This is a genomic window from Brucella sp. RRSP16, from assembly GCF_052246815.1.
Taxonomy (GTDB): Bacteria; Pseudomonadota; Alphaproteobacteria; order Rhizobiales; family Rhizobiaceae; genus Brucella; species Brucella intermedia.
In genome coordinates, this window is record NZ_JBQQAM010000007.1 from 112,728 (window position 1) to 167,842 (window position 55,115).

The window sequence follows — 55,115 nt, forward strand, 5'->3', positions numbered from 1 at the left end:
CTCCCTCAACGCCAATTCTGCACTAGAGCATTTCCTGTTTTTCATGAATCGTTGGAAACTCTCTATCTGTTTGTTTTATCGCACGTCTTTGACCCGAAAACCGTTTCACACTTTTCGGAATGCGCTCTGGCTTTTTGTTTTATCGCATGTCTTTGACCCGAAACCGGTTCCCACTTTCGGGAGACATGCTTTAGGCTTTCGGACGACCGGCTTTTTCTTCAAGGCCGGTCTGCGCCGTGCGGCGTTGCAACTCCTGAAGCACCTCATCAAGCGAAACGCCTGCAACCTTGAGAACCACCAGCAGGTGATAAAGCAGGTCGGCGCTTTCCGTCACCACCTCCGCGCGGTTGCCTTCGACGGCGGCGATGACCGTTTCCACGGCTTCCTCGCCAAGCTTTTTCGCCGCCCGCGACTGGCCTCTGGCCACCAGGCTTGCCGTATAGGACGAGCCGTCCGTCACGCTGGCACGTTCCGCGACGATCCGTTCAAGGTCGGAAAGAGTGAACTGGCTCATTGTGGTATTTCCTGTATTGTTCAGCGAACCGGATCGAGCCGCATCGGAATGCCAGCTTCGGCCATATAGCGCTTGGCCTCTCCAATCGTATAGGTGCCGAAGTGGAAGATGGATGCTGCGAGAACTGCCGTCGCGTGTCCGTCGCGAATGCCCGCAACCATGTGATCGAGATTGCCGACACCGCCCGATGCAATCACCGGAACCCGCACGCTGTCGGCCACGGCCCGCGTCAGGGCCACGTCGTAACCGGCCTTGGTGCCGTCGCGATCCATCGAGGTCAGCAGGATTTCGCCAGCACCGAGGCTTACCACCTTCTGCGCAAATTCCACCGCATCGATGCCTGTCGTCTGGCGTCCGCCATGGGTGAATATTTCCCAACGGTCGGCCTCGCCGTCGCCGGACACCTTCTTGGTGTCGATGGCAACGACGATGCACTGATCGCCGAACTTGTCCGCAGCTTCGGCAACGAATTCCGGGTTTTTCACCGCAGCCGTATTGATCGAAACCTTGTCGGCACCGGCCAGAAGCAGCTTGCGAATGTCGGCCACCTGACGCACGCCGCCGCCAACCGTCAGCGGCATGAAGCACTGTTCTGCCGTGCGGGCCACCACATCGAAAATTGTCTCGCGGTTGTCCGAAGACGCCGTGATATCGAGGAAGCACAGTTCGTCCGCGCCCGCCGCATCATAAGCGCGGGCAGCCTCCACCGGATCACCGGCATCGATCAGATCGACAAAGTTGACACCCTTGACGACGCGTCCGTCCTTCACATCGAGGCACGGTATCACTCTTGCTTTCAGCATGGTTGTCCTCGATCTGCCGCGTCTCTTTTCAGTTTTGCCTGTCCTCGCGGTCCGGCCTTTGCCGGACTGTTCGCTGCGGGCAGGCGGGAGCGGCCGTCTTTAACATCGAGGCAAGGAATTACGCGTGCTTTCAAGGTCATGCTGTGGCCCTCAGTACAGACAAGGCTTCCGCCGGATCGATGCGACCATCGTAAAGCGCGCGACCGGAAATCGCGCCTTCCAGCTTGCGGGCATCAGGAGCGGCAAGACGTTTGATGTCATCCATCGAGGCGAGGCCGCCCGATGCGATCACCGGGATGGAAACGCTGTCCGCGAGCGCAAGCGTCGAATCCCAGTTGATACCGGCCAGAACGCCGTCGCGGTCGATATCGGTATAGATGATGGCGGCAACGCCTGCGCCTTCAAACTTCTTCGCCAGTTCGATCACGCCGAGCTCGGAAGCTTCCGCCCAGCCCTCGACGGCGACATAGCCGCCCTTGGCGTCGATGCCGACGGCGACCTGACCCGGAAACTGTTTGCAGGCCTCAATCACCAGCGCCGGATCGCGCACGGCAACGGTGCCAAGAATGACACGGCGCAATCCCTTGGAAAGCCAGTTCTCTATATGCTGAAGCGTGCGGATGCCACCGCCCAGCTGCACCGGGTTTTTGGTGGCTTTCAGGATCGCTTCCACGGCCTTGCCATTGACGCTTTCGCCAGCAAAGGCACCGTTGAGATCGACCACATGCAGCCATTCAAAACCCTGATCCTCGAAGGCCCTGGCCTGTGCTGCCGGGTCTTCGTTGTAAACGGTGGCCTGATCCATGTCGCCAAGCTTCAGGCGCACGCATTGACCGTCTTTCAAATCGATGGCGGGAAAAAGGATCATGGTCTCAGGGCTTCCATTTCAGGAAATTGGCAATGAGCGAAAGGCCGAGCAGCTGGCTCTTTTCAGGATGGAACTGGGTTCCCACCATATTGTCGCGCCCGACCGCTGCGGTGACATCGCCGCCGTAATCGGTGACTGCCAGAATGTCGGACCTGTTCTTCGCATCGAACATATAGGAATGCACGAAATAGGCGTGCAATCCGTTCTCGCCGGTCTCGGTTCCCTCGAAGATCGGATGGGAATGTTTCACGTGAATCCTGTTCCAGCCGATCTGCGGAATCTTCAGCGTCGGGTCGGATGGCGTCATTTCGCGCACATCGCCCGCGATCCAGCCCAGCCCCTCGGTGACTTCCTTTTCAAGCCCGCGCTCGGACATGAGCTGCATGCCCACGCAGATGCCAAGGAAGGGATGGGCCTTTTTCAGCACGACGTCTTCCAGCGCATCCACCATGCCTGGCACCGCATGGAGGCCGCGACGGCAGTCGGCATAGGCGCCAACGCCAGGCAGCACGATGCGGTCAGCCGTCGCCACACGGTCGGCATCCGCCGTCAATTCGATCTGCGCCGCGATATCGCTCTCAAGTGCTGCACGCTCAAAAGCCTTGGTGGCCGAGCGCAGATTGCCGGAGCCGTAATCGATGATTGCAACACGCATTTTCAGTTTTCTCCGCGATGGCCGACAAACCCGATGGTCGAGCCAAATGAGGAATAGGCGGGACGAGGAGGCTGTTGCGCCCAGTGAGGGGCAGGCTGAGGGGCAGGCTTGTCCGCAATGTCCGCAACCGGCTGGCCCGTATCTCGGAGGCGACAGAAATAGCGGATTTCCGCTTCCTCCACATCGGATGCATCGATGACCGCCTTTTCGACGAAACCCCGCCGCCGCAGCCGGGCGATCTTCCAGTTGGCGCCTTCCAGCGCGACGAAGAGCGACATGAGCAAGGTCAGAACCGGCACCGCGCCTTCTATACCGAAATGGGTCGCCACGAGCCCGAGCAGGATCGTGACGCCCACCACGGCAAAGGCCTCGAACCACAGACGCTGCGCCAGCAGCCAGACAAAGGGGAGGACCAGCGCCCATACATGGAATCCGTCGCGCACGAACACGGCTTGCTCAGAGTTTTGAGTATCTTCCGGTTCAAGAACGACGAATTGCGCCATGGCTTACCCTTTCAGTGAACCCTTTGTGGAGGGAATTGCATCCTTCTGGCGCGGATCGGTTTCGAGCGCCATGCGCAGAACCCGGGCCACGGCCTTGAAGATCGATTCCGCGATATGGTGGTTATTGGCACCATAATGATTGTTGATATGCAGGGTGATGCCTGCGTTCATCGCGAAAGCCTGGAAGAACTCCCGCACCAGCTCGGTGTCGAATGCGCCGATCTTGGAGGTCGTGAAATTGACGTTCCAGACCAGGAAGGCGCGTCCCGACACGTCGACGGCAGCGCCGGTCAGCGTATCGTCCATGGCGAGGTCCATCGAAGCATAGCGCACGATGCCGCGACGCTCGCCGAGCGCCTTGGCAATAGCCTGGCCGAGCGCGATGCCGGTATCTTCCACCGTATGGTGATCGTCGATATGCAGGTCGCCCTTGGCCATCACGCGCATATCGATCAGCGAATGTCGGGAAAGCTGCTCCAGCATATGATCGAAGAAGCCGACACCGGTGGTGATGTCGAACTTGCCGACGCCATCCAGATCGACGGAAACGGCAATGCTCGTTTCCTTCGTGGAGCGTTCGATGCTTGCCTTGCGGGTGCTTTCAGCAGTCATAAGCTTTCCTCATTACATAGCTTGGAGGCGTTCTAGAACAGCTTGCCCACTTTGCCAATTCCTTTTGCCGGTCAGGCAAGCGGCAATTCGGCATTTGCAATTCATCGATACGTTCTTAAATATTCTCACCGAAGCACGATTCATCCGCCGATGGCTGACGGAGCCTGTTTCCCAACAGAGCGCATCCCGAAAAGTGCGAAGCGGTTTTCGGAACAGGATGCGCGTTAAAAACAGTTAGAGCATTTCCGATGATTCAAGCGAACAGGAAATGCTCTAGATCAAGGGGCATCTGCAATTGCCTTCCGGGATTGCCTGTGCCGCCAAAGGAGCATCCATGATCGAACATCATCCCACGACAATTTACGGCACGACCATCGTTACCGTTCGCAAGGGCGGCAAGGTCGTCATCGCCGGTGACGGACAGGTTTCGCTCGGCAATACCGTCATGAAGGGCAATGCGCGCAAGGTTCGCCGTATCGGCAAGGGCAATGTGATTGCCGGTTTTGCAGGCGCAACCGCCGACGCCTTCACCCTTCTGGAACGGCTCGAAGCCAAGCTCGAGCAATATCCCGACCAGCTCATGCGCGCTTCGGTGGAACTGGCCAAGGACTGGCGCACCGACCGTTACCTGCGCAAGCTGGAAGCCATGATGCTGGTCGCCGACAGCAAGGTGACGCTGGCGCTGACCGGCACCGGCGACGTGCTTGAACCCGAACATGGCGTGATGGCCATCGGTTCGGGCGGCAATTATGCGCTCGCCGCCGCACGCGCCCTCGTCGATACGGACAAGTCAGCCGAGGAAATCGCCCGCAAGGCGATGGAGATCGCAGCCGATATCTGCATCTACACCAACCACAACGTCATCGTGGAAAGCCTGGACGCAGAATGAGCTCGCTCGCGCAGGCCTCGAAACCGAGTGCGCAACGCTGGGGGCTGGGCGCCCTGATCGTTCTCGCCATACTCGCGGTCCAGGCCTTCTGGCTTCACCTCGACGGGCGGATCGCCATGTGCGAATGCGGGACCATAAAATTATGGTCCGGTTCGCTGATGTCCGAAAACTCGCAGCATATATCCGACTGGTATACGCTGTCGCACATCATCCATGGCTTCCTGTTCTACTGGCTGTTCACGATCATCGCCCCCAAAGCCCCGCTCGGCCTGAGGCTTGCAGCGGCGGTCGGCATCGAAGCCCTGTGGGAACTGGTCGAGAACTCGAGTTTCATCATCGAGCGCTATCGCGCCAATACGTCCTCGGTGGACTATTTCGGCGACAGCATCGTGAACTCGGTCTCCGACACGGTTGCCGCCCTGATCGGCTTCCTGCTCGCAGCCAGGCTGCCAACGAAAATAACCGTCGCCATCGCGCTGTTCTTTGAAGTTCTGGCGCTGATCGTCATCCGCGACAACCTTACGCTCAACGTGATCATGCTGCTGCATCCGTTCGAGTTCATCAAGCAGTGGCAAAGTGGGTTATAATCATGAGTAACTTCTCCCCCCGTGAAATCGTTTCGGAACTCGACCGCTTCATCATCGGCCAGAACGACGCCAAGCGTGCCGTCGCCATTGCGCTGCGCAATCGCTGGCGCCGCCAGCAGCTCGAAGGCCAGATGCGCGAAGAGGTCATGCCGAAGAACATCCTGATGATCGGACCGACCGGCGTCGGCAAGACGGAGATTTCCCGTCGTCTCGCCCGGCTCGCCGGTGCGCCTTTCGTCAAGGTGGAAGCGACCAAGTTCACCGAAGTCGGCTACGTCGGCCGTGATGTCGAGCAGATCATCCGCGATCTGGTCGAGGTTGCCATCACGCTGGTGCGCGAAAAGCGCCGCGAGGATGTGAAGGCCAAGGCGCATCTCAATGCCGAGGAACGCGTGCTGGAAGCGCTGGTCGGCAAGACCGCCAGCCCCGCGACGCGCGACAGCTTCCGCAAGAAGCTGCGCAATAACGAGCTGGACGACAAGGAAATCGAAATCGAGGTCGCCGATACCGGCTCCGGTCCGAGCTTCGAGATACCGGGCATGCCGGGCGCCAATATCGGCGTCATGAACCTCTCCGACATGCTGGGCAAGGCCATGGGCGGGCGCACCAAGACGCGCAAGACCACGGTGAAGGATTCCTACGCGATCCTGATCAACGATGAATCCGACAAGCTTCTGGATCAGGAGCAGATCGTGCAGGAAGCGCTTCGGGTCACCGAAGACGAGGGCATCGTGTTCATCGACGAGATCGACAAGATCGCCTCGCGGGAAGGCGGCATGGGGGCGGGCGTGTCGCGCGAAGGCGTGCAGCGCGATCTCCTGCCGCTGGTCGAAGGAACGACGGTCGCGACCAAATACGGACCGGTGAAGACCGACCACATATTGTTCATCGCATCCGGCGCGTTCCACGTTTCCAAGCCATCCGACCTGCTGCCGGAATTGCAGGGCCGACTGCCGATCCGGGTGGAGTTGAACGCGCTGACGCGTGAGGACTTCCGCCGCATCCTGACGGAAACCGAAGCGAGCCTGATCAAGCAGTATATCGCCCTGATGGAGACGGAAGAGGTGAAGCTCACCTTTACCGACGACGCAATCGATGCTTTGGCCGACATCGCCGTCGACCTCAATGCAACGGTTGAAAATATCGGCGCCCGCCGGTTGCAGACGGTGATGGAACGGGTTCTGGATGAAATCTCGTTCACCGCTCCCGACAAGACCGGCGCGGTCTTCACCATCGACGCCGCCTATGTCAAAGACAAGATCGGCGGCCTTGCCAAGAATACCGATCTGTCGCGCTTCATTCTCTGACGAAGAGGCCCGTAAGTGACCGGAAAGCCACGGCTTCCGGCCACTTGTCAAGGAATGCGCAAAAACCCCTCGACTTGCATCGGGGGGTTTTCTATTTTCCGGCAAATTTACCAGATCTTCACCATATCGGGGCTGTTTCCGCATAATGACCAGATCACTGAACCGCATTGCGGGCCTTTGCCTCGCCTTTATCGTAGTCAGCCAGAGCGCCCATGCGGCAACACTCGTCCCTCCGGGCAATCGCAATGCGGAACAGCCGCCGATCCCGGGCGCATCCGCCAAGCGCACGCGCGAACTGAGCACGACCTACGAGAAGAAGTATCAGAAGATCTACAGTCTGCTGAAAAAGGATGCTTCGCTGCGCTCCAAGATCCGTTCCACGGCAGCGGCCTATGGCATCGATCCGATCCATATCGTCGGTGCGATCGTCGGCGAACATACCTATAATGTCGATGTCTATGACCGGCTGCAGACCTATTACGTCAAGGCCATGTCCTATGTGAACCAGGGCGTCAGCTTCGGCTATAATGGCGAGAGCATCGGCCAGTTCATCAAGCGCCCGGAATTTGCCGACTGCCTGAAGCACAAGGACAGCTATTCGCTGTGGTCCTGCCGTGAGAACGTCTGGAACAAGAATTTCCGCGGCAAGTCGGTCGGCGGCAACGCCTATCCCAACAACCGCTTCAGCGCGGTGTTCTTCCAGCCCTTCTATGCGGGCCAGACATTTGGCCTGGGCCAGATCAACCCGCTGACGGCCTTGCAGATGTCGGACATGGTGAACCGCGTTTCCGGCCTGCCCAAGCTCAACGCCGAGGACGGCAATGTGGTCTACAAGACGATCATGGACCCCGACCTGACGCTGCCCTACATCGCGGCAACGCTGAAACAGTCGATCAACTCCTACCGGCAGATCGCCGATTTCGACATTTCGAAGAATCCGGGCCTCACCGCCACGCTCTACAATACGGGCGGCGCGGAAGCCCGGGCGCGGGCGCTGGCCAGTGAAAACGCCAGGCGAAAGGCCGACGGCCAGGAACCCGTGCTGCCGCAGGAAAACTACTATGGCTGGCTGGTCAATTCCAAGTTGGACGAGTTACGCAGTTTATTTTAAGTGAACCTAATAAAAGGATGACGATACACTCTTTTAACAACTAGCCTTGTTTTCTGATGACCGGAAAAATGAAACCAGCTAGGTATATCCCTACAATTTATCGGGGATGGGAAGAGAGCTGCAGATGAGCCGTGTCGAACGCAATGTCAAATCAACCGCCTGGGACCGGCTCGTCCACTCTTCATCGGAATATTTTCGCCGCAAGCGCGGCGCGCTTTTCCGGGAGGCCCTGCCGGATTTCACCTCGCTGAAGATTTGCGACGTGGGCGGCTCGCGCCATTTCTGGGAAAAGCAGGATGCCGTCAACGTGCCAAGGGACATCACGCTTGTCAACATCCGCGATGACGGCCAGGCGCGGTCCTTCAGCGGTGATTTCGGACATATGAAGGTCGTCCTTTATGACGGCGAGCACCTGCCTTTCGAGGACAAGTCCTTCGATGTCGCCGTTTGCAATTCGGTCATCGAGCATGTGCCGCTGCATCTGCGGGCCAATCTGGTGAAGGAGGTGCAGCGCGTCTCCAACTATTTCTTCATCCAGACGCCGGCCTTCGTGTTTCCCATCGAGCCGCATTTCTTCTGCCCGGCCTTGCATTGGCTCCCCCGCTCGGTGGCCAGACATGCGGTGCGCATTTCGCCCTGGCGCTTCATGTCAAAACCGACGGAAGAACATATCCGGGACTATTTCGACGAAATCCAGATCCTGACGCTCAAGGAATTCCAGGGTTACGCGCCGAACGCGAAGCTCTCGACGGAATGGTTCATGGGCGTTCCCAAATCCTACACCTTATACGGCCCGTCCAACCCGCAGTGACCGGGAAGGCTTTCAACCCGCCGGTCTGTTTCCCCGGCGGCGTTTGCGAGCGGCTTCAATTTCCTCGCTCAGATGTTTGATCGTCTCGCGGTCGATGATGCGGATATTGCGCGCCAGAAGATTGGCAAGCTCCGTCGCCTGCGGCGACAGGCCGGACGTGTCGATCACCACACGCGGATGCGACACGGCGGCGAGGTTCTGCAACTCTTCCGCCTCGTCCCAGATGATGTTGAAATAGGTGATGATGCGCTGAAGCAGGTCCCAGGTCGGCTGGCCGCGCCGTCCGTGTTCCAGCGCCGACAGATAGGCCGGTGAAACGCGAAGTGCCGCCGCCATTTCCTTCTGCGTCACCCCCCGCTCTTCCCGCAACTCGCGCAGGCGTATCCCAAATGGCGTCATCGCGGCCTGTTTCCTCCGGGCAATATCTGCTGTGCCGTGTTCTGGGTCTGGCGGCGAAGCCTTACATAAAGGGCGCCATGCCCGCCATGGTGACGCGCCGCATCCTCATAGGCACTGACCAGAAGCCTGAACAGCGGGGTGGAGAACCAGTGCGGCACCGCCTGCCGCAAAATCCCTTCGCTGCCGAATGAACGGCCCTTGCCGGTGATGACCATGACGTGGCGCAGCCCGCGCGCATGGGCGCTGACCAGAAATCCGTAGAGCAGGCCGTGCGCTTCTCCCTGCGTGAGACCGTGCAGGTCGATGCGCGCTTCAATATCGACGCGACCCTTCGCAAGCTTTCGGTGCGTCGGCTTGTCGAGCGACTGAACCTGCATTTCGCTGAGCGCCGACAGGCCCTTCTTCGGCTTGCCCGCCTCTGCCGCAGGCTGGACCTTCGCCTTTGCCGGGCGCTTTTCTTCTTCCGCCATCAATGTCTTGAAATCGGGAAGCTCGTCCGGTTCCGCCTTCGGCTTTACCAGCGGCTTTGCGGTTTTCGCGACCATTTCCCATAAGATGCGGTCTTCTGGCCGCAGATAATCCTTTTCCGGCTTGTCGGTCGCGCGCGCCATCCCGCTCAAGCCCCCAGAAGGGTGCGGGGCACCAGCGCATAGAATTCGGCATCGTTCCTCACGCCGCCGGCGATCTCGCCCGCCGCATCACCCGAACCGGCGAAGAGATCACCCCGGGCAGGGCCGACGATAGCCGTGCCGGTATCCTGTGCGATCATCAGCCGCGCAAAAGGCTCTCCGTCAAAAACCGTGACCGTCGGCGCGCTCACGTGGATCGGCGTCCCGAATGTGTGCAGCAATCTGTCGACGGCAAGCGAACGCCCGGCGGTGAGCGGAACTTTTGCGGCCGCAACCGGACCGGCATCCGGATCGTCGACCGGCGCTTCGCGGAAGAAGATATAGGACCGGTTCTGCCAGATGAGATCATCGGCCCTCTCGGGATGTTCCGCCAGCCAGCGGCGGATCGCCTGCATGGAAATTTCAGAAGCCGGGATTTCGCCATCGGCGACCAGAATGCGGCCAATCCCGGTGAACGGATGGCCGGTCTTGGCCGCATAGGTAATGCGCAGCACTCGGCCATCGCGCAGTTTCAGACGCGCTGCACCCTGCACATGCGCGAAAAACGCATCGACCCGGTCGGCGACGAAAGCGATTTCCAGCCCGCGCCCGGAAAGACTGCCCCGCTCGATCGCCCGGCGGTCGTCATATTCCACCAGACCGTTTTCCGTCCGGCGCGCAAAGGCAAAGGACGGATCGAAACCCTGTGGACGATTCTCGTCCGTCACCTTCACGAGGTCGTCCGGCTGGCGCAGGAACGGCACCTTGAAACGGTCGTCGGCGTGAAGCGAAGCTTCGATCTCCGGCTCATAGAATGCGGTTACAAAGCCTTGTCCCGTATCCGGCACGATGCGGCAGGGGATAAAATTCCGTTCGAAGAAAGCACGCGCTTCTTCCACGCCCGGATTGTCGAGGCTGCGCGCAGCGGCGAAGACCGGCTGCAGCGCTTCGAAACCAATGCCGAGACTGCCGCTTTTGTAGGTCTGGCGGGCAGCATGGTCGGCTGAACGGCGAAATGCAGCAAATGCGGCGGACTGATCGTCCCGGTTCCAGCCCGGACAATCGGAAAAAGCCACCGGGCGCAAAATCCTCGCCAAGCCGTTCATCGCCGTATCCGTCTATCATGCATAAACAAAAAGGCCGCTGCGTTGGGTCAGCGGCCCGATTCACAAGCTTTTTCTTAATCTTCCGCTTCGGTCGCGACAAGCTTCCAGTTCGGATCGCGTGATCGCGTATCGCGGGCAAAGGTCCACAGGTCCTTGATTTCGAGGACGTTTTCCGGATCGCCGTCGATCAGCTTGCCGTCCTTGTCATAGGTGGAGGAAATCATCTGGCTGACGATGTTGACCGTCACATGCGCTTCCGATCCCTTCATCTCGGCGGCGGTGATTTCCGCCTTGTCTATGCCGACGAAGGATGAACGCACGCTCTCGCCGCGGGCCTCGCGTTCATCGATGGCCGAAACGAACCCTTCATAGACATCCTTGGAAAGCAGATTCTTCAGAACCTTGCGATCGCCATCGGCAAACGACATCACGATCATTTCATAGGCGATCTTCACGCCATCCACGAAGCTGGCCGGATCGAACGATGGATCGGCGGCATAAATCGCGCGCAGGCCGTCATTGACGGGCGTGCCGGCCGGAGCGGCCTTGTCGATGGCGGTGAAATCCTTTTCGCCCGTCCTACGCGGGAGGGAGACGACATTGTCGGTCTCGCTGCCTGCCGGTGCAGCATCGGCACTGCGCGCGGACGTATACGGATCGAAGGGCGGTTTTTCGTTTCCGGTACGACGGCCAAGAACATTCCTCAGCTGGAGAAAGATGATCACCGCTGCGATGAAGAAGAATATCGTGCCAAAATCAAAAAATTCCATGCCGCCTGCCGCTGATTGAAGGAACCGGCGTTGCGCCTTTCCTATCCCTGTCTGTATTCCATACATATAGATCGGCTTACGTCATCATTCAAATCCCGATCACGCGTACCTATTTGATATTGCATGACAGACAGTTTCAATTTCGTTCCGAACCTCAAAAAGTTACAATTCAGGCTAGACTGAAACCCGGAACCAAACAACAAAGGTCGTACCTCCGTGTCCTCCTCTTTCGCCCCTTTCATCCTGCTGGCGATGCCTTTCATCGAAATTGCCGGTTTCGTCATCGTCGGCAGCAAGATCGGCGTTTTCGCGACTCTGGGCCTTGTCATTCTGAGCGCAATGCTGGGTTTCTTTCTGCTGCGCGTGCAGGGCATCGGGCTTTTGCAGCGTATTCGCACCGAAACGGCAGCCGGGCGCGTCCCCGACCGTGAAGTGGTGCATGGCGCCATGCTGGTTCTGGCGGCGATCCTGCTGATCGTGCCGGGCTTTGTGAGCAGCGCGATCGGCATCCTGCTGTTCGTTCCCTTCATTCGGGATTTCATGTGGGAAAAATTCATGCGCGGCCGCATGGTCGTCGCCACGTCCACGCATTATTCGACCGGTTACGGGCAGCAGCGCCCCGGCCAGAATCCGCGCCAGGACCATATCATCGATCTCGATCCCGAGGATTACACCACCAGGCCGAACGAAAACCTGCCCGGGAAAGACGATCGCAAGGATCATTGAATACGCAAATACTAACCTAAAAAGCCTTTCTTGCCTCATGCCCGCGCACATGCTAGCCAAACATTCCGACCTTTCGGGGCAGCACAAGCGCAGCTTGTGCCCGAGGGGCCCAAATTTTAATCACCGATAGAAGGCATACCGATAATGAGCGATAAGGCCGCGGGCGAAGTAAAGAACGGCAATGGCGCGACGGCCGAGCCGTCCCTCAACATTCTGGCGCAATATGTGAAGGACCTGTCCTTTGAAAGCCCGGGCGCGCCGCTGTCGCTGCGCCCGCGCGAAAAGGCGCCGTCCATCAACATCAACGTGAACGTCAACGCCAATCCGCTTTCCGAAACGGATTTCGACGTCGTGCTGACGCTGGAAGCCAAGGCTGTCGACGGCAAGGACGTCCTCTTCAACACCGAACTCGTCTATGGCGGCGTGTTCCGCATTCAGGGCATCCCGCAGGAGCACATGCTGCCGCTTCTGTTCATCGAATGCCCGCGCCTCCTGTTTCCGTTCGCGCGCCAGATCATCGCCGACGCAACGCGCAATGGCGGCTACCCGCCGCTGATGATCGACCCGATCGATTTCGCGCAGATGTTCCAGAGCCGTATGGCCGAAGAACAGGCCAAGTCCGCCGTGAAGAGCTGATCGCAGGCTTCATCAAGCAAAAAGCCCGGTTTCGACCGGGCTTTTTCGTTTGGGGGTTTTGAGCGGTTCCAGTGAAAAAGGAATCGCGGAACCGCTCTGACTATTTGTTTTGTCGCATTATCCAACGCAAAACCGTTTCACACTTTTGCTGGAAATGCTCTAACTATTTGTTTTATCGCATTATCCAACGCATCGAAGCGGCATAAGAAATCAGTCCAGTGAACTGATTTCCCCGCGCAGACGTTTCACACTTTTGCTGGAAATGCTCTAGGACAGATATTTCTTCCAGATGGCCTTGTCGCCGAGCCTGGCCACAAGTGCCGCGTGGGCCGCGCGTTCCTCATCGGAAATGCGCGGGGCAAGCGGCCTTGGGCGCGCTGCAAGGATGATGGCCGCGCCGCTGTCCCCTGCATTGCTGCCGCTTGCGGTTCCCCCGATGCTGAGGCCAAGCGCCGTCTGCTTGCCGCCGATCAGCTCGATATAGACTTCCGCCAATATCTCGGAATCGAGCAAGGCCCCGTGCAGGGTGCGGTGGCCGTTCTCGATGCCGTAGCGTTTGCACAAAGCGTCGAGCGAGTTGGGCCCCATCGGGTGCTTGCGGCGGGCAAGCGCCAGAGTATCGACAACGCGTTCCACCTGGATTTCCGCCTGTCCGAGCCGCGCCAGTTCGGCATTGATGAAGCCAAGGTCGAACATGGCATTATGCGCGACGAGCTTCGCGCCGTCGAAAAATTCGAGAAACTCGTCCAGAATTTCCGCGAATGTCGGCTTGTCCAGCAATTGTTCGTTGCTGATGCCGTGCACCGCAAGCGCCTCGGCATGAACCTGGCGCCCCTGCGGGTTGATGTATTTATGGAAAGTGCGGCCTGCGGGAAACTTGTTGATCAGTTCCACGCCGCCGATTTCGATCACGCGGTCCTCCAGTCTTTCCAGACCGGTGGTTTCCGTATCGAAAACGATTTCACGCATTGAAGAACCTCTCGGGAAAAATCTCGTATAGCTATAGCATGGCGCTGCCGGTCATTGCGCAGTGACTGCCGGCTTTCCACTCAATTCGGCAATGATCTCGTTAATCTGGCGGCGCAGATTGTCGAAACTGCCGCTCGTATCGATGATGAAATCTGCCCTTGCGCGCTTTTCGGCATCCGGCGTCTGGCGGGCGAGAATGGCATCGAGCTTTTCCTCGCTCATGCCCGGTCGTGCCAGCACGCGCGGGCGCTGTACCTCGGCGGGGGCGGAGACGACCACGATCTTGTCCACACGCTTGTCGCCGCCGGTTTCGAAAAGCAGCGGAATGTCGATCAGCGCCAGCGGCGCGCCCGTTTCCCGCGCATTGCGGCGAAAGGCTTCCTCTTCCTCCCGCACCAGCGGATGAACAATGGCTTCCAGTCTTTTCAGGGCTTCCGGTTTTCCGATGACGGCAGCGGAAAGCTTTTCCCGATTGACCGAACCGTTTTCGACAGTGCCCGGAAACGCAGCCTCGATCAGCGGCGCCGCGCGGCCGGAATAAAGGCGATGCACCGCGTCGTCGGCGCTATAGATCGGCACACCGGATTCGGCGAACATGTTCGCCGCCGTTGTTTTACCCATCCCTATGGAGCCGGTTAGTCCAAGGATGATCATGCTGTCTGTTCCAAGATAGCCATTTCACGACGGCCTGACGCTTTTTGATTCAGATACCAGAGCGCCTGCCTTTTCCATATCTGCCAGAATATGCTCACGCAGGGCTTTCGTCACTTGCGGCCTTTTGCCGAACCAGCGCTCGAAGCCCGGAACGGCCTGATGCAGCAGCATGCCAAGCCCGTCCACGGTTGTTAGTCCGGCCTCTTCGGCTTTCTTCAGGAAGGGCGTCTGGAGCGGCACATAAACAATATCGGTGGCGACCGCCTTTGGTGACGTCTTGCCGAGATCGAGCGGGAAGGTCTCGCCCTCGTCATGGCCGCTCATGCCGAGCGATGTCGTGTTGACGATCAGCCCGGCGTCCGAAACCAGATCCTGTGCCGCGTCCCAGCCATGCGCCGAGACACGCGGTCCGAAATGGGCAGCGAGATCCTCCGCCCGGCTCACAGTGCGATTGACGATGGCGACTTTCGTGAAGCCGCGCGTCAAAAGTGCATGGACGATTGCCCGGCTTGCGCCGCCAGCACCCAGAACGAGGGCGCTGCCGGCCTTGTCCCAGCCGGGAGCCGATGCATCGAGATTGGCGGCAAATCCGTAAGCATCCGTATTGCCGCCATGAAGCCTGCCGTTTTCGAGCCAGAGCGTGTTGACCGCGCCGATGGCCCTGGCAGCGTCGTCCAGACTTTCCACGGCGGCAAAGGCTGCTTCCTTGTGCGGAATGGTAACATTGCCACCGGCAAAACCGTTTGCGGCAAGCGAGGAAGCGAAGGCGGCAAAGTCCTCGGGCTTCACCTCTACCGCCTCATAAGAACCGTCAATCCCCAGTTCGGCGAGCCAGAAACCGTGGATCAGCGGCGAGCGCGAATGTTTTATGGGAAAGCCTGTAACAAAAGCCTTCTTCATGACTTGATCAGCCATCGATCAGTTTTTCCTTCCGCAGTTCAGCCAGCAGCGGCAGGAGCGGCAGACCGACAATCGTGAAATAATCGCCATCGATCCGGTCGAAAAGCTGGATGCCGGGACCTTCGACCTGATAGGCGCCGACGCTCGAAAGCGCGGCATCGCCGACGCGACCGAGATAGCGCCCGACAAAGCCCGGATCGAGGTCGCGCATCGTCATGCGGGCAATCGAAACGTGACGCCACAGGGTCTCGCCATCCTTCACCAGCACGACGGCGCTGTTCAGCTGATGGGTCATGCCGGAAAATTTCAGGAGCTGGCGGCGGGCTGCTTCCATGTCGGCGGGCTTGTGGAAAATCTCGTCGCCCAGCGACAATGTCTGGTCGCAGCCGATCACCACCGCGCCTGGGTTCTTCTCGCTCACATCGAGCGCCTTCGCCTCGGCCAGAACCTGCGCGACTTCCTCCGGCGTGGCGCCCGTTTCGTAAAGCGGAGCCTCCACCGCGCGCTCGTCGATCTCCGCGCTTGCCGTCGAAAACTCAATGCCGGCATTTTTCAGCAGGGCCGAACGGAAAGGGCTTTTGGAGGCGAGGATAAGGTCAGACATGATCGAGATCCCTTCTGTTCGTCTTTTCGCGCAGCAAAGCGAGGATAGCCGCCGCGGTTTCCTCAATCGACCGGCGCGACACATCGATGATCGGCCAGCCGTGCCGATTGCATATATTACGCGCATAGGCCAGTTCTTCCGAGATGGAAACGCGGTCCGTATAAAGTCCGGTATCCAGCGACGGCACATTGCCGAGCGGCCGGTTCTGGCGGATTTGCGAAATCCGTTCGGCCGTCGCGACCAGCCCCACGATCAATGGTCGTTTCGTCGTGAAAAGCACTTCGGGCAGGGGAATGCCGAGCACGATCGGAACATTGGTGGCCTTGATGCCGCGATTGGCCAGATAGATGCTCGTCGGCGTCTTGGACGTGCGCGAAATGCCGACCAGAATGACGTCGGCTTCCTCTATATCGAAGGGCAATTGCCCGTCATCATGTTCCATCGTGAAATTGAGCGCGTCGATCCGCCGGAAATAATCAGCATTGAGGACATGCTGCGCGCTCGCACGGCGATGCGCCGGCGCGCCGAGATAGGATTGGAACGTATTGAGCACCGGCTCCAGCACGGAAACGCTCGGCACGCCCATTTCGGCGCAGGATTCGTCGATGATCGCCGCCAGTTTCTGGTCCACGATCGTGTAGAGAACGATGCCCGGCTCCGCATCGATGCCTTCGAGAACCTTGCGCAGCTGCTTTTCGGTGCGGATCAGCGGGTAGATGTGCTCGATGGCGCGCGCATTGGCATATTGCGCCGCTGCCGCACGGCCCGCCGCCAGGAGAGTCTCTCCGGTCGCATCAGAAATCAGATGAAGATGAAAGTAGGAAAGCGGTCTGGTCACAGTTTTGTTGCCCTCCTGTTGACGGCTGTGCGTAAAGGCCGAACGTCTTCCACAAGCCATGGCAGGCCGTGGGAAACTTGGCAAGTCATCCACAGCGGGCGAACATGTGGCGAGCGATCATCAACAAATGTGGACAAGACTCACGAATCCACGAAAGCCCGCCTTTATTCCCAGCTTTTCCACAAATGCGCATGAACTGCGTCAATTGGTAACCTCTTATATTAAAAGAGGGAATTGAGTTTTCATTGTTTTTGGTCAGACTATCGGTGAATGATTGCACAGGATGACATGACCGCATGGAAACTGTGGGGAAAAACAGGACAGACCTTAATCCCCGATTCCAACAGACTCTAAGAATCAAAAGATTCCTGAATCATCCTTTCTTTATGAGAACCGCATTGGATAAGTTTCAGACCAAGGACGGTTGAGGCAACACACAGGGTGGAATGGAAAAGACATGAAGCGCAAAGTCTTGAGAGTGATCGACGGTGAAGCGATCTTCCCACCGCCCATCTGGATGATGCGCCAGGCCGGACGCTATCTTCCCGAATATCGCGAGACGCGGAAAAAGGCCGGGAGCTTTCTCGACCTCTGCTATTCGCCCGATCTGGCTGTCGAAGTGACGCTTCAGCCGATCCGCCGGTTTGGCTTTGATGCAGCCATCCTGTTTTCCGACATTCTCGTCATCCCCCATGCCCTTGGACGCGACCTTCGCTTTGAAGAAGGCAGGGGACCCTTGATGACGCCGATCGATGCCGACGAGATTTTCTGGCTTGAGACCGAAGGCGTCGCCAAAAGGCTGGAGCCGGTCTATGAGACGGTTCGGCTGCTGCGCGAGCAGTTGCCCGACGAAACCACGCTGCTCGGCTTCTGTGGCGCTCCCTGGACCGTTGCGACCTATATGATCGCCGGTCATGGAACCCCGGATCAGGCGCCCGCCCGTCTTTTCGCCTATCGCTTCCCGGAAGCCTTTGAAAAGCTTCTGAACGATCTTGCCGATGTTTCCGCCGAATATCTCATCGAACAGCTCGACGCCGGTGCCGATGCGGTGCAGATTTTCGATTCCTGGTCTGGTGTTCTGGACGAGGACTGTTTTGAACGTTTCTGCATCCAGCCCGTTGCCCGGATCGTCCAGAAGGTGAGGGCGGTCTACCCCGAAGCCCGCATCATCGGCTTCCCGAAAGGGGCAGGGATGCTTTATGCAGGCTATCGCGAGAAGACCGGCGTGGACGCCCTCGGTCTCGACTGGTCCGTTCCCCTGTCCTTTGCCGCTTCCCTCCAGAACGAGGGCGCGATACAGGGCAATCTCGATCCGTTGCGCGTGGTGGCCGGCGGCAATGCTCTCGATGAAGGCGTGGACGCCATTCTGGAGCGTCTCGGCCAGGGGCCGCTGATCTTCAATCTCGGGCACGGGATCACGCCGCAGGCGCCTGTTGAAAACGTGCAACGCATGATCGACCGTATTCGCGGAGGAAAATCATGAGCCAGACAGCTCCGGAAAATCGCGGTTCGGCAGTAGCCATTCGCACCGTCGTCGCGCTCGTCGTGGTGGCGCTCGGCGTCTGGGCATTGTTTCACGTGAATCCAGCCGACGCCTATCTCTGGGTCAAATCGCTGCACGTGATCGCGGTCATCGCATGGATGGCGGGCATGCTCTATCTGCCGCGCCTTTTTGTCTATCACACCGCCGCGAAACCCGGTTCCGAAACATCGGAAACCTTCAAGGTGATGGAAAAGCGGCTTTTGCGCTTCATCATCAACCCGGCCATGATCGTGACCTGGATCGCCGGCCTGTGGATGGCGTGGGAAATCTATGGTTTTCAGGGCGGCTGGCTGCATGCCAAGCTGCTGCTGGTCGTGCTGATGTCCGGCCTGCATGGCTATCTGTCGAAATCCACGCGGCTTTTTGCGGAAGACCGCAACACACGCTCGGCAAAGCACTGGCGAATCATCAATGAAGTGCCGACAGTTCTGATGATCCTGATCGTCATACTGGTGATCGTGAAGCCGTTCTGATCAGAAAACGGCTTCAACAAGAAACCCCGCCAGTGTGATGAAACCGGAATTTTCTTGAAGATTGCCCGTGAAAATGGAAATTCCGGTTTCAAAAACCGCACCGGCAACACCCTGAATTCGTGTGGTTTGCGGATTTGAAGTTATCGATGACCTGTCCTTTTATGGGCAAGATGACTTCAAATGCACCACACGACCCGGTTTCTGCCATTTTTCTGTTGCAGAAATTTCGCGCTATCCCTACATGAGACTTGCTCTCCATGCTGCAAATCAGTATGTAGTAAGCCTCTTCCCTTCAAGACAGCAGGCCTTCGATGCCGGTCACAACTTCATGTGGCCACCTTTCCGAACAACTGCATTTTCTCCCTACATTTTAAAAGAGTTCCTCATCCATGCAGGAAATGAAACTACAAGAACTGAAGAACAAGACACCGGTGGAGCTGCTGGCTTTTGCCGAAACGCTTGAGGTCGAAAACGCGAGCGCCATGCGCAAGCAGGAACTGATGTTCGCGATCCTCAAGAAGCTGGCGGCCCAGGACGTCGAAATCATCGGCGAAGGTGTCGTCGAGGTGCTGCAGGATGGATTTGGCTTCCTGCGCTCTGCCGACGCCAACTATCTGCCGGGTCCTGACGATATTTATATTTCTCCCTCGCAGCTGCGCCGTTTTTCCCTCAAGACCGGCGACACGGTCGAAGGGCCGATCCGCGGTCCCAAGGAAGGCGAACGTTATTTCGCGCTGCTCAAGGTCAACTCGATCAATTTCGAAGATCCGGAAAAAATCCGGCACAAGGTTCACTTCGACAATCTGACGCCGCTCTATCCCAATGAGCGCTTCAAGATGGAGCTGGAAGTTCCAACCTCCAAGGACCTGTCCCCCCGCGTCATCGATCTGGTGGCGCCGCTCGGCAAGGGCCAGCGCGGTCTCATCGTCGCTCCGCCCCGCACCGGTAAGACCGTCCTTCTCCAGAACATCGCCCATTCGATCACCGCCAATCATCCGGAATGCTATCTGATCGTTCTCCTGATCGATGAACGTCCGGAAGAAGTGACCGACATGCAGCGCTCGGTGAAGGGCGAAGTGATTTCCTCGACCTTCGATGAACCGGCAGCGCGCCACGTTCAGGTGGCTGAAATGGTCATCGAAAAGGCCAAGCGCCTCGTCGAACACGGCCGCGACGTCGTGATCCTGCTCGATTCGATCACTCGTCTTGGCCGCGCCTACAACACCGTTGTGCCGTCTTCCGGCAAGGTTCTCACCGGCGGTGTGGATGCCAACGCATTGCAGCGTCCGAAGCGTTTCTTCGGTGCCGCGCGTAATATCGAAGAAGGCGGTTCGCTGACCATCATCGCAACAGCGCTGATCGATACGGGCAGCCGTATGGACGAAGTGATCTTTGAAGAATTCAAGGGCACCGGCAACTCGGAAATCGTGCTCGACCGCAAGGTGGCCGACAAGCGTATCTTCCCGGCCATGGACATTCTCAAGTCCGGCACCCGCAAGGAAGACCTGCTCGTACCGCGCGCCGATCTGCAGAAGATTTTCGTTCTGCGCCGTATCCTCGCGCCGATGGGCACGACCGACGCGATCGAATTCCTTATCGACAAGCTGAAGCAGACCAAGAGCAATGGTGAATTCTTCGATTCGATGAACACCTAAACATTGCTCGATTGTAGCGTTTCAGAAACGCCGCGCGGGAAACCGTCGCGGCGTTTTTGTTTCACGATGTTTTGCCGAGCAATAGCCGCAACGCGTCGGCGTTTTCAACAGGCGGCAGGCAGACATGCCCCTTGCAGAACCAGGCTGACGGACGCTCCGTCTCCGCCGTTCCGCCGGTGGGCAATTCTATCGGCTTGCCGGGCTCGAAACGCACGAACTTGTCGACACGGCGCGGGTCCGGATTTCGATTCGCCATCGAAACAAGTTCTCCGGCATCGTCTTCACTCGCTACGACCAGGGAGAGCGGTTCGGCAGCAAAACGCGCCGCATTCAATATGCCGATCTGCCCATATTGCTGGGCGAGGGCTCGCCCGAGCGCCTGCTCGATCAGCGCCTCATTGCTTTGATAAAGCTCGATATTGCCCGTCGCCAGAAACAGCCGGGTCAGCGCTTCGATGATCTGGCTGGTCGCGCTCGGTATCGCTTCGTCATAGTCGCCATAGGCGTGCAGGATGACGTCATCAGCGTCCAGCGCCGAGAGGCGATAATTCCCGGTGCCATCCTTGTGAGCTTCATCGAGCGCCTGCTTGAACTTCAACGCGTCATCAATATAGGACCGCTCGCTCGTTGCTTCATGAAGGGCGATGGCCGCGTTGATCATCGATGCATAATCGGTCGAAAGGGCAGGGTAGAGAAGCGAGTTTTCCATGCGGCAATGGGCGATGCGGCCATCGCGGAAACTGCTCATTATGGCGCGATAGGCGTCGACCGCCAGATTGATCCAGTCCTGCCTGCCGAAGCTGCGGCCTGCTTCGGCCAGCGCTCGGATGGCGAGCCCGTTCCAGTCGGTCAGCGCCTTCTCATCCCGTCCGGGGCGTGTCCGCAATTCGCGACGCGCAAGCAGCTTTTGGCGTGACGCTTCTATCATCGGGGGCAGGATAGCGCAGTCATCGACCGCATGCAGGCGGTTCAGGATGTTGTGGCCTTCCCAGTTTCCGCCCGGCGTCACACCGTAAAAGTCCTTGAAGGCTTTACTGTCGTCGCGGAGCGCCTCATCGATCTCCTGTTCGCTCCAGACGTAAAAGCGTCCTTCTTCGCCCTCGCTATCGGCATCGAGACTGGAGGCAAAACTGCCATCGGACAGGCGCATTTCCCGGTTCAGCCAATCAACCGTCTCTTCGATTCGCAAACGAAACAAATCATTTCCCGTCTCGGCGAAAGCGTAAGTCGCATGGCGAATGAATTGCGCATTGTCGTAGAGCATTTTTTCAAAATGGGGCACCAGCCATTCGGCGTCCGTGGAATAGCGGCAGAGCCCGCCACCCAGATGGTCATATATACCGCCTTGCAGCATCACTTTCAGCGAAAGGAGAAAATTGTCGCGATGCGTTTCATTGCGGCCATAGAGCCACGAGAGCCACAGATTGTCCATGAAAGGCGCATTCGGGAACTTTGGCGCTCCTTCGATCCCGCCGCGCACCGGATCGATCAGGCTGCCTATGCGTTGAGCGATCTCGTCAAACCGCTCCACCTCGTTCGTAACCGGGGCGATCTCCGCCGCAAGCCTGCCTTCCAGATGGTCGAACACGGCTTGCGCATTGTGGTTAATTTTCTCTTTATCCTTGTCCCAGAGATTATTGACCGCGTGCAGCACATCAACGAAACCCGGCATGTTGTAGCGCTTGTGCCGGGGGAAGTAAGTGCCGCCCCAGAAGGGTTTCCCATCGGGGCGCAGAAACATGGTGAGCGGCCACCCGCCCTGCTGCCCCATTGCTCCCAGTGCCGCCATATAGATCTGGTCTATGTCGGGCCGTTCCTCACGGTCCACCTTCACATTGACGAAGAGGGCGTTCATCACCGCGGCTACATCCGGGTCTTCAAAAGACTCATGCGCCATGACATGGCACCAGTGGCAGGCAGCATAGCCGACCGAAAGCAGAATGGGCCGGTCCAGCTCCTTCGCAGCATCCAGCGCTTGCCTGCCCCAGGGCTGCCAGTGAACGGGATTATCGGCATGCTGGCGCAGATAGGCGCTCGGTTCATCGGCAAGGCGGTTGCTGCCAGCGAGGGCGTTGCGGTCGAACTCTGTCATAAGGCTTTTCTTTCACTGTGCGAATGAATATGCCATTCCTTCAGCACGCGTTGGCTGCATTGTCCTTATGATTATAGGTCAGGAAACGGAATGAGCGAGATCGCTTTCCCTCAAGATACGATTTTTGCTTTGTCGAGCGGGCGTCTGCCGTCTGGCGTCGCTGTCGTGCGTATCTCCGGTCCACGAGTTCGATTCGTACTCGAAACGATAATTGGCGTCTTACCCGCGCCGCGTCACGCGGCCTATAAGCTGTTCCGTGCCCGTAATGGTGATCCGATTGATCACGGCCTGGTGCTCTTTTTCCCTGGTCCGAACAGCTTTACCGGTGAGGACTGCGCCGAATTTCATGCGCATGGCGGCAAGGCCGTCGTCGAAAGGCTCTTGGCGGAGCTTGGAGAAATCGCCGGATGCCGGATAGCGGAAGCCGGAGAGTTTACCCGAAGGGCGTTTTCCAATGGCAAGATGGATCTGACCATTGCCGAAGGTCTGGCCGATCTGATTGCAGCGGAAACCGAGGGACAAAGACGGCTTGCCCTGCACGTCGCTTCCGGTACGCAGCGCGAGCTTTATACGGAATGGCGACAGCGTCTTTTGCGTGCCCGTGCCTTTATCGAAGCGGAACTTGATTTCGCCGATGAAAGCGATGTGCCGGGATCAGTCTCGGAGCAGGTCTGGCAATCACTCGCGCTGCTCAGGACAGAGATCGAGAACCATATTGCGAGCGGCAAACGCGCTTCCATGCTGCGCGATGGGCTGCATGTCGTTATTGTCGGCGCACCCAATGCCGGTAAATCCAGCCTGTTGAATTTCCTGGCTGGCCGCGAAGTCGCGATCATATCGGAAGAAGCGGGCACGACCCGCGACCTTCTGGAGGTCAAGCTCGATCTTGGAGGCATTCCGGTCTATGTGACGGACACGGCAGGCCTGCGCGAAACGGAAAGCGTGGTCGAGAAAATCGGCATTGAACGCGCCCGCGCCCGCATGGCCGATGCCGATCTGGTTTTGCTGCTTGAAGATATGAACGACCCCGTCGCGATTGGAACGGATGAAACGCCCGCAACGCTCTGGACGGTCGGTACTAAAGCTGACCTCAGCGAAAAGGCCGATGGCGGGTGGTCCTACCGCATCTCGACAAGAACAGGCGAAGGTCTGGACGGCTTACTCACGGATCTGCAAAGCTTTGCAGAAGCCCAGATTGGGCAGATCGAGGACGCAGTTCCTACGCGGCAAAGGCATATCAGCCTTTTGCGATCCACTGTCGCGGAGATCGACAGGGCATTGAACGGGACCAATTTCCCTCTCGAGCTACGCGCAGAAAATATGCGCTTGGCGTCGCAATATCTCGGACGCATCACCGGCGATGTTGATGTGGAAGAGATACTTGACGTCATTTTCTCCCAGTTCTGCATCGGCAAATGATTCACGTGAAACAGGTGCATGACCGGCACTGAAGATTGTTTCACGTGAAACATCTGTGGAATCTCGCCGGAGCGATTGACTCGCTCATTCATTCATGAGTCGAGCCATCGCCGGGATTTGATCGCACCGTCAGCCGATTGGGTCTTCCGTTTGAAGTCCATTCGTGGCAAAGAGACATCTTTCTGAAACGGATTCGAGTTGCGTCAGGATGAACCTCATGAGTTCGACCGAAGCCACAGTCTTTGATGTCATTATAATCGGCGGCGGCCACGCGGGATGCGAGGCGGCTTCCGCTGCTGCGCGCGCTGGCGCCCGGACCGCGCTGGTGACGCATCGCTTTGATACTATTGGCGTTATGTCCTGCAATCCTGCGATTGGCGGATTGGGGAAGGGCCACCTCGTGCGCGAGATCGATGCGCTTGATGGCTTGATGGGCCGTGTCGCTGACGAAGCCGGCATACAGTTCCGCCTTTTGAATCGCCGGAAGGGCCCAGCCGTTCGCGGCCCTCGCACCCAGGCAGACCGCAAGCTTTATCGGCTTGCCATGCAGAAGATGATCGCCGCGCAGGACAATCTGTCGGTGGTCGAGGGCGGCGCCCATGATCTGCTGGAGCAGGATGGGCGCATCACCGGTGTCATTCTGTCCGATGGGCGAACCCTGACATGCGGCGCTGTCGTCCTGACGACAGGCACGTTCCTGAATGGGTTGATCCATATCGGCGAGAAGAAGATTCCGGCTGGCCGCATGGGTGAAAAGCCTGCGCTTGGGCTTTCCGAACGTCTCACATCCTTTGGTTTCGCGCTCGGGCGGCTCAAGACCGGCACGCCGCCGCGACTGGATGGCCGCACCATCGATTGGCAGAGCCTGGACATGCAGTCTGCCGATGAGGACCCGGTGCCGTTTTCGCTTCTGACGGATCGCATCACCACGCCGCAGATCGATTGTGGCATCACCCGGACAACGCCGGAAACCCACGCTATCATTCGCGCCAATCTGCATCGCTCTGCCATGTATTCGGGTTCGATCGAGGGTATTGGGCCGCGTTATTGTCCGTCTGTGGAAGACAAGATCGTCAAGTTTGGCGACCGTGACGGCCATCAGATATTCCTGGAGCCGGAAGGGCTGGACGACGATACGGTCTATCCAAACGGTATTTCGACTTCACTGCCGGAAGACGTGCAACTCGACATATTGAAGACGATACCGGGGCTTGAAAAGGCGGTTATGCTGCAACCCGGCTATGCGATCGAATATGATTTCATCGATCCGCGCGAACTGAAGCGCAGCCTTGAAACCCGTAAAGTCATCGGCCTGTTTCTGGCCGGGCAGATCAACGGCACGACCGGTTACGAAGAAGCGGGCGCGCAAGGATTGCTCGCTGGGATCAATGCTGCGCGTCGTGCTTCTGGCGGCGAGCCCGTCATTATCCAGCGCACCGAAGCCTATATTGGCGTGATGGTTGACGACCTGACCTCGCGCGGGGTTAGCGAACCCTATCGCATGTTTACCTCGCGGGCCGAGTTCCGCCTGTCGCTTCGCGCGGATAATGCCGATCAGCGTCTCACACCGCTGGCGGATCGGCTTGGCATATTGGGACACGCCCGCAAGGAACGCTTTGAAGCCCGCGAAGGGGCCTTGAGCAAGGCGCGGGCGCTGAGCCAGTCGCTGACGATTACGCCCAATCTCGCCAAGCAATATGATCTGCATCTTAATCAGGACGGAGTTCGCCGGTCGGCCTATGATCTCCTGTCCTATCCCGAAATCGATCTGGACCGGTTGATGCCGATCTGGCCCGAACTGGACGCCATCGATCCGACAGCGCGGGAAGCTCTGGAAATCGAAGCGCAATATGCCGTCTATATGGATCGGCAGAAAAGCGACATCGCGGTCATGGAGCGCGAGGAACAGCTGCTCATACCAGCTGGGTTGGACATTGACGGAATATCCGGTCTTTCCAATGAGTTGAAGCACAAGCTCAAGCAGCGCAAGCCGGAAACGATTGCCGAGGCACAGCGGGTCGACGGGATGACGCCAGCAGCGCTGGCGCTTCTTATCGCGCAGATCAAGAAGTTCGGTTATCGCAATAAGGCGGCTGCAGAACTCATCGAAGGGCAGGGCGCTGCATGAGCGCCGATACCCGCTTTGAAAGCCTGAAAGCAATCGTACCCGCTGTTTCACGTGAAACAGCGGACCGTTTGATCGCCTTTGAAGAGCTGTTTCGCAAATGGTCCAAGGCGATCAATCTTGCATCGCCTTCCACTTTGAACGAGCTTTGGACGCGCCATATTCTGGACAGTGCACAGCTTTTTCCGCTGGCGAGAGACGCTCGAAACTGGCTGGATATCGGATCCGGTGGCGGTTTTCCCGGCATCGTGACGGCCTGTTTTCTTGCGGAGCAGCCGGGCGGCGCTATCGATCTCATCGAAAGCGCCGGGAAAAAGGCGGCGTTCCTGCGCACCGCTGCGGGACATTTGAATGTCCCGGCACGGGTTCATTCGGCGCGTATTGAAACGATGTGGCAGAAGATCGAGACGCCGGATGTGGTCACTGCGCGGGCATTGGCTTCGCTCGATGATCTTTTCGGCCTGACAGAGCCATGGCTGAGCAAGGGCGCAAAAGCCCTTTTCCAAAAAGGTCGGGATTATCTGCGCGAGATCGATGAAAGCCGTGTCGGTTGGAGTTTCGATCTGGTACAACATCAAAGTGCTATCGATCAGGCTTCGGTCATACTCGAAATCACCAATCTTCGGCGCAAAGGCGCCTGAATAGTGGAAATTTCGAACGGGCGGACAGCAGCAAGGCGACGGTGATGAACAAAATGTCCAGGATCATAACCATTGCAAACCAGAAAGGCGGCGTGGGCAAGACGACCACTGCCATCAATCTGGCTACGGCATTGGCAGCGATTGGCGAGACCGTACTGATTGTCGATCTCGATCCGCAGGGTAATGCCAGCACCGGTCTTGGTATCGATCGTCGCAATCGGCCTCTGTCCTCCTATGATGTGCTGACGCAGGAAGCTTCGGTGCCCGATGCCGCCATGCCGACAGATGTCCCAAATCTCCACATCGTGCCGTCGACGCTCGATCTGCTTGGTATCGAAATGGAGATTGCCCAGTCAGCCGACCGCACGCGGCGCTTGCGCGACGCTTTGCGCTTCGATTCCGCCGTGGCCGAACGCTTTTCATATGTGCTGGTCGATTGCCCGCCTTCGCTCAATCTTCTGACATTGAATGCGATGGCTGCCGCCGATTCCGTTCTGGTTCCGCTGCAATGTGAATTTTTTGCGCTGGAAGGCTTGAGCCAGCTTTTGCAGACGGTCGATCAGGTCCGCTCGACAATCAATCCCGAGCTTTCGATTCAGGGTATTGTGCTGACGATGTTCGACAGCCGCAACAATCTCGCGGCGCAGGTGGTGGATGACGTTCGCGCCTTTATGGGCGAGAAGGTCTATCGTACCGTCATTCCACGCAATGTGCGCGTTTCGGAAGCGCCTTCGCATGGAAAACCGGCAATTCTCTACGATCTGAAATGCGCCGGTAGCCAGGCTTATTTGCAACTCGCATCGGAAGTCATCCAGCGCGAGCGGCAGTTACAGGCAGCATAGAGCATGGTTCCGAAAAGTGGGAACGGTTTTCGGATAAAATCATGCGCAAACAACACCTTGGGGCGATTTAACTAAAGAAGCCGCTCCAGATCGATTCGACGACGAAACAATCAGGAATAAGCCGAGCGATGAACGACGATCCTTCAAAAAAGCGCCTTGGCCGCGGATTAGCGGCGCTGATCGGTGAAATCGACCGCCCTGTGGAAGAGCGCAAGGCGCCCGTTCCCATTGAACGGAACGTCCCGATTGAGTTCGTCACGCGCAACCCGCGCAATCCGCGCCGCATGTTTTCAGAAGGCGAGCTGGAGGATCTGGCGCAGTCGATCAAGGAACACGGTGTCGTGCAGCCGATCGTCGTGCGCCCCGCACCCGGTCAGCCCGACCGGTTCGAGCTGATTGCCGGTGAACGCCGCTGGCGCGCATCGCAGCGGGCCGGTGTCGATACGATCCCGGTGATCGTTCGCGACGTCGATGACCGCGTGGCACTTGAGATCGCCATCATCGAAAACGTGCAGCGCGCCGACCTGAATGCGGTTGAAGAAGCGCTTGGATATCAACAGCTTATCGACAATCACGACTATACGCAGAACGATCTGGCGCAGGTCATCGGCAAAAGCCGCAGCCATGTCGCCAACACGCTGCGCCTGTTGAAGCTGCCGCAGCCCGTGCAGGATTTCATTGTCGATGGAGCGCTTTCGGCAGGTCATGCGCGAAGCCTCATCACGATGGAGAACCCGACCGCAATGGCGGAACGGATCGTCAAGGATGGTCTGTCGGTCCGTCAGGTCGAGGCGCTGGCGCAGGCGGAAGCCCGTGGCGAAGCCAATGCCAGGCCGGCCAAGCCGGGCCCGGTTGAAAAGGACGCCGACACCAAGGCGCTGGAAAAGCTGCTTTCCGATGTTACCGGCATGAAGGTTGAAATCAATCATCGTGATCGCGGTGGAGAGGTCAAGATACGCTACAGTTCTCTTGAGCAACTCGACGAGATTTGCCGCCGTCTCCAGAGCTGATTTTCAAAACAATAGATAATGGTGAAAGCTCGTTGCCATATTGGCGGCGAGCTTTTTTCGTTCATTTGAAAAAATACTTGAAGTGATTGATAGATCATTTCCTGTATCGCCAGTGGGAATGCTCTATCCATTTGTTTTTACGCATTATCCAACGTAAAAACCGCTTCGCACTTTTGCTGGAAATGCTCTGTTATCGGCGCCCATTCCGCAGGGACTCGACGCTGATTGCCAGCAGGCACTGGCGAATGATGGGAATGGCGAGGCTCGCATTCTGGCGGCTTTCGAGAACGGCGCGCTGCAGGCGTTCCATGACGCGCGCAAGGCTTTCCCCGCTCCAGCGGCTGACGGCATTCTCGATCAGTTTCTTGCGGTTGAAGAAGATCGGCGGGCGGGCTGCAGCCACCACCACGGAGGCGCTTTTGCGCTCGGTGTCGGCAATATGACGCAATGTCTGCACCTGCTGGAACTGGCGCATCGCCGTGTTGAGCAGCAGAAAGGGTCCCGTGCCGGATTTCACGACGCGATCAAAGGAAATTTCAAAACGCGGCAGGTCGCCAGCGAGAACCGCGTCGATCACCTCGTCGGTGGAAAGGCCCGCGACATCGCCCACCGCTTCGCGCACGTCATCGATATCGATGCGTTCCTTGCCGCGTGCATAAAGGCAGAGCTTTTCCAGTTCGCCGCGTGTGGCAAGACGATCGCCGCCAAGGCTTGCGCGCAGAAGCTGGCGGCCGTCGAGCGTGATCTGCATTTTCCATTCGGCCAGAACGTCATCGATGACGCCATCGATGCCGCGGCTGTCGTCGGAATAGCAGGGGAGCGCCATGCCCGCTGGCGCGTTTTCGACGGCGCTGCGCAAACCCGCACCCTTCTTCAGATCGCCCGCTTCCACCAGAACGAATGTTTCCTGCGGCGGCTCGGTCGCAAGCAGCTTGATCGCTTCGGCAAGCTTCTTCTGGCCAGCAGCATTCTTGATCCAGATCAGGCGCTGTCCGCCGAACATGGAGATGGTGCGGGCTTCGTCGGCGAGTTTCGCCGGATCGGCCTCGATTTCGTCGGCTTCCATGCGAATGACGGCAAACGGGTCATCCAGCGGCAATTTGCTGGCTTCGGCAAAACGGCGCGCACGTTCGCTCACCAGCCCCTTGTCGGGGCCGTAAAGCAGCACGACCGGGAAAGAGCTCGTCGGTCTTGCCAGAAAACTATCGACTTCATTTGCTTTCTTCTGCGCCATGCAAACTCACTAGCGCAATTCGCCTTCAAACAAAACAGCCGCCGCTCAAACTGAACGACGGCTGGGAAACAAAGCTGTTTGCAAAACCTGAGTTTTGTTTGAGCATGTCCTATTCGATCAGCAGCGCATCATCGTCCAGCGTCTGGCCGCGCACCTTGCGGAACATGTCGATGAGGTCCTCGACGCCCAGCGTCTTGCGCTTGTCGCCGGTGACATCGAGCAGGATCTTGCCACCGTGCAGCATGATCGTCCGGTCGCCATAATCGAGCGCCTGACGCATGGAGTGCGTGACCATCAGCGCGGTCAGCTTGTTTTCGGCAATCAGCGTGCGGGTCAGTTCCATGACGAATTCGGCCATGCCGGGATCAAGGGCCGCCGTGTGTTCGTCGAGCAGCAGAACCTCCGAGCCGGAAAGGGTCGCCATGATGAGCGACAGGGCCTGACGCTGGCCGCCGGACAAGAGCTCCATGCGGTCATGCATGCGGTTTTCAAGCCCGAGATTGAGGCTTGCCACCCGCTCGCGGAACCAGGCGCGGCGTTTGGAATTGAGCGCGTGGGTGAGGCCGCGCGACTTGCCGCGCGAAGCTGCCAGCGCAAGGTTTTCCTCGATGGTCAGCGTGCCGCAGCTTCCGGCCAGCGGATCCTGGAACACACGGGCCACCAGCCCGGCGCGGTCGGCGGTGGATTTGCGGGTCACGTCCTGCCCGGCGATGACGACCTTGCCGCCGGTGGGGATCACATCGCCAGCAAGAACGCCGAGCATGGTCGATTTGCCGGCACCGTTCGACCCGATGACGGTGACGAATGAGCCCTTGTCCATGGTCAGGCTGATCTTGTTCAGGACCTGTTTTTCAAGCGGAGTGCCGCGACCGAAGACGACATCGAGATTGGAAAGTTCGATCATGCCGATGCTCCTCCGCGACGCAGGCGCGGCAATATCAGGGCGAAGGTGACGAGAAGGGCGGTCGCGATGTTGAGATCGGATGCCTGCAAGCCGAATGCCGATCCCTTGGAAAGCGCAAACTGGATGGCGATGCGATAGATGATCGAACCGAGCACGCAGCCAAGCAGGATGACCAGGATGAACCGGCTGCGCAGCAGCGTTTCACCGATGATGACCGCCGCAAGACCAACCACGATGGTGCCGGCCCCCGAGGTCACATCGGCAAAACCGTTGGTCTGCGCGAAGAGCGCGCCGCCAAGCGCCACCAGAGCGTTGGAGAGCGCCATGCCGAGATAGATCTGCCGGTCGGTGCGGACGCCCTGCGCGCGCGCCATTTTCGGATTGGCGCCGGTTGCGCGCATGGCAAGCCCCATGTCGCTTTCCAGAAAGCGCCAGACGATGAACACTGCGATGGCAACCAGCACGAACAGGAACAGCGGACGCACATAATATTCGGGGATGCCGTGGCCGAAGAACGGCGTCAGCATGGTGTCCTGGCTGATGAGGGAAATATTGGGCGCGCCCATGACGCGCAGATTGACCGAGAACAGCGCGATCATGGTCAGAATGGAGGCAAGAAGATTGAGAATCTTGAAGCGCACATTCAGCGTCGCGGTCACGAGCCCGGCGGCGGCACCGGCAATCATGGCGATGATCGCGGCGAGCCATGGATTCATGCCTCCAAGGATCAGCACGCCGGTTACGGCGGCGCCCAGCGGAAACGAACCGTCAACCGTCAGATCGGGGAAATCGAGGACACGGAACGCCAGATAGACGCCGATGGCTACAAATGCAAAGACGAGGCCCAATTCGACCGCACCCCAGAAGGCGATCTGACTCACAATGTCATTCCTTGTTTCTCGCCGTGACCAAACGAACGATTTCCGCTTCAGCGCGGCATCGATCATCGGCGTTGCGGAAACCGGAAATCCGGGTGTTCCGCTCGGCCAGCTTCAGTCACGACCGGTTTGTTCTGAGTTCGCTTCCGGTGTTCCTGCCACCTGAAACATTTCCCCGGTTTATGCTTGCAGCGAACCCGCATCCGACCGGGCGCAGCGCACTGCAAATTCCATTCACCGCATTGCTTGCGGTTTTTCTTGCTATATCGCTCTGGCGATACAACGCAAAACGCGGCAGCGCGCAAGCATTATCGCTGCAAGGCCGCTAAAAAGCGCTATTCTGTGGGAGTGTTACAACATCTGGCCCGGTTGATTTGGGTCACACTTCGGCGCGCGCCCGCCACAGCTCCCATGCGAAACGCGCCCGCACGCCGAGATCGAGGAAAGGCCGTGGCGGCAACCCGGTCGGGCTGCCGAGCTTGAGCATGTCGTCGATCAGCGGATTGTCGATATCGCAAGCCATGTCGGCGGCAAGAATGCCGCCTATCGTGCCCTTGGTGATGCCGACGCCGTTCTGGCAGAGTGATGTGTAGACATTCTTCGCAATCTGTCCGAAACCCGGTGCGCCGTTGCGCGACAGGCAGATGAAGCCCGTCCATGTATGCTCCATATCGACCTTGGGCAGCATGGGAAAACGCTCGTCGAAGAGGCGCTTGTGCTCACGCCTGACCGTTTCACGGCGCGCATCCGACTGGCGGAGCGACGGGCAGAAATGCACGTTCTGCCTCACCAGTATGCGCCGGTCCGAGGTGAGGCGCATGGTGATGCCGGAAAAGGAATTGGCGGGCGTCAGCCCCCATGGCGCGATTTCGCCAATGGCCTTGTATTCGTCGTCGGAAAGCTTGCGGCTCAGGCTGGCATGGGCGGCGAAGTTGAGGAGCTTTCGCCTGAAAAAACCGAACTGCTCGCCAAAGCCATTGACCGTCAGGATCATGACAGGCGCCTGAATGCTGCCCTTTGCCGTCGTGATGTGGATGCGCTCGCCGTAATCGATCCTGGTGACCGCGGAATTTTCGTAAAGCGTCACATTGCCGGGCAGGCTGTCGGCGAGGCCGCGCACAAGGGCAGCCGGGTTCAGAAGCGATGTGCCATAGGTGAAGATCGCCGCCTTGAAATGGTTCGTGCCGAGCCTTTTGGCCAGCGCATCGCCTTCGAGCCAGTCGAAGGGTTCCTTGAGGCGCTCCAGTTCCCTGACCGTCGGCTCAAGAACCTCGCGCATGCCCTGATCGGAAACCGCTGCGTGAAATTTTCCATCCTGCCGCCAGTCGCAATCGATCGCATGCCGGTCGATCTGCTGTTTCAGATGATCGATGGCGGCGCGGGCGAGCGCGCGATAGCTTTGCGACTTGGCCAGTTCCTCCATCGAGGAGCTGACATTGTGCGGCAGGTCGATGGCAAAGCCCGCGGCGCGGCCCGACGTGCCTTTCCCGACCTCCTGCGCATCGATCAATGCAATCCGGTCATTGGGACGGTTCCCGGCCAGCCGTCGCGCGGCCGCCACGCCCGCATAGCCCGCGCCGAGCACGATCCAGTCGGCCTTGATATCGCCTGCGAGCGCCGCCTTCGGCGTGCGGGCTGGCAATATCCTGCTCCAGCCATTGGTGTTGTCGTCTGCGGGAAGAATGCGAATAGCGGGCATTTCGAAAACTCTGATCAAATCCTGTCAAAGAAAAAGGCGGGGAGCGACCCCGCCTTTTTCCGTCATGCTGTATGTTTAGTCGATCTTGCTGGTGGCGCGGTCGATCACGGCCTGCGGGAATTCGACGCCCATCTTCTTGGCGGCGCCAAGATTGATGACGAGATCGGTGCCCTTGGCGATGTCGACCGGAATGTCGCCCGGCTTTTCACCCTTGAGAACCTTCACCACGACGGCGCCGGTCTGCTTGCCGACATCGTAATAGTTGAAGCCGAGTGCTGCCAGCGCACCGCGCTTGACCGAATCCGTATCGGCGGTGAAGAGCGGCAGCTTGCTTTCCTCGGCGACGCCGACGGCGCTTTCCAGCGCCGAAACGATGGTGTTGTCGGTCGGCACATACATGGCATCGGCACGGCCGACGAGGGCACGGGCCGCGCCCTGGACTTCCGCCGACTTGGTGGCGGCTGATTCAACGATTTCGATGCCTTCGGCGGCAGCGGCTTCCTTCAGCGCCGCCAGCAGCGACACGGAATTGGTTTCACCGGAATTGTAGAGATAGCCGAGCTTCTTGATGTTCGGCATCACTTCCTTGATCAGCTTGATGTGCTCAGCCACGGGCGACATGTCGGACAGGCCGGTCACGTTGCCGCCGGGCTTCGCCATGTCCTTGACGAGCTGCGCGCCGACCGGATCGGAAACGGCGGTGAAGACGACAGGAATGTCGCGGGTGGCCGAAACGACGGCCTGCGCCGACGGGGTGGAGATCGGGACGATCACGTCTGGAGCTTCGCCGACGAACTGGCGGGCGATCTGCGCTGCGGTCGCCGGGTTGCCCTGTGCAGACTGATAGACGAATTTGAGATTTTCGCCTTCCTTGAAGCCGGCTTCTGCCAGCGCGTCCTTCACGCCGTCGCGGGCGGCGTCGAGGGCGGGATGCTCCACGATGGCGGTCACGGTGACGGTGACGTCTTTGGCCTGTGCCGAGGTGGCGAGGGCCGTTGCGGCCAGCAAGCCCAGAAGCATAGCCTGAAATTTGGAACGCATGAAAATCTCCCCTGTTTTGGTGCGTTGCTTATCGGCAAACACCTTTTCTCCAATAACCTCAGATTGAAGGTTTATCCGCCTGTTTCGAGGCTTAATAGCGTCCGGATGGACTGTCAATGTACCGGACAGGGCGTGGGTATCGGGCAACTCATGCCGCGCGATAAAAAGCGGACGGAACAGAGGGTGCAAATACTGAACAGTGTGTTCCTTTCCGCGCCCTTCCATTCCTGGCGCGCGCCGCCATATTGGGCAGGAACAATCCTCTCGCCCGAATTCAGGGAACATCATCATGAAGAAGATCGGCTTTCTTTCCTTCGGCCACTGGTCGCCGTCTCCCCAGTCGGGAACCCGCTCGGCCAGCGACGCGCTTCTCCAATCTATCGATCTGGCGGTCGCCGCAGAGGAGCTGGGCGCGGATGGCGCCTATTTCCGCGTGCACCATTTCGCGCGCCAGCTTGCATCGCCCTTTCCGCTGCTTGCAGCCATCGGCGCGAAGACCAGGAGGATCGAGATCGGTACCGCCGTCATCGACATGCGGTATGAAAACCCGTTCTATATGGTCGAGGATGCCGGTGCCGCCGACCTGATTTCCAAGGGTCGCCTGCAACTCGGCATCAGCCGCGGCTCGCCGGAACAGGTGATCGATGGCTGGCGTTATTTCGGCTATGCGCCGGAAGAAGGCAAGAGCGATGCCGATATGGGCCGCCAGCACGGCGAGGTGTTCTTCGAAGCGCTGAAGGGGCAGGGCTTTGCACAGCCGAACCCGCGTCCGATGTTTCCGAACCCTCCCGGTTTGCTGCGGATCGAGCCGCATTCGGAAGGTCTTCGGGATCGTATCTGGTGGGGTGCGGCTTCGGATGCCACGGCTGTGTGGGCGGCAAAGCTCGGCATGAATCTGCAAAGCTCTACCCTGAAGAAGGACGAGTCAGGCGAGCCGCTGCACATCCAGCAGGCCAGGCAGATTCGCGCCTATCGCGAAGCCTGGAAGGAAGCCGGACATACGCGCACGCCGCGTGTTTCGGTGAGCCGCAGCATCTTCGCGCTGGTCGATGATCGCGACCGGGCCTATTTCGGCAATGGGGGCAAGGAGCAGGATTCCATCGGCTATATCGAGGAAGACCTGCGGGCCGTCTTCGGGCGGTCCTATGCTGCCGAGCCTGACCGGCTGATCGAGGAACTGGCCAAAGACGAGGCGATTGCCGAGGCCGATACGCTGCTTCTGACCGTGCCGAACCAGCTTGGCGTCGAGTACAATGCCCATGTGATCGAGTCGATCCTGAAGCATGTTGCACCGGGGCTTGGCTGGCGGTGATTTGACGGGACAGGCGGCAACAGCCGCCTGTCTTTACGATACGCCATGAACGGCCAGAAGCTTTTTCATGCGGTGGATGGCAAGCTCCGGGTGGTCGAGCACATCGGCCTTGTCGGCCAGGCGGAATATGTCGGCATAATGCAGGATGCCGCGTGCCGACTGCATTCCGGCAGGCATGGTGAAATGGTTCTGGTGGCCGTTCAGCCAGGCGAGGAACACCACGCCCGCCTTGTAATATTGCGTCGGTGCTTCAAAAATCTTGCGCGATAGCGGCACGGTCGGCTCGATGATTGCGCGGAAGCGGGCATTGCCGCCTGCGGCCAGCGCTGCAAGCGCGCTCGATGCCTGCGGGGCGACCGCATCGAAAATGCCGAGCAGCGCATGGCTGTGCCTGTTTCCGTCGCCTTCGATCAACGGCGCATAGTTGAAATCATCGCCGGTGAAACACAACACGCCTTCCGGCAAGCGGTTGCGCAAGGCGATTTCGTAGCGCTCTTCCAGCAGAGATATCTTGATGCCTTCCACCTTGTCGCGATTGGCCTCGATGATGCCGATCACGGTATCCAGTGCTTCATCGAAATTTTGTGCCCCCCAATAGCCTTTGAGCTGTGGATCGAACATGTCGCCCAGCCAGTGCAGCACGACCTTTTCGCGGGCCTGCGTCAGAATATGCCCATAGACTTTGGCATAATCGTCGGGCGATCTGGCGATGCGGGCCAGCGCCCGGCTTGCCATCAGGATGAAGCGCCCGCCGTGCTTCTCGATGAAGCCTGCCTGTGTCTCATAAGCCCTGATAACGTCATCAAGGCTTTTTGCTTCCGCCGGATCAAGGTGGTCGGTGCCGGCGCCAGAGGCAAGATCGGCACCCGCTACGCCTTTCGCTTCCGTCAGAGAGCGTCGGATCAGTTCCTGCGCGCCGGCCCAGTTCAGGCCCATGCCGCGCTGTGAGGTGTCCATTGCTTCAGCGATCCTGAAACCGAGGCTCCACAGGTGATGGCGGAAAGCCATGGTCGCGTCCCAGTCGATGGCCGGGTCGTTCCACGGGCGGGCATTTTTCAGCGGATCGGAAACCACATGCGCTGCCGCATAGGCGATGCGGTTGAACTGCGGCGCAACTGTCGGGCGCGGTGTCGGCTTGCCGCTCAGCGTGTAGGGGGCAAGGCTCCCGTTGCCATCCGGCAAGATCAGTTGCTGGTCGTTCATGCCCATGATCGCTTCTCCGCTTGTCAGCCGATTTTTAGTTTAGAACGTTCCAAATGGCAATCCCGTCGAAAAAGGCGGCAGAAATGTGATTTGAGGGTGTTTGCACCTGAAATACGTGTTTCGGCAGAAAATCTGCACTAAAAACCAACGCGAATTGTGGCGAACACATGGCAAATGGCGGCTTTCCGCTCTGCTCTTGACAGTATTGGAACGTTCCAATTTAATGAACGGGATAAACCGGAGCAGGTCATGAGCAAGAGCAGCGTCACCGTTATCGATATTGCACGCGAGGCTGGCGTGTCGAAATCGACCGTGTCGCTGGTGCTGCGTGACAGTCCGCTGGTTCATGCTGACACCCGGGTCAAGGTGCAGGAGGCGATCGAGAAACTGGGTTATGTCTATAACCGTTCCGCCGCCAACCTGCGTCAGTCGAACTCAAAGATTATTGGTCTTGTGGTCAATGATCTGACCAACAGTTTCTTTGCCGAACTGGCCGTCGGCGTGGATCGCGTCATGCAGTCGGCTGGCTATGTGCAGTTTCTGGCCAATACGGCGGAAAGCATCGATCGCCAGCGCGAGGTGATTGCCTCGATGCGCGAACATGGCATTGCCGGGCTGATTGTTTCGCCAGCGCGCGGGACCGAGGCCAATGATCTGAAACCATTGGCGAAAAGCGGCCTGCCGGTTGTGCAGATGGTGCGCGATGTGCCGGGATCGGGTGTTTCTTCCATCGTTTCGGACAATCGCGGCGGCGTGGCGAAGGCGGTCGAGCATCTGGTGTCGCTCAGGCATCGCGCCATCGCTTTCATGGGCGGTTATGCCGATACGGCGGTGTTTGCTGAGCGTGTCGCGGGTTATCGCGCCGGGCTGGAGCAGGCCGGAATTGCCTTTGATGATGCGCTGGTCTTTGCAAGCGCCCCGTCCCGCGCCGGCGGCGTTGAAGTGGTGGAACAGATGCTGCGGCATGGCATGAAGCCCACGGCGGCGGTGTGCTTCAATGATGCGGTGGCTTTCGGCGTCTGCGACGGGCTGCGGGCCGCCAATCTTGAGCCGGGCCGGGATTTTGGCGTCGTCGGTTTTGACGATGTGATCGAAGCAAAGACTGCCGTTCCGGCGCTGACGACTGTGGCTGTGGATCCGCAAGGTTTGGGTGAACGTGCGGCGCAGCTTTTGCTGAAACAGGTCAATTCGGAACGGGTGGAGGCGGAGGCACAGCGCCTGTCGGTGCGCCTTGCGGTGCGGGCAAGTTGCGGTGCGCCGTTCAGAAAACAGGAGGAGAAACTCGAATGGCAAAGTGGGGCCTTATAGGCGCAAGCACCATTGCGAAGGAATGGGTGATCGGAGCCATTCGCGCCACCGGGGGCGAGGTCATTTCCGTTTACAGCACCAATGCCGAACGCGGTGAAACTTATGCCCGCGAAAACGGCATAGCCCGCTCCGTGACCAGCCTTGAAGCGCTTTTGTCCGCCCCTGAAATCGATGCCGTTTATATCTCCACCACCAATGAACTGCACCGCGATCAGGCGATTGCCGCGGCACAAGCGGGCAAGCATATACTTTGCGAAAAGCCGCTGGCGCTGACGATTGATGACGCGCACCAGATGCTGAAAGCCGTGCGCGAGGCGGGTGTCGTGGCCGGCACCAACCATCATTTGCGCAATGCCGCAAGCCACCGCGCCATGCGTGATGCCATTGCTGCGGGCAAGATCGGCAAGGTGCTGGGTGCGCGGGTTTTCCATGCGGTTTATCTGCCGCCGCACTTGCAAGGCTGGCGCATCGAGCGGCCCGATGCGGGCGGCGGCGTGATCCTCGATATCACCGTGCATGACGCCGATACGCTGCGCTTCGTGCTGGGTGAAAACCCGGTTGAGGCGGTGGCTTTTAGCCAGCAGGGAGGCCTAAGCGGTCACGGGCTGGAGGATGGCGTGATGGGTGTCCTGCGTTTTCCTTCCGGCGCAATTGCGCAGTTCCATGATGCTTTCACCACCAAATACGCCGAAACCGGCTTCGAGGTGCACGGCAGCGAAGGCTCGCTCATTGCGCGCAATGTGATGACGCAAAAGCCGGTTGGAAGCGTCATCCTGCGCGATCAGAACGGCGAGCATGAACTGCCGCTCGACCAGAAAAATCTCTACGAAAACGCCTTGCATTCCTTCCACAATGCCATCGACGGCAAAGGCCAGCCATCGGCCACTTTGGAGGACGGCATCTGGTCGCTCGCGACCGGGCTTGCCGTCATGCAAGCCGCAAAGACCGGCAAGGCCACCGCCGTTCATTCAGGACTTTGAGAATTATGAGCAAGCATATTTCATTTGCAGAAGCCGCTTCACTTATTCCCGACAATGCCGTTGTTTCGGTTTCTTCATCGAGCGGGCTCGGCTGTCCGGATATGATGCTGAAAGCCATTGGGGAGCGGTTCGATGAAACCGGCCATCCCAAAAACATCACCACGCTGCACCCGATTGCGGCGGGCGATATGAGCGGCATCAAGGGTGTCGATTACATCGCCAAGAAGGGGCTTTTGGAAAAGATCATCGGCGGTTCCTATCCGTCCGGGCCGTCAAGCGCCGAGCCGCCACTGATCTGGCAGATGATCACCAATAACGAGATTCCAGCCTATAATATCCCGTCCGGGATTCTGTTCGACATGCACCGTGAGGCTGCTGCCAAGCGCCCTGGCGTGTTGACCAAGGTGGGGCTCGATACATTTGTCGATCCCAAGCGTCAGGGGTCGGCGATGAACGACAAGGCGCGAGAGGAGCCGGTCGTCAAACATGTCAGTTTTGAAGGCGAAGACTGGCTCTATTTCCCCAATATCGTGCCGCATGTCGCGATCATCCGCGCCACCACCGCGGATGATCGCGGCAACCTCACCTATGAACATGAGGGCGCTTATCTGGGCGGTCTGGATCAGGCGCTGGCGGCGCGCAACAATGGCGGCATTGTCATTGCGCAGGTCAAGCGCATCGCAAAGGAAGGAACGCTGAAGCCGCATGATGTGCGGGTGCCGGGCGTTCTGGTCGATTATATCGTGGTTGACCCCGACCAGAAGCAGACGACGCAGACGCTTTATGATCCGGCGATTTCCGGCGAGATTTTCCGCCCGCTCGATACGTTCCGTCTGCCCGAGTTCAATATCCAGAAGGCGATTGCGCGGCGTGTCGCACAGGAATTGCAGGCGGGCAGTGCGGTCAATCTTGGCTTCGGCATTTCCGCCAATGTGCCGCGCATTCTGCTGGAAGAGGGCCTTCATGGTGCCGTGACATGGGTGATCGAGCAGGGGGCGGTTGGCGGCGTTCCGCTTCTGGATTTTGCCTTTGGCTGCGCCTCCAATGCCGATGCCTATATGCCGTCGCCCTATCAGTTCACCTATTTTCAGGGCGCGGGCTTCGATGCCTCGCTTCTCTCCTTCCTTGAGATCGGGCGCGACGGTTCGGTCAATGTGTCGAAGCTGTCATTCCGTCCGCATGTGACGGCGGGTGCGGGCGGCTTTGTGGACATTACCGCGCGCGCCAAGAAGATCGTCTTTTCCGGCATGTTCAACGCCGGTGCGAAATTGTCGGTCATGGACGGAAAACTGGTGATCGAAAAGGAAGGCAAGCTCAAAAAGCTGGTCAATGAAGTGGAGCATGTCACTTTTTCCGGCCCGCGCGGCGTCGCGCAGGGACAGGACATTACCTATGTCACCGAACGCGCGGTTCTGAAGCTTGCGCCGGAAGGCATTATGCTGACCGAAATCGCGCCGGGTGTGGATCTGCAGGCGCATATTCTGGATCAGGCCGAGTTTCCGCTGATTGTCTCGGACAAGCTCAAGACCATGGATGAGGCGCTTTTCCGCGAAGAGCCAATCGGGCTTCAATTGCCGCAAAAGCCTGCGCGAAAGCTGGAGGCTTGAGATGGCTCAACGGATAGAAATATCGATTGAAAATCACATCGCGGTCATGACGATCAGGCGACCCGAAAAGCTCAATGCGTTCGATATCGAGCTGTTGCAGGAATTGTCTGCCGCCTGTGACCGGGTGGAGGCTGACAGCAGTGTTCGGGTTGCGATCCTGACCGGCGAGGGCAAGGCTTTTTCCGCCGGCGGCGACATCAAGGCCTGGGGCGGCATGGAACCACAGGAGTTCGGCCATGCATGGGTGCGCTATGGTCATCGTGTGTTCGAGCGGCTGGCGACTTTGCGCATGCCGCTGATTGCGGCGATGAACGGCCACGCGCTTGGCGGCGGGCTGGAACTGGCAGGTGCTGCCGATATTCGCATTGTTGAAAAACAGGCAAAAATCGGCCTGCCGGAAACCTCCCTTGGTATGATCCCCGGCTGGTCGGGCACGCAGCGCCTTGTGCGCCGTTTCGGTGCGCAGATCGTGCGTCGCATGGTGCTGGGCGGCGAAATGTTCACCGCCGAAGAAGCGCTTTCTCACGGGCTTGTCGATGCCGTTGTGGAAACGGGTACGGCTTTGCAGGCAGCAATGGATTATGCGGCGCGGGTGGCAAAACGCGGACCGGCTGCGCTCGAAATTTCCAAACTGATGCTGTCCGTCGCCAATGGCGAGGACAATGGAACGGCGGTTGAGGCGCTGGGGTCCATCCTCGTCGCCAAGACCGGCGATTTGAAGGAAGGCGTGCGCTCTTTTGCCGAAAAGCGCGAAGCGAATTTTGAAGGGAAATGGTAATGAGCACGATCGTAAAGCCACAGCCGTTGACCGGGCTGGAAGTCCGCGAATTCTCCATGCTGATCGATGGCAAATGGGTGCAAAGTCAGAGCGGCCAGACGATTGACCGCGTGGCCCCCGGCCATGGCGTTACCGTCAGCCGCTATCCGGCGGGCAACAAGGCCGATGTGGAGCGCGCCGTGGCGGCTGCGCGCAAGGCGTTTGACGATGGGCGCTGGTCTTCCAAAACTGCCTCGCAGCGCTCACTGGTGCTGCTGAAAGCCGCCGATTTGATCGAGGCGCGGGCGGAAGAACTTGCCTATCTCGATGCGATTGAAGCCGGCAAACCAATTTCGCAGGTGCGCGGCGAGATTGCCGGTTCCGTCGATATCTGGCGCTATGCGGCAGCGCTTGCGCGTGATCTGCATGGCGAAAGCTACAACAATCTGGGCGATGGCACTCTGGGCGTCGTGCTGCGTGAGGCGATCGGCGTCGTTTCCATCATCACGCCGTGGAATTTCCCGTTCCTGATAGTCGGCCAAAAGCTGCCTTTCGCGCTTGCCGCGGGTTGCACGGCGGTGGTGAAGCCTTCGGAACTCACTTCCGGTTCGACGCTGGTGCTGGGCGAAATTCTGGCCGAGGCGGGGGTTCCCGATGGCGTGGTCAACATCATCACCGGAACGGGTGCCGATGTCGGCCAGCATATGAGCACGCATCAGCAAGTCGATATGGTGTCGTTTACCGGCTCCACGGGCGTGGGCAAGCTGACCATGGCCAATGCCGCGCAAACGTTGAAAAAAGTGTCGCTGGAGCTTGGCGGCAAGAACCCGCAAATCCTGTTCCCGGATGCGGATATGGATGCCTTCATCGATGCGGCTGTGTTCGGCGCATGGTTGAATGCGGGTGAATGCTGCAATGCCGGGTCGCGGCTGATCGTGCATCGCTCGATTGTCGATGAGATTGTCGGGCGGGTGGCCGATCTGTCGAAAAAGGTGATCGTTGGCGATCCGCTTGATGTCAGCACGCAGGTCGGCGCGATCATCACGCCGCAACATCTCGCAAAGGTCGGTGCCTATGTGGATCAGGCCAGAAAGGCGGGTGCCGCAATCGCCCATGGCGGCGATGTGCTGGATCTGGGCCTTGGCCAATATATGGGGCCGACCATCATTGCAGGCGTGAAGGCGGATATGGCCGTGGCGCGTGAGGAAGTGTTCGGGCCGGTTCTGTCGGTGCTTTCCTTCGATACGGTGGATGAGGCGATCTCCATTGCCAATGCGGTTGATTACGGGCTTTCCGCAGGTGTTTGGAGCCGTGATTTCGATACCTGCATGAGCATTGGCCGCAAGGTGCGGGCCGGTACGGTCTGGATGAACACCTTCATGGACGGCACGCCGGAGCTGCCTTTCGGCGGTTATCGCCAGTCGGGTCTGGGCCGCGAGCTGGGGCGTCATGCGGTGGAGGATTATACCGAAATCAAGACGCTCAACATGCATATCGGCGCGCGGACGGGCTGGTGGATGCCGCAAGCAAAGTAGGGAGTGACGGCTTTGGGAGGACAGCCGGATATCGTCATCATCGGATCGGGTATCGGCGGCGCAACCATGGCTGCCGGACTTGCTGCGTCAGGTGCCGACATTCTCATTCTGGAAGCGGGGGAGCGCTTGCCGGACAGGCCGGAAAACCGCGATCCACGCGCCATTTTCCAGCGCGGTTTCTTTCGTCCGCATGAGTCCTGGTATGAGACCAATGGTGCGCCGTTCAACCCAGGAAATTATTACAATGTCGGCGGCAATTCCAAATTCTATGGCGCGGTGCTGATCCGCTATCGGCGCGAGGATTTTGAGGAGCTTGCGCATCTGGAAGGCGTGTCCCCGGCATGGCCCTTTGCCTATGACGTGCTGGAACCATGGTATTGCAAGGCGGAAGAACTGTTTCAGGTGCGCGGTGAACTGGGCGACGACCCGACCGAGCCGCATCATTCAAAGGTTTATCCTTATCCGGCTGTCCGCGATGAGCGCCCGATTGCCGATGTGCGGGCGCGGCTGAAGAAGGCGGGCCTGCATCCGGCGTCGCTGCCGCTTGGCGTCGATATCGACCGTTGGCTTGCCAAGGCAAAAACGCCGTGGGATGCGCATCCCAATTGCGATGATGGCAAGATGGATGCGGAAAGCTGCCCGCTTGCGCAGGCGCTCCAATATCGCAATGTCCGGCTGGAAACCTCGGCGCGGGTCACGCGGCTGGAAGCGGGGGCTGACGGCAAGGCGATCACCGCCGTTCATTATGTGAAGAATGGCGAGGCGCGGGTTTTGCGTCCGAAGCTGGTTATCCTGTCTGCCGGTGCGGTGCAGTCGGCAGCAATCCTGCTGCGTTCGGGGCTGGCGAACAGTTCCGATCAGGTTGGCCGCAATTTCATGAACCATAATTCCAGCGCCGTGATCGGGTTCGATCCGCGCTATCGCAATGACAGCGTCTATCAGAAGACATTCGGCTTCAATGATTACTATCTGTCGGATGGAGCGGGCGGGCCACCGCTCGGCAATGTGCAATTGCTGGGCCGTGTATCGGGCGCGATCCTGAAATCCAACATGCCCCGTGTGCCTGAATGGCTTTTGAACTGCATTGCCGGGCATACGATCGATTTCTACGCGATGAGCGAAGACCTGCCCTCGCCGGAAAGCCGCGTGAGCGTGGATGGCGACCGCATCGTCCTGCATTGGGCGCGCACCAACTGGAAGGCGCATCTGATGCTGGTTGATAAGCTCAAATCAGCTCTCAGGCAGGCAGGTTTCCCGGTGGTGCTGTCGCGGGCGTTTGACCGGCGCACGCCGTCGCATCAATGCGGCACGGTGCGCATCGGCAATGATCCGGCGGCAGCGCCGCTTGATCCCTGGTGCCGCGCCTACGACCACCCCAATCTCCATGTGGTCGATGCGTCCTTCCTGCCAACCTCGGCGGCGGTCAATCCGGCGCTGACCATCGCCGCGCAGGCCTTGCGCGTCGCAGACCATTTGAACCGGGAGTTGCTGGCATGAACCGTCAAAGACCTGTTGCGCTGGTCACCGGCGGGCGGCGCGGGATCGGGCTTGGCATTGCCCGCACGCTTGCCGCCAAGGGTTTCGATCTGGCGATTACAGACCGCGAGCGTGACGATGCCGTCATTCATGAATTGCGGGCGCTGGGCGGAAAGGTGGCCTTTCTTGAAAGCGATCTTGCAGCAGTGGGAACCCATGAGGCGACGGTTGCCTCGGTGATGAAGGAATTTGGCGGCATTGATTGTCTGGTCAACAATGCGGGCATGGGTTCGGTCGAGCGCGGCGATTTTCTGGGACTGAAGCCTGAAAATTTTGACATGATCATGGATGTGAACCTGCGGGGTACGGTGTTTTTCACGCAGGCAGTCGTGAAAGCCATGCTGGCGGCAAATGAGGTGCAGTTTCCGCGCAGCATCATAACAATCAGCTCCGTTTCGTCCGTGATGACGTCGCCGGAACGGCTTGATTACTGCATCAGCAAGGCCGGGCTGACTGCCTTCGTGCAGGGGCTGGCGCTGCGGCTTGCCGAAGCGCGGATCGGCGTGTTCGAGGTTCGCCCCGGCATTATCCGCACCGATATGACGGCAAAGGTCGCAGAGCGGTATGACGGGCTGATCGAAGGTGGGTTAGTGCCGATGAAGCGCTGGGGCGAGGCGGGCGATGTCGGCGCCATCGTTGCCGGGCTTGCCGGTGGCGATTTCATCTTTGCGACGGGTTCGGCAATCAATGCCGATGGCGGCCTGTCGATTGCAAAACTGTAAGGGTAGGGCGATGGAATACGATTATATCATCGTGGGTGGCGGGCCTGCCGGTTGCGTTCTCGCCAATCGCTTGAGCGAGGATGCCTCGGTGAAGGTGCTCTTGCTGGAAGCGGGCGGAAGCGACTGGAATCCGCTGTTCCATATGCCCGCCGGTTTTGCCAAAATGACCAAGGGCGTCGCCAGCTGGGGTTTTGAAACCGTTCCGCAGAAGCACCTGAAAAACCGCGTGCTGCGCTATACGCAGGCGAAAGTCATCGGCGGCGGCTCCTCGATCAATGCGCAGATTTATACGCGCGGCAATGCCGCCGATTATGATCTGTGGGCGGGCGAGGATGGCTGCACCGGCTGGGATTATCGCCATGTGCTGCCCTATTTCAAACGGGCCGAAGACAATCAGCGTTTTAACGACGATTATCATTCCTATGGCGGGCCGCTTGGCGTTTCGATGCCTTCCGCGCCGCTGCCGATCTGCGATGCCTATATCCGTGCGGGGCAGGAACTTGGGATTCCCTATAATCCTGACTTCAACGGTCGCGAGCAGGCGGGCGTCGGCTTTTACCAGCTTACCCAGCGCGACCGCCGTCGCTCTTCGGCCTCGCTTGCCTATCTGTCCACGATCAGGGACCGCAGGAATCTTACCGTGCGCATGAATGCGCAGGTAGCCAATATCGAGCTGGAAAAGACCCGCGCAACCGGCGTCAAGCTGATGAGCGGCGAGACCCTGCGCGCAGGCCGCGAGGTGATTGTTGCGTCCGGCGCGATCGGCTCGCCGAAACTCCTGCTGCAATCAGGCATCGGCCCTGCCGATCATCTGAAAAAGGTGGGCGTTGCGGTCAAGCACGATCTGCCCGGCGTCGGCGAAAATATGCAGGATCACCTCGACCTGTTTGTCATTGCCGAATGCACCGGCGATCACACCTATGACGGCGTGGCGAAACTGCACCGCACGCTTGGTGCGGGCCTGCAATATATATTGCTGCGCTCCGGCCCGGTGGCGTCGAGCCTGTTTGAAACCGGCGGCTTCTGGTATGCTGACCCGGATGCGCGTTCACCGGATATACAGTTTCATCTGGGGCTTGGTTCGGGCATTGAGGCTGGCGTCGAAAAGCTCAAGAATGCCGGCGTGACGCTCAATTCCGCCTATCTGCATCCGCGCTCGCGCGGGACGGTGCGGCTTGCTTCCAGCGATCCGGCTGCGGCGCCACTGATCGATCCCAATTACTGGAGCGACCCGCATGATCGCAAAATGTCGCTGGAAGGGCTAAAGATCGCGCGCGAAATCATGCAGCAGGACGCATTGAAACCCTATGTCATGGCCGAGCGCCTGCCGGGGCCGAAGGTCGTCAGCGATGACGACCTGTTCGATTATGCCTGCGCCAATGCCAAGACCGACCATCATCCGGTCGGCACCTGCAAGATGGGAACCGACGCGATGGCGGTTGTCGATCTCGATCTGAAAGTGCGGGGTCTTCAAGGCTTGCGGGTGTGCGACAGCTCGATCATGCCGCGCGTTCCTTCCTGCAACACCAATGCGCCGACCATCATGATCGGCGAAAAGGGTGCAGACATTATTCGCGGCCTCGACCCGCTGCCGCCGGTCGTCTTTTCCTGGGAGCGCAACGCACGCAAGGTGATCGGACGCTAGACCGAAAGATCCTGAAGCGGAACCGCCATCCCGCTCCGGTTTTTTGACTGTTTTCGGCCGCAGGCGGTTCCCGCGTTGCGGAACCGTGTCCTAGAGCGGTTCCTATTCTAGCAGAATCGCCGGAACCGCTCTAACTATTTGTTTTATCGCATTATCCAACGCATCGAAGCGGGTTATGAAATGAGTCCAGTGAACTGATTTCCCCGCGTAGACGTTTCACAATTTTGCTGGAAATGCTCTAATCGTTTTCGACCGGCTCGAAGCGCAGATAGCCGACCACGCCCGAGCCTTTCCGGTTCGGGTTATCGGATGGGTGGTTGACGCCATCACTCACCGCGACGGCCGCGAAATCGAATGGCGACACGCCTTCCAGACAGGCCGCGTTCACGCCGTACTGGCGCGGATTGGAGCGGCGCTGGTGGAAGGTGTAGATGCCGCATTTCGAGCAGAAATAGTGTTTCGCCACGCGGGTATTGAACTGGTAGAGCGTCAGCGCATCCTCGCCTTCGAGAATTTCCAGCCCGTCCAGATCGGCGGAAACGGCGACGGCCCCGCGCATCCGGCAATAGGAGCAGGTGCAGCGCCGCGCGGAATGCAGGCCGTTGGATAATCTGACGCGAAAACGCACGGTGCCGCAGTGGCACGCGCCATTGGCTTCCTTGATATCGGGATTCATTTTCTCACCTCGCATTTGCACGAAAGCTATTTTGTTTTTTGCTGGTTTACCACTGCCGAAAACCGATTAAATTCGGTGCGGGAAATATATCCGGGAGGGAGTTGGCCATGGGTGAATTCGCAGTCGTGACGGGAGGCAGCACCGGCATCGGGAGGCATCTCGTCTCCGCCTTTGCGGAAGCGGGCTACACGGTGGCGTTCAGCTACAGGCACGACGACGAAGCTGCGCAATCGCTCGTGGAAGCCATTGAGGAGGCTGGCGGTCAGGCGCTGGGGCTCGGCTGCGATGTCGGACGGCGCGTCGAGGTTGAAAGCTTTTTCGACGAGGTTTGCGACTGGTTCGGCGATGCGCCGGACGTGCTGGTCAACAATGCAGGCATCCAGACCTGGGCGCCCTTGCTGGAACTTTCCGAAGAGGGCTGGGACGATGTCATCCGCACCAATCTGAAAGGCTGTTTCCTCAATACGCAGGCCGCTGCCAAGCGCATGGTGGAGGCGGACAAGGACGGCGCCATCGTCAATATCGGCTCCGGCTGCAACAAGCTCGCTTTTCCCAGGCTCGTTTCCTACACGGCATCGAAGGGCGGGATAGAGCAGTTCACCAAGGCTTCGGCGGTGGAACTCGGGCCGCACGGTATCCGGGTGAATTGCGTTGCGCCGGGTGCGATCCTCAATGAGCGGACGGCGGAAGAGCAGCCCGACTATGCGGGCACCTGGGCGCGCATCACGCCGCTGCGAAGGGTGGGAACGCCGGAGGATGTTTCCGGCCCTGTCCTGTTCCTTGCGTCCGACGCGGCACGTTTTGTGACAGGCCAGACCATCTGGGTCGATGGCGGGGTCTTTTCGCAGGCCAACTGGCCGTATGAGGGATAGCGCGGTTTTGGTTCCAGTCTGCAACGGGCGCATTTTGCGCTCAGACGAAGAGGAAAAACCACCAGACCGGCGAAGATAAAAGCAGCGCCACAATTATCCAGACTATTCGCCATGCCGTGCGTTCAGTGCCCAAAAAGCCTGTCGCAACAATAGCTGCTGCACTCAGCACCGTTAGGGGCCAATAGATCGACAGCAAGGCAATTACGACTTGCCACCAATTCAATGAAAGCATGGTGTTTCCTGGATTGTCCGTTTTGGAACGGCGAGGTTGGCGGCTTTCTCCGGAAAACCGGCAGTCTTCACAAAGCCGATTTCGGTGGTGATCCCGACAGGAATCGAACCTGTGACCTACAGATTAGGAATATGATTTCCTGTCAATAAATTCAGTCGCTTGGTTCGTGATGTTGCATCTGTGTTGCATTTGCGGCGTTTCGCTGTCCAATGCTTGCCCCATCAATAGCACTAATGACCTGCACAGATAGAATAACAATGAGCATTAGTATGAACATACCAAAGGCATGGTGCCAAAGGCCGCTAAATAGTGAAACAAGGAATGCAACTACTTTGTTTGATCCGAATTCTAAGTCGTACTTTAGATCGAGAACCAAAGACCACAGTGTAACGATTAACGCACCGGAGCTAATAAAGGAAATTACCACAACGGCAAGTGCTAGTGCACAATATAGAAACGTGCCTTGCCAACCCATAGCTTGAAGCGCAGGAGCAGGCGTCCAGTAGCCACGGATGAATAGATAAGACACAACAATACAAAGCGATGACCAAGTGACAGTTGTCAAGGCGAAGCCTGCAACTTCAAAAATCGGCCTACATTCTCTAATTCGGGCTTCCCATCTGCTATTCCCGTCAACCATTTGTTTCCCCAGAAATGTGTTAACCAAGCAAAGCTGTTTCAGCCAACGCCAATTCAGCAGCATCGTCATTGCGCGGAAATAAGTGCCCGTATCTGTCCACGGTTAGCACAATTGACGAATGTCCGAGGCGCTCTTGAACCATCTTTGGCGGCAGCCCTAAGCCGCCATCCTCGCGGCGATTGATGCACCATGAGGCGTAGAAGTGCCGGAGAGAGTGGAGGCCAGTATACTTTGCTGCCATAATCGGCTTGCCGTCTTTGTCATTCTTGCCGGTAGCGACGGATACGCCCGCTTCGATTTGCGTAGGCAGAAACCCGCGCTGCATGATGTTCGACAAGCTCTCGACCTTGCCCTGACCGTTCGGGAACACAAGCTGTTCGGGCCGCATTTCCTCCCGTATCGCATTTCCGGCGTCATCCTTGAGTTTCGGACGTGGGCAGGACAGACGCCATTCCTTGAGCGTATTTGCGACTAAGGGCGGTATTGGCACGGAACGTTCCGCGGCTTCCGACTTCGGCCTGCCTATCGCGTTGAACCTATCGGCGCGCTGGTGGACGCGGATTTCGCGCTTGTCGAAGTCGATATCGGCCCACCGGAGACCGCGCAGTTCCGACGCCCGCAGGCCGGTGAAGATCGCCGTCAGGATAACAGGCCGCCATTTGCCTTGCAGAGCGCTCACAATGGCCTTGACCTCGGTGGGGAGGGGAATGTCCACCCCAAGCTTGAGTTTGCCCTTCTGGCGTCTCTCTAACCGTCGTTCCTTGCCCTTCTGCCGGACACGGCTTTTCTCGCGTACTGCATTCCGCATCACAAGCCCACGTTCCTGTGCGTCGGATAGGAGTGAACCCAGGCTCACTAGTACCTTGCGCGCCATGGAAGCGGATCGGCCTTCCTCGATCAGCTTGTCCTCGAAAGCCCGGACGGTCGGAACGTTCAACCGGGAGAGCAGCGTCTCGCCGAGAAACGGAGTGATATGCAAATCTAGATGCTGCCGGTACTGGACAATCGTACCGCGCTCAAGCCCGTTCTGCTCGCCACGCTTGATCCAGAGTTCGCCGGCTTGTTTGACGGTCGCGCTGGCGCTGTCTGCTACGTGCACGCCCTCGCGCACTTCAACTGCGGCCGTGGCAGCAAAGGCGTCAGCGTCCTTTTTCCGGGCAAACGTCTTCAATCGGCGCTTGCCTTGGGTATCTTTGTAATCGACAACCCAAGCGGCTTTCAATTCGCCCTTCGGCGTTGTCCATTCTCGCTTGCGGATACTCATTCTTACTTTTCACTAACAACCGAAGAAACAGTCATTAGACGATCAAGGATTGGTTGTTCTTTTTCCCGCTCGATCACCTGCTCTAGTTCAGTTCGATCACCTTCGGCAGCCTTCGTCACGGCCCTAGCGAGGGTAAAAACTATCTGCTCGGCGTTGATACCTGCCTTTCGCAGGGCTTCGTTCTCACGAGATACAGCTTCTACGTATTTCGCTTGCATCTCCCTCACTTCCTCGGAGTGGTGCAGTGCCTGAATGTGATCGGCGAACTCTTGGCTGATAGCCTCAGGATCAAAACTCTCATAGAGCCGCGCAACTATCTCGGCAGTCATACTTCGATGATTTTCCGCCGCGGCCACTTCCACCTTCGCTTTTAAGTCTTCCGGTATCCGCAACCGAAAATGCAAATCTTCTCTAGCCATGCCACACCAATGCCTCACTGCACACTTGACAACAATGCCACACCAGTGGCACACATTCTATGCCACACGGATGACACACTAACAATCCAGTCTGGTGAACATGGTTTAGGAAGGGTTAAGAATGACCAGTAATCAGTCAAACAGCGAAAATCTGGAACTTATATGGGGGATCGGCGGTATCGCTGCGGCCATAGGCCAGTCTTTTGCAGCCACGGCTTACATGTTGCATCAAGGCCAAATTCCCGCGCGTAAAGTAGGAGAGCGTTGGGTTGCCGAACGTGGCGAACTGGTCGCCTTCTTTAAAGGGAAGGCAGCATGATTATCAGTCAATCACCATCGCAGCAAACTCGCGACAGCTTGCACGCGATAATTATCCGGCAGATGGCAGACATTCTCATCGAACAAGATGCGGACCTCGGAGATATAGACGCTTGCCGCCATGAACTTGAGCGGGCGAACTTCGGTCGTCCGGCGATCGATGCACTGCTCGAACGCGCATGCGAAAAGGCTCGTTTGGAAATGGTGGCATGAATGGCCCGGCTCAACTGGCAAACCGCGTCGGCGCGTGATCGCGCCGTCGCCAGTCGCTCAAAATGCGGGGTGTTACAATGACGAGGGAAACGTATTTACCGTCTCCATGGTTTCGTTTCGACTATGTCGCGTTTGATCGAATGACTGCTGGTCTCAAGGCGAATGAGATTGGCATTCTCATGAAGCTATTGGTTCACTTTCACAAGCACGGCGAGCCTACGCTCAATGATGCGGCTCGACTTGCAAGAGTGTGTGGAACGTCGAAACCTGCTTTCGATCGAGCGATGGAGTTGTTCTTAACGTCAGGTATTCTCGTTCAATACGGGGATAAAATCTGGTCTCAATATATTGAGGATGAAATCGCCCATCGCACAAAAATTTCAGTACAAGCGCGAAAAAATTCTTCGGTTAAACGGGGAAAAGTCGAGCGAAATCAAAGCGGCGATTTAACGGGCGATGACAAGAGTAATAGAGATATAGAGGGGGAGACCCTCAAAGGGTCTCCCCAAATATCTAATATATCCAACCTGATTGATATAACGAAGTTTGACGATATCGCGCCCTCCCGAGCGTCTGATGACGCGTCGGGCGCTCGGTCTAGGTATCCTTATAAAGTAGGCGATCGACTGCAATTCCTAGATGAAGGCCTTGGCGTCGTAATAAAGGTTGGGATGCGACCGCAAATCGGAAACTTGTTTATCTGCGTCCGGCTTGATGAAACCGGGGAGCTAGCAATTGCCTCGATAACGTCATGCGGAGCGCTAGCGGCGGTCGTAGCACGCCCGAACGACGCCGCTTGGCATTCAGCAATGCAGATTATCGAATGGGAGAAGCGCGATGCAGCTTGAATTCAATTTGGAAACTCCCGGACGATCCGCTGAAATCTTGATGTTTCCCGCCGATCGCCTGTGCGTCGAGGTTTTCATTTTTGCGGTCGAATACTTGTCACTCTCGTCAGCCGAGCAGGCGGGAGCCATCGATAGGTTTTCATCCGCCGTCGTTTCTATCCAAACGGTTTCCGGCATTTCCGAAGAAATCATCGACCGCGAGCGTCAAGCGTTTGCGAATGCCCTTCGCGCAGAGATTAATCGACAGCGCGTTTTTCACGCCATCCATGGCCGCTACATGCGCCAAGAAAGGAAAACCGCATGAAAGCTAATACAAATAACCGCGCTCTCCGGGCAGCGCTTACGGAGCCGTGGGCGATCACAGCCGAAGGGCTGGAACTCGTTCTCTCCGTTGCCGCCCGCGAAAATGACGTCTCGATAGACGCTCTTGAAGCCTATCGCGCCGAGCATGTTCCCACTGCCGAGCGCCTAACCCGACGTGGTTCGGTGGGCGTTCTTGATGTTCGTGGGCCACTGGTCAACCGAGCAAATCTTTTTACGGCCATATCCGGCGCGACGTCTTACGACATTCTCCGGCGCGACCTTCAATTGGCTCTGGATGATCCGTCGATCAGCGCAATTGTCATGTCCTACGACACGCCAGGCGGCGCTGTTACCGGCGTGGACGAACTCGCAAAGGCAATCCGAGCAGGAAAGGCGATCAAGCCGATTGTCGCTTATGTCGGCGGTTCGGCGGCCTCGGCGGGTTATTGGCTCGCGTCACAATCGACTGAAATCGTGATCGCCGACACTGCTTTGCTCGGCTCGATTGGTGTTCGCGCAGCCTTACAGGACACCAGCAAAAAAGACGCCGAGGCCGGACGGATCGAGTTCATTTCTTCTCAATCCCCCGGGAAGAGAACGGACCTTTCAACAGATGAAGGGCGAGCGCGCATTCAGCGCACGATTGATGCGCTCGCCGAAGTCTTCATTGCCACGGTCGCCGAAGGCCGTGGCGTCAAGCCCGACGACGTGATCGCCAATTTTGGCGGCGGCGACGTGCTTATCGGATCGGCCGCAGTTGCGGCCGGAATGGCTGATCGCATCGGCAATTTCGAGGCGGTCATCAAAGAACTGTCGGGACGCAGGCCGACAGCACAGCGCAGTAATGGGATGGCTCTTTCGACAGCAACTGCCGATACGGAGCGCACCCGTATCCACGCAATATTGAGCGATCCCCTTGCGCAGGATCGAGCCAAGTCTGCTCATCACCTTGCCTTTAATACGGAATTGACCGCAGACGCAGCGATCTCCCTTTTACAAACTATCCCTGCCGAAACAGCCCCCGACGCGTTTGACAGCTTGCCGGAAGATATTGCCCGCGCCTGTAACGCTCCGGGAGGGCTGGTCTTATGGGATGCAGAGGCCAACGCATTAGCGTTGTCCGATATCTCCGCAGGCAACACAGGACAGACCCTATCGTCGTTAGTTTGTTCTGTTGAACATACCCCCGACCCTCATGCTGCTATCCGCACCACGCCGGAGCAGAAGGCAAAATCCCTTTGGCAGAAAGCTATTGGAGAAATAAACGCCGCGCGTGGCCTAGAGGGGTGAGAACCTTACTTTCGCCGCGGCCGGTAGGAGGCGCAGTATGGAACTGTTTGATGCAACGGATCGGGCATGGCCGCCCGATCCGCTTGAAATCGACCTCGCGGACGGCTCTTGGATGACACCGCAGCAAGCCGCCGCTGCCGCAAGGGTTTCAGACCGGACGTTATGGCGGTGGCTACGGGAACGAGACATAGGCCTCAAGATCGGCGGTCGAGTGTGGATCAATCGAAGGCGGTTATTTGGTCGGTAAAAGCAGGCTTCGGCCTGCTTTTTGCTTTTGTGTCACACCTTGTCAGACGAATTTTCCCGCCAGTCCCGCCATACTCCGACGAGCATCAGAGATTGGGATTGACATGTTTGGTATCAAAGATCAGACGCAACAGCTTTGGGACAAGGTACACGCCGAGGCAAATGCTAGGACTGGAAATCAGTTGACGAGCGGCAGACTGGCGGGGAGCGCAGAGAGTGCGTTGCCTGCCGCCTCGCTGGACAAACTTGAGCGATTTCGTTCCGAGCGGCGCGCCGCATATGCCGCATATATCGACGCTTCGGACAGCGAACAGGAAGCAAGGTTCGAATTTCAGCGTCGGGAAGGCTTTGCATATCGCGCACAAGAGCAGTTCGAAGGGTTCACCCTCTCGTTTGAGGGACAGTCGCATTCTTCTGACGAAAGCAAAGAGGAACGGATTGCCCGTATCAATGCTCCCGTAGAACGTGCTCGTCGAGCCTTGCAGATTGCGTCAGATGCCCGTGAGCGAGCCGACAAGCGGCACGACGAGTTCGCATTTCTCAGCGCTGTGGAGGATTGGCTTAATCGCACTCCATTCAATGATAATGCCGATCTGGTTGTCGTTGATCCCTCTCGACTGAAAGGCAATCACTTAGTTGCGGTCTCTAAAATTCGGTCCGAACTGGCGTCTCTCGATAAGCGACTATCGTCCGTCGAGTTGGCATATACCCCTGCCGAAGTCCTGAAAGACCGGGCTTTCGCAGAGATAGATAGGGCCGCGTC

60 protein-coding genes (1 of these 60 only partly in view) are annotated in these 55,115 nt (G+C 58.4%); 33 read left to right on the plus strand and 27 right to left on the minus strand.

Annotation, left to right across the window (positions count from 1 at the left end):
* Positions 1-190: 190 nt before the first annotated feature.
* The 6 genes from ACS5UA_RS12715 to hisB all read right to left on the minus strand — a co-directional run bounded on the left by ACS5UA_RS12715 (position 191) and on the right by hisB (position 3,955).
* The gene (locus tag ACS5UA_RS12715) at positions 191-514 is read right to left on the minus strand and encodes a phosphoribosyl-ATP diphosphatase (protein ID WP_006468069.1); all 324 of its coding nucleotides are present in this window, start codon (positions 512-514) and stop codon (positions 191-193) included.
* 20 nt (positions 515-534) lie between these two features.
* Complete coding sequence (gene hisF, locus ACS5UA_RS12720) at positions 535-1,317, minus strand: imidazole glycerol phosphate synthase subunit HisF (RefSeq protein WP_112671840.1); 783 nt, start codon at positions 1,315-1,317, stop codon at positions 535-537.
* Between the two features lie 136 nt (positions 1,318-1,453).
* A complete protein-coding gene (gene hisA, locus ACS5UA_RS12725; RefSeq protein ID WP_112671838.1) occupies positions 1,454-2,185 on the minus strand; it encodes a 1-(5-phosphoribosyl)-5-[(5-phosphoribosylamino)methylideneamino]imidazole-4-carboxamide isomerase in 732 nt (243 codons plus the stop codon).
* 4 nt (positions 2,186-2,189) lie between these two features.
* Positions 2,190-2,840 carry an imidazole glycerol phosphate synthase subunit HisH gene (hisH, locus tag ACS5UA_RS12730; RefSeq protein WP_112671836.1) on the minus strand — a complete coding sequence of 217 codons (651 nt, stop codon included), beginning with the start codon at positions 2,838-2,840 and terminating at the stop codon, positions 2,190-2,192.
* Positions 2,841-2,842: 2 nt separating this feature from the next.
* A complete protein-coding gene (locus ACS5UA_RS12735; RefSeq protein ID WP_112671834.1) occupies positions 2,843-3,343 on the minus strand; it encodes a DUF2628 domain-containing protein in 501 nt (166 codons plus the stop codon).
* A 3-nt stretch (positions 3,344-3,346) separates the two neighbouring features.
* Positions 3,347-3,955 carry an imidazoleglycerol-phosphate dehydratase HisB gene (gene hisB, locus ACS5UA_RS12740; RefSeq protein ID WP_006468063.1) on the minus strand — a complete coding sequence of 203 codons (609 nt, stop codon included), beginning with the start codon at positions 3,953-3,955 and terminating at the stop codon, positions 3,347-3,349.
* 334 nt (positions 3,956-4,289) lie between these two features.
* Here hisB and hslV point away from each other — a divergent pair, with 334 nt between their 5' ends.
* From hslV to ACS5UA_RS12765, 5 genes are all read left to right on the plus strand, one after another.
* Entirely contained in the window at positions 4,290-4,844 is a 555-nt protein-coding gene (gene hslV / locus ACS5UA_RS12745; protein WP_006468061.1) for an ATP-dependent protease subunit HslV, read from the plus strand.
* Positions 4,841-5,431 (plus strand): DUF2585 domain-containing protein, encoded by a 591-nt coding sequence (locus ACS5UA_RS12750; protein WP_006468060.1) that lies wholly within the window; start codon positions 4,841-4,843, stop codon positions 5,429-5,431. The genes hslV and ACS5UA_RS12750 overlap by 4 nt, the downstream gene beginning before the upstream one ends.
* 2 nt (positions 5,432-5,433) lie before the next feature.
* The gene (hslU, locus tag ACS5UA_RS12755; RefSeq protein ID WP_021587552.1) at positions 5,434-6,738 is read left to right on the plus strand and encodes an ATP-dependent protease ATPase subunit HslU; all 1,305 of its coding nucleotides are present in this window, start codon (positions 5,434-5,436) and stop codon (positions 6,736-6,738) included.
* Between the two features lie 145 nt (positions 6,739-6,883).
* Entirely contained in the window at positions 6,884-7,849 is a 966-nt protein-coding gene (locus ACS5UA_RS12760; protein WP_112671832.1) for a DUF1402 family protein, read from the plus strand.
* Positions 7,850-7,973: 124 nt separating this feature from the next.
* Positions 7,974-8,660 carry a class I SAM-dependent methyltransferase gene (locus tag ACS5UA_RS12765; protein ID WP_006472844.1) on the plus strand — a complete coding sequence of 229 codons (687 nt, stop codon included), beginning with the start codon at positions 7,974-7,976 and terminating at the stop codon, positions 8,658-8,660.
* Positions 8,661-8,672: 12 nt separating this feature from the next.
* On the opposite strand, the gene ACS5UA_RS12770 is transcribed toward ACS5UA_RS12765, so the two are convergent.
* The 4 genes from ACS5UA_RS12770 to ACS5UA_RS12785 form a co-directional block, all read right to left on the minus strand.
* Positions 8,673-9,059, minus strand: a complete 387-nt coding sequence (locus ACS5UA_RS12770; RefSeq protein WP_006468057.1) for a helix-turn-helix domain-containing protein — start codon at positions 9,057-9,059, stop codon at positions 8,673-8,675.
* Positions 9,056-9,670: a Smr/MutS family protein gene (locus tag ACS5UA_RS12775; RefSeq protein ID WP_006472845.1), complete on the minus strand. Its 615-nt coding sequence runs from the start codon at positions 9,668-9,670 to the stop codon at positions 9,056-9,058. The genes ACS5UA_RS12770 and ACS5UA_RS12775 overlap by 4 nt, the downstream gene beginning before the upstream one ends.
* 5 nt (positions 9,671-9,675) lie before the next feature.
* Complete coding sequence (gene mltA / locus ACS5UA_RS12780; RefSeq protein WP_112671830.1) at positions 9,676-10,773, minus strand: murein transglycosylase A; 1,098 nt, start codon at positions 10,771-10,773, stop codon at positions 9,676-9,678.
* A 74-nt stretch (positions 10,774-10,847) separates the two neighbouring features.
* Positions 10,848-11,543, minus strand: coding sequence for a Tim44/TimA family putative adaptor protein (locus ACS5UA_RS12785; RefSeq protein ID WP_112671828.1), 696 nt, complete (start codon positions 11,541-11,543; stop codon positions 10,848-10,850).
* Positions 11,544-11,759: 216 nt separating this feature from the next.
* On the opposite strand from ACS5UA_RS12785, the gene ACS5UA_RS12790 reads away from it, so the two are divergent.
* Both ACS5UA_RS12790 and secB read left to right on the plus strand, forming a co-directional pair.
* Positions 11,760-12,269, plus strand: coding sequence for an FxsA family protein (locus tag ACS5UA_RS12790; RefSeq protein ID WP_112671826.1), 510 nt, complete (start codon positions 11,760-11,762; stop codon positions 12,267-12,269).
* Between the two features lie 144 nt (positions 12,270-12,413).
* Positions 12,414-12,905 (plus strand): protein-export chaperone SecB, encoded by a 492-nt coding sequence (gene secB / locus ACS5UA_RS12795; protein ID WP_006468052.1) that lies wholly within the window; start codon positions 12,414-12,416, stop codon positions 12,903-12,905.
* 267 nt (positions 12,906-13,172) lie between these two features.
* On the opposite strand, the gene dnaQ is transcribed toward secB, so the two are convergent.
* From dnaQ to ACS5UA_RS12820, 5 genes are read right to left on the minus strand one after another with little or no spacing between them, the layout of a single operon-like run.
* Positions 13,173-13,874: a DNA polymerase III subunit epsilon gene (dnaQ, locus tag ACS5UA_RS12800; RefSeq protein ID WP_443101379.1), complete on the minus strand. Its 702-nt coding sequence runs from the start codon at positions 13,872-13,874 to the stop codon at positions 13,173-13,175.
* A gap of 51 nt (positions 13,875-13,925) precedes the next feature.
* On the minus strand, positions 13,926-14,528 hold the full coding sequence (coaE, locus tag ACS5UA_RS12805) for a dephospho-CoA kinase (RefSeq protein WP_112671824.1): 603 nt from the start codon (positions 14,526-14,528) through the stop codon (positions 13,926-13,928).
* Between the two features lie 24 nt (positions 14,529-14,552).
* The gene (locus ACS5UA_RS12810; RefSeq protein WP_112671822.1) at positions 14,553-15,443 is read right to left on the minus strand and encodes a shikimate dehydrogenase; all 891 of its coding nucleotides are present in this window, start codon (positions 15,441-15,443) and stop codon (positions 14,553-14,555) included.
* Positions 15,436-16,032 (minus strand): Maf-like protein, encoded by a 597-nt coding sequence (locus tag ACS5UA_RS12815; protein ID WP_006468048.1) that lies wholly within the window; start codon positions 16,030-16,032, stop codon positions 15,436-15,438. Before ACS5UA_RS12815 ends, ACS5UA_RS12810 begins: the two co-directional genes overlap by 8 nt.
* Positions 16,025-16,870: a pyruvate, water dikinase regulatory protein gene (locus ACS5UA_RS12820; RefSeq protein ID WP_006471003.1), complete on the minus strand. Its 846-nt coding sequence runs from the start codon at positions 16,868-16,870 to the stop codon at positions 16,025-16,027. Before ACS5UA_RS12820 ends, ACS5UA_RS12815 begins: the two co-directional genes overlap by 8 nt.
* A 457-nt stretch (positions 16,871-17,327) precedes the next feature.
* Between ACS5UA_RS12820 and hemE the strand changes: the two genes are divergently transcribed.
* From hemE to rho, 3 genes are all read left to right on the plus strand, one after another.
* Complete coding sequence (hemE, locus tag ACS5UA_RS12825; RefSeq protein ID WP_021587543.1) at positions 17,328-18,353, plus strand: uroporphyrinogen decarboxylase; 1,026 nt, start codon at positions 17,328-17,330, stop codon at positions 18,351-18,353.
* On the plus strand, positions 18,350-18,886 hold the full coding sequence (gene hemJ / locus ACS5UA_RS12830) for a protoporphyrinogen oxidase HemJ (RefSeq protein WP_021587542.1): 537 nt from the start codon (positions 18,350-18,352) through the stop codon (positions 18,884-18,886). Before hemE ends, hemJ begins: the two co-directional genes overlap by 4 nt.
* A 389-nt stretch (positions 18,887-19,275) precedes the next feature.
* Positions 19,276-20,541: a transcription termination factor Rho gene (rho, locus tag ACS5UA_RS12835; RefSeq protein WP_006468044.1), complete on the plus strand. Its 1,266-nt coding sequence runs from the start codon at positions 19,276-19,278 to the stop codon at positions 20,539-20,541.
* A 61-nt stretch (positions 20,542-20,602) separates the two neighbouring features.
* Here the strand turns inward: rho and ACS5UA_RS12840 are convergent, their stop codons facing one another.
* A complete protein-coding gene (locus ACS5UA_RS12840) occupies positions 20,603-22,633 on the minus strand; it encodes a thioredoxin domain-containing protein (RefSeq protein WP_112671820.1) in 2,031 nt (676 codons plus the stop codon).
* 90 nt (positions 22,634-22,723) lie between these two features.
* Here ACS5UA_RS12840 and mnmE point away from each other — a divergent pair, with 90 nt between their 5' ends.
* The 5 genes from mnmE to ACS5UA_RS12865 all read left to right on the plus strand — a co-directional run bounded on the left by mnmE (position 22,724) and on the right by ACS5UA_RS12865 (position 28,670).
* Positions 22,724-24,052 (plus strand): tRNA uridine-5-carboxymethylaminomethyl(34) synthesis GTPase MnmE, encoded by a 1,329-nt coding sequence (mnmE, locus tag ACS5UA_RS12845; protein ID WP_112671818.1) that lies wholly within the window; start codon positions 22,724-22,726, stop codon positions 24,050-24,052.
* A gap of 217 nt (positions 24,053-24,269) precedes the next feature.
* The gene (gene mnmG / locus ACS5UA_RS12850; protein ID WP_112671907.1) at positions 24,270-26,180 is read left to right on the plus strand and encodes a tRNA uridine-5-carboxymethylaminomethyl(34) synthesis enzyme MnmG; all 1,911 of its coding nucleotides are present in this window, start codon (positions 24,270-24,272) and stop codon (positions 26,178-26,180) included.
* Positions 26,177-26,818 (plus strand): 16S rRNA (guanine(527)-N(7))-methyltransferase RsmG, encoded by a 642-nt coding sequence (gene rsmG, locus ACS5UA_RS12855; RefSeq protein ID WP_112671816.1) that lies wholly within the window; start codon positions 26,177-26,179, stop codon positions 26,816-26,818. The genes mnmG and rsmG overlap by 4 nt, the downstream gene beginning before the upstream one ends.
* A 44-nt stretch (positions 26,819-26,862) precedes the next feature.
* Positions 26,863-27,660 carry a ParA family protein gene (locus ACS5UA_RS12860; protein WP_006470999.1) on the plus strand — a complete coding sequence of 266 codons (798 nt, stop codon included), beginning with the start codon at positions 26,863-26,865 and terminating at the stop codon, positions 27,658-27,660.
* A gap of 128 nt (positions 27,661-27,788) precedes the next feature.
* Positions 27,789-28,670, plus strand: a complete 882-nt coding sequence (locus ACS5UA_RS12865) for a ParB/RepB/Spo0J family partition protein (RefSeq protein WP_021587536.1) — start codon at positions 27,789-27,791, stop codon at positions 28,668-28,670.
* A 190-nt stretch (positions 28,671-28,860) separates the two neighbouring features.
* On the opposite strand, the gene holA is transcribed toward ACS5UA_RS12865, so the two are convergent.
* The 3 genes from holA to ACS5UA_RS12880 all read right to left on the minus strand — a co-directional run bounded on the left by holA (position 28,861) and on the right by ACS5UA_RS12880 (position 31,689).
* Positions 28,861-29,904, minus strand: coding sequence for a DNA polymerase III subunit delta (gene holA, locus ACS5UA_RS12870; protein ID WP_112671814.1), 1,044 nt, complete (start codon positions 29,902-29,904; stop codon positions 28,861-28,863).
* A gap of 109 nt (positions 29,905-30,013) precedes the next feature.
* Positions 30,014-30,808: an ABC transporter ATP-binding protein gene (locus tag ACS5UA_RS12875; protein ID WP_006468036.1), complete on the minus strand. Its 795-nt coding sequence runs from the start codon at positions 30,806-30,808 to the stop codon at positions 30,014-30,016.
* The gene (locus tag ACS5UA_RS12880) at positions 30,805-31,689 is read right to left on the minus strand and encodes an ABC transporter permease (protein ID WP_006468035.1); all 885 of its coding nucleotides are present in this window, start codon (positions 31,687-31,689) and stop codon (positions 30,805-30,807) included. The genes ACS5UA_RS12875 and ACS5UA_RS12880 overlap by 4 nt, the downstream gene beginning before the upstream one ends.
* An 11-nt stretch (positions 31,690-31,700) precedes the next feature.
* Between ACS5UA_RS12880 and ACS5UA_RS12885 the strand changes: the two genes are divergently transcribed.
* Entirely contained in the window at positions 31,701-32,015 is a 315-nt protein-coding gene (locus ACS5UA_RS12885; protein ID WP_162713510.1) for a hypothetical protein, read from the plus strand.
* A 50-nt stretch (positions 32,016-32,065) separates the two neighbouring features.
* Here the strand turns inward: ACS5UA_RS12885 and ACS5UA_RS12890 are convergent, their stop codons facing one another.
* Positions 32,066-33,385 carry an NAD(P)/FAD-dependent oxidoreductase gene (locus ACS5UA_RS12890; RefSeq protein ID WP_112671810.1) on the minus strand — a complete coding sequence of 440 codons (1,320 nt, stop codon included), beginning with the start codon at positions 33,383-33,385 and terminating at the stop codon, positions 32,066-32,068.
* Positions 33,386-33,460: 75 nt separating this feature from the next.
* Positions 33,461-34,426: an ABC transporter substrate-binding protein gene (locus ACS5UA_RS12895; RefSeq protein WP_006470995.1), complete on the minus strand. Its 966-nt coding sequence runs from the start codon at positions 34,424-34,426 to the stop codon at positions 33,461-33,463.
* 289 nt (positions 34,427-34,715) lie between these two features.
* On the opposite strand from ACS5UA_RS12895, the gene ACS5UA_RS12900 reads away from it, so the two are divergent.
* On the plus strand, positions 34,716-35,738 hold the full coding sequence (locus ACS5UA_RS12900; protein ID WP_112671808.1) for an LLM class flavin-dependent oxidoreductase: 1,023 nt from the start codon (positions 34,716-34,718) through the stop codon (positions 35,736-35,738).
* A 33-nt stretch (positions 35,739-35,771) separates the two neighbouring features.
* Here the strand turns inward: ACS5UA_RS12900 and ACS5UA_RS12905 are convergent, their stop codons facing one another.
* Positions 35,772-36,941 (minus strand): dihydrodipicolinate synthase family protein, encoded by a 1,170-nt coding sequence (locus ACS5UA_RS12905; RefSeq protein WP_112671905.1) that lies wholly within the window; start codon positions 36,939-36,941, stop codon positions 35,772-35,774.
* 249 nt (positions 36,942-37,190) lie between these two features.
* On the opposite strand from ACS5UA_RS12905, the gene ACS5UA_RS12910 reads away from it, so the two are divergent.
* The 8 genes from ACS5UA_RS12910 to ACS5UA_RS12945 are packed head-to-tail and all read left to right on the plus strand — an operon-like array spanning position 37,191 to position 47,031.
* Entirely contained in the window at positions 37,191-38,249 is a 1,059-nt protein-coding gene (locus ACS5UA_RS12910) for a LacI family DNA-binding transcriptional regulator (protein ID WP_112671806.1), read from the plus strand.
* On the plus strand, positions 38,228-39,229 hold the full coding sequence (locus tag ACS5UA_RS12915) for a Gfo/Idh/MocA family protein (RefSeq protein WP_112671804.1): 1,002 nt from the start codon (positions 38,228-38,230) through the stop codon (positions 39,227-39,229). The genes ACS5UA_RS12910 and ACS5UA_RS12915 overlap by 22 nt, the downstream gene beginning before the upstream one ends.
* 5 nt (positions 39,230-39,234) lie before the next feature.
* Entirely contained in the window at positions 39,235-40,836 is a 1,602-nt protein-coding gene (locus ACS5UA_RS12920) for an acyl CoA:acetate/3-ketoacid CoA transferase (RefSeq protein WP_112671802.1), read from the plus strand.
* A gap of 1 nt (position 40,837) precedes the next feature.
* Positions 40,838-41,614, plus strand: coding sequence for an enoyl-CoA hydratase/isomerase family protein (locus tag ACS5UA_RS12925; RefSeq protein WP_112671800.1), 777 nt, complete (start codon positions 40,838-40,840; stop codon positions 41,612-41,614).
* Positions 41,608-43,128, plus strand: coding sequence for an aldehyde dehydrogenase family protein (locus tag ACS5UA_RS12930; RefSeq protein WP_112671798.1), 1,521 nt, complete (start codon positions 41,608-41,610; stop codon positions 43,126-43,128). The genes ACS5UA_RS12925 and ACS5UA_RS12930 overlap by 7 nt, the downstream gene beginning before the upstream one ends.
* A 12-nt stretch (positions 43,129-43,140) precedes the next feature.
* Positions 43,141-44,625 carry a GMC oxidoreductase gene (locus ACS5UA_RS12935; RefSeq protein WP_112671796.1) on the plus strand — a complete coding sequence of 495 codons (1,485 nt, stop codon included), beginning with the start codon at positions 43,141-43,143 and terminating at the stop codon, positions 44,623-44,625.
* Positions 44,622-45,386, plus strand: coding sequence for a 3-ketoacyl-ACP reductase (locus ACS5UA_RS12940; protein WP_112671794.1), 765 nt, complete (start codon positions 44,622-44,624; stop codon positions 45,384-45,386). The genes ACS5UA_RS12935 and ACS5UA_RS12940 overlap by 4 nt, the downstream gene beginning before the upstream one ends.
* Positions 45,387-45,396: 10 nt before the next feature.
* A complete protein-coding gene (locus ACS5UA_RS12945) occupies positions 45,397-47,031 on the plus strand; it encodes a GMC family oxidoreductase (RefSeq protein WP_112671792.1) in 1,635 nt (544 codons plus the stop codon).
* Positions 47,032-47,269: 238 nt separating this feature from the next.
* Here ACS5UA_RS12945 and ACS5UA_RS12950 read toward each other — a convergent pair whose 3' ends face one another.
* Entirely contained in the window at positions 47,270-47,707 is a 438-nt protein-coding gene (locus tag ACS5UA_RS12950) for a GFA family protein (protein ID WP_063619786.1), read from the minus strand.
* Between the two features lie 107 nt (positions 47,708-47,814).
* Between ACS5UA_RS12950 and ACS5UA_RS12955 the strand changes: the two genes are divergently transcribed.
* Positions 47,815-48,579, plus strand: coding sequence for an SDR family NAD(P)-dependent oxidoreductase (locus ACS5UA_RS12955; RefSeq protein WP_063619785.1), 765 nt, complete (start codon positions 47,815-47,817; stop codon positions 48,577-48,579).
* A 40-nt stretch (positions 48,580-48,619) separates the two neighbouring features.
* On the opposite strand, the gene ACS5UA_RS12960 is transcribed toward ACS5UA_RS12955, so the two are convergent.
* From ACS5UA_RS12960 to ACS5UA_RS12975, 4 genes are all read right to left on the minus strand, one after another.
* Complete coding sequence (locus ACS5UA_RS12960; protein WP_025089899.1) at positions 48,620-48,811, minus strand: hypothetical protein; 192 nt, start codon at positions 48,809-48,811, stop codon at positions 48,620-48,622.
* Positions 48,812-48,962: 151 nt separating this feature from the next.
* Complete coding sequence (locus ACS5UA_RS12965; protein ID WP_443101380.1) at positions 48,963-49,451, minus strand: hypothetical protein; 489 nt, start codon at positions 49,449-49,451, stop codon at positions 48,963-48,965.
* 19 nt (positions 49,452-49,470) lie between these two features.
* Positions 49,471-50,715 (minus strand): tyrosine-type recombinase/integrase, encoded by a 1,245-nt coding sequence (locus ACS5UA_RS12970; protein WP_443101381.1) that lies wholly within the window; start codon positions 50,713-50,715, stop codon positions 49,471-49,473.
* A gap of 2 nt (positions 50,716-50,717) precedes the next feature.
* The gene (locus ACS5UA_RS12975; protein ID WP_443101382.1) at positions 50,718-51,134 is read right to left on the minus strand and encodes an Arc family DNA-binding protein; all 417 of its coding nucleotides are present in this window, start codon (positions 51,132-51,134) and stop codon (positions 50,718-50,720) included.
* A gap of 121 nt (positions 51,135-51,255) precedes the next feature.
* On the opposite strand from ACS5UA_RS12975, the gene ACS5UA_RS12980 reads away from it, so the two are divergent.
* From ACS5UA_RS12980 to ACS5UA_RS13010, 7 genes are all read left to right on the plus strand, one after another.
* Positions 51,256-51,453 carry a DNA-binding protein gene (locus ACS5UA_RS12980; protein WP_443101383.1) on the plus strand — a complete coding sequence of 66 codons (198 nt, stop codon included), beginning with the start codon at positions 51,256-51,258 and terminating at the stop codon, positions 51,451-51,453.
* Positions 51,450-51,665, plus strand: coding sequence for a hypothetical protein (locus ACS5UA_RS12985; RefSeq protein ID WP_443101384.1), 216 nt, complete (start codon positions 51,450-51,452; stop codon positions 51,663-51,665). Before ACS5UA_RS12980 ends, ACS5UA_RS12985 begins: the two co-directional genes overlap by 4 nt.
* Positions 51,666-51,742: 77 nt before the next feature.
* On the plus strand, positions 51,743-52,513 hold the full coding sequence (locus ACS5UA_RS12990) for a YdaU family protein (protein ID WP_443101385.1): 771 nt from the start codon (positions 51,743-51,745) through the stop codon (positions 52,511-52,513).
* Positions 52,503-52,817, plus strand: a complete 315-nt coding sequence (locus tag ACS5UA_RS12995) for a hypothetical protein (RefSeq protein ID WP_443101386.1) — start codon at positions 52,503-52,505, stop codon at positions 52,815-52,817. The genes ACS5UA_RS12990 and ACS5UA_RS12995 overlap by 11 nt, the downstream gene beginning before the upstream one ends.
* Positions 52,814-54,106 (plus strand): S49 family peptidase, encoded by a 1,293-nt coding sequence (locus ACS5UA_RS13000; protein ID WP_443101387.1) that lies wholly within the window; start codon positions 52,814-52,816, stop codon positions 54,104-54,106. Before ACS5UA_RS12995 ends, ACS5UA_RS13000 begins: the two co-directional genes overlap by 4 nt.
* A gap of 112 nt (positions 54,107-54,218) precedes the next feature.
* The gene (locus ACS5UA_RS13005; RefSeq protein WP_443101406.1) at positions 54,219-54,353 is read left to right on the plus strand and encodes a helix-turn-helix domain-containing protein; all 135 of its coding nucleotides are present in this window, start codon (positions 54,219-54,221) and stop codon (positions 54,351-54,353) included.
* 103 nt (positions 54,354-54,456) lie between these two features.
* On the plus strand, positions 54,457-55,115 hold the 5' portion of the coding sequence (locus ACS5UA_RS13010) for a hypothetical protein (RefSeq protein WP_443101388.1). 361 nt of this gene lie beyond the right edge of the window; only the first 659 of its 1,020 coding nucleotides appear in the window; the start codon lies at positions 54,457-54,459; its stop codon lies off the right edge, out of view.

Coding starts and splice junctions, on each gene's coding strand:
- ACS5UA_RS12715 (WP_006468069.1), bottom strand. CDS start 514: ATGAGCCAGTTCACTCTTTCCGACCTTGAACGGATCGTCGCGGAACGT.
- hisF (WP_112671840.1), bottom strand. CDS start 1,317: ATGCTGAAAGCAAGAGTGATACCGTGCCTCGATGTGAAGGACGGACGC.
- hisA (WP_112671838.1), bottom strand. CDS start 2,185: ATGATCCTTTTTCCCGCCATCGATTTGAAAGACGGTCAATGCGTGCGC.
- hisH (WP_112671836.1), bottom strand. CDS start 2,840: ATGCGTGTTGCAATCATCGATTACGGCTCCGGCAATCTGCGCTCGGCC.
- ACS5UA_RS12735 (WP_112671834.1), bottom strand. CDS start 3,343: ATGGCGCAATTCGTCGTTCTTGAACCGGAAGATACTCAAAACTCTGAG.
- hisB (WP_006468063.1), bottom strand. CDS start 3,955: ATGACTGCTGAAAGCACCCGCAAGGCAAGCATCGAACGCTCCACGAAG.
- hslV (WP_006468061.1), top strand. CDS start 4,290: ATGATCGAACATCATCCCACGACAATTTACGGCACGACCATCGTTACC.
- ACS5UA_RS12750 (WP_006468060.1), top strand. CDS start 4,841: ATGAGCTCGCTCGCGCAGGCCTCGAAACCGAGTGCGCAACGCTGGGGG.
- hslU (WP_021587552.1), top strand. CDS start 5,434: ATGAGTAACTTCTCCCCCCGTGAAATCGTTTCGGAACTCGACCGCTTC.
- ACS5UA_RS12760 (WP_112671832.1), top strand. CDS start 6,884: ATGACCAGATCACTGAACCGCATTGCGGGCCTTTGCCTCGCCTTTATC.
- ACS5UA_RS12765 (WP_006472844.1), top strand. CDS start 7,974: ATGAGCCGTGTCGAACGCAATGTCAAATCAACCGCCTGGGACCGGCTC.
- ACS5UA_RS12770 (WP_006468057.1), bottom strand. CDS start 9,059: ATGACGCCATTTGGGATACGCCTGCGCGAGTTGCGGGAAGAGCGGGGG.
- ACS5UA_RS12775 (WP_006472845.1), bottom strand. CDS start 9,670: ATGGCGCGCGCGACCGACAAGCCGGAAAAGGATTATCTGCGGCCAGAA.
- mltA (WP_112671830.1), bottom strand. CDS start 10,773: ATGAACGGCTTGGCGAGGATTTTGCGCCCGGTGGCTTTTTCCGATTGT.
- ACS5UA_RS12785 (WP_112671828.1), bottom strand. CDS start 11,543: ATGGAATTTTTTGATTTTGGCACGATATTCTTCTTCATCGCAGCGGTG.
- secB (WP_006468052.1), top strand. CDS start 12,414: ATGAGCGATAAGGCCGCGGGCGAAGTAAAGAACGGCAATGGCGCGACG.
- dnaQ (WP_443101379.1), bottom strand. CDS start 13,874: ATGCGTGAAATCGTTTTCGATACGGAAACCACCGGTCTGGAAAGACTG.
- coaE (WP_112671824.1), bottom strand. CDS start 14,528: ATGATCATCCTTGGACTAACCGGCTCCATAGGGATGGGTAAAACAACG.
- ACS5UA_RS12810 (WP_112671822.1), bottom strand. CDS start 15,443: ATGGCTGATCAAGTCATGAAGAAGGCTTTTGTTACAGGCTTTCCCATA.
- ACS5UA_RS12815 (WP_006468048.1), bottom strand. CDS start 16,032: ATGTCTGACCTTATCCTCGCCTCCAAAAGCCCTTTCCGTTCGGCCCTG.
- hemE (WP_021587543.1), top strand. CDS start 17,328: ATGAAGCGCAAAGTCTTGAGAGTGATCGACGGTGAAGCGATCTTCCCA.
- hemJ (WP_021587542.1), top strand. CDS start 18,350: ATGAGCCAGACAGCTCCGGAAAATCGCGGTTCGGCAGTAGCCATTCGC.
- rho (WP_006468044.1), top strand. CDS start 19,276: ATGCAGGAAATGAAACTACAAGAACTGAAGAACAAGACACCGGTGGAG.
- ACS5UA_RS12840 (WP_112671820.1), bottom strand. CDS start 22,633: ATGACAGAGTTCGACCGCAACGCCCTCGCTGGCAGCAACCGCCTTGCC.
- mnmE (WP_112671818.1), top strand. CDS start 22,724: ATGAGCGAGATCGCTTTCCCTCAAGATACGATTTTTGCTTTGTCGAGC.
- mnmG (WP_112671907.1), top strand. CDS start 24,270: ATGAGTTCGACCGAAGCCACAGTCTTTGATGTCATTATAATCGGCGGC.
- rsmG (WP_112671816.1), top strand. CDS start 26,177: ATGAGCGCCGATACCCGCTTTGAAAGCCTGAAAGCAATCGTACCCGCT.
- ACS5UA_RS12860 (WP_006470999.1), top strand. CDS start 26,863: ATGAACAAAATGTCCAGGATCATAACCATTGCAAACCAGAAAGGCGGC.
- ACS5UA_RS12865 (WP_021587536.1), top strand. CDS start 27,789: ATGAACGACGATCCTTCAAAAAAGCGCCTTGGCCGCGGATTAGCGGCG.
- holA (WP_112671814.1), bottom strand. CDS start 29,904: ATGGCGCAGAAGAAAGCAAATGAAGTCGATAGTTTTCTGGCAAGACCG.
- ACS5UA_RS12875 (WP_006468036.1), bottom strand. CDS start 30,808: ATGATCGAACTTTCCAATCTCGATGTCGTCTTCGGTCGCGGCACTCCG.
- ACS5UA_RS12890 (WP_112671810.1), bottom strand. CDS start 33,385: ATGCCCGCTATTCGCATTCTTCCCGCAGACGACAACACCAATGGCTGG.
- ACS5UA_RS12895 (WP_006470995.1), bottom strand. CDS start 34,426: ATGCGTTCCAAATTTCAGGCTATGCTTCTGGGCTTGCTGGCCGCAACG.
- ACS5UA_RS12900 (WP_112671808.1), top strand. CDS start 34,716: ATGAAGAAGATCGGCTTTCTTTCCTTCGGCCACTGGTCGCCGTCTCCC.
- ACS5UA_RS12905 (WP_112671905.1), bottom strand. CDS start 36,941: ATGAACGACCAGCAACTGATCTTGCCGGATGGCAACGGGAGCCTTGCC.
- ACS5UA_RS12910 (WP_112671806.1), top strand. CDS start 37,191: ATGAGCAAGAGCAGCGTCACCGTTATCGATATTGCACGCGAGGCTGGC.
- ACS5UA_RS12915 (WP_112671804.1), top strand. CDS start 38,228: ATGGCAAAGTGGGGCCTTATAGGCGCAAGCACCATTGCGAAGGAATGG.
- ACS5UA_RS12920 (WP_112671802.1), top strand. CDS start 39,235: ATGAGCAAGCATATTTCATTTGCAGAAGCCGCTTCACTTATTCCCGAC.
- ACS5UA_RS12925 (WP_112671800.1), top strand. CDS start 40,838: ATGGCTCAACGGATAGAAATATCGATTGAAAATCACATCGCGGTCATG.
- ACS5UA_RS12930 (WP_112671798.1), top strand. CDS start 41,608: ATGGTAATGAGCACGATCGTAAAGCCACAGCCGTTGACCGGGCTGGAA.
- ACS5UA_RS12940 (WP_112671794.1), top strand. CDS start 44,622: ATGAACCGTCAAAGACCTGTTGCGCTGGTCACCGGCGGGCGGCGCGGG.
- ACS5UA_RS12945 (WP_112671792.1), top strand. CDS start 45,397: ATGGAATACGATTATATCATCGTGGGTGGCGGGCCTGCCGGTTGCGTT.
- ACS5UA_RS12950 (WP_063619786.1), bottom strand. CDS start 47,707: ATGAATCCCGATATCAAGGAAGCCAATGGCGCGTGCCACTGCGGCACC.
- ACS5UA_RS12955 (WP_063619785.1), top strand. CDS start 47,815: ATGGGTGAATTCGCAGTCGTGACGGGAGGCAGCACCGGCATCGGGAGG.
- ACS5UA_RS12960 (WP_025089899.1), bottom strand. CDS start 48,811: ATGCTTTCATTGAATTGGTGGCAAGTCGTAATTGCCTTGCTGTCGATC.
- ACS5UA_RS12965 (WP_443101380.1), bottom strand. CDS start 49,451: ATGGTTGACGGGAATAGCAGATGGGAAGCCCGAATTAGAGAATGTAGG.
- ACS5UA_RS12970 (WP_443101381.1), bottom strand. CDS start 50,715: ATGAGTATCCGCAAGCGAGAATGGACAACGCCGAAGGGCGAATTGAAA.
- ACS5UA_RS12975 (WP_443101382.1), bottom strand. CDS start 51,134: ATGGCTAGAGAAGATTTGCATTTTCGGTTGCGGATACCGGAAGACTTA.
- ACS5UA_RS12980 (WP_443101383.1), top strand. CDS start 51,256: ATGACCAGTAATCAGTCAAACAGCGAAAATCTGGAACTTATATGGGGG.
- ACS5UA_RS12985 (WP_443101384.1), top strand. CDS start 51,450: ATGATTATCAGTCAATCACCATCGCAGCAAACTCGCGACAGCTTGCAC.
- ACS5UA_RS12990 (WP_443101385.1), top strand. CDS start 51,743: ATGACGAGGGAAACGTATTTACCGTCTCCATGGTTTCGTTTCGACTAT.
- ACS5UA_RS12995 (WP_443101386.1), top strand. CDS start 52,503: ATGCAGCTTGAATTCAATTTGGAAACTCCCGGACGATCCGCTGAAATC.
- ACS5UA_RS13000 (WP_443101387.1), top strand. CDS start 52,814: ATGAAAGCTAATACAAATAACCGCGCTCTCCGGGCAGCGCTTACGGAG.
- ACS5UA_RS13005 (WP_443101406.1), top strand. CDS start 54,219: ATGACACCGCAGCAAGCCGCCGCTGCCGCAAGGGTTTCAGACCGGACG.